General features: G+C 62.7%; 53 protein-coding genes and 7 tRNA genes (1 of these 60 only partly in view). 49 read left to right on the top strand and 11 right to left on the bottom strand.

The features are described from left to right. On the bottom strand, window positions 1–1726 hold the 5' portion of the coding sequence (locus APH34_RS10975; protein WP_054901183.1) for an acyl-CoA dehydrogenase. Its footprint begins 722 nt before the window's first position; 1726 of the gene's 2448 nt are visible here — the first part of the coding sequence; it begins with the start codon at window positions 1724–1726; its stop codon lies off the left edge, out of view. 190 nt (window positions 1727–1916) lie between these two features. Between APH34_RS10975 and APH34_RS10970 the strand changes: the two genes are divergently transcribed. The 3 genes from APH34_RS10970 (at window position 1917) to APH34_RS10960 (ending at window position 4381) form a co-directional block, all read left to right on the top strand. Beyond that, window positions 1917–2540 (top strand): glutathione S-transferase, encoded by a 624-nt coding sequence (locus APH34_RS10970; protein WP_054901182.1) that lies wholly within the window; start codon window positions 1917–1919, stop codon window positions 2538–2540. Window positions 2541–2672: 132 nt separating this feature from the next. Next, window positions 2673–3605, top strand: coding sequence for an ABC transporter ATP-binding protein (locus APH34_RS10965; protein WP_054901181.1), 933 nt, complete (start codon window positions 2673–2675; stop codon window positions 3603–3605). Then, complete coding sequence (locus APH34_RS10960) at window positions 3602–4381, top strand: ABC transporter permease (RefSeq protein WP_054901180.1); 780 nt, start codon at window positions 3602–3604, stop codon at window positions 4379–4381. Before APH34_RS10965 ends, APH34_RS10960 begins: the two co-directional genes overlap by 4 nt. Here APH34_RS10960 and APH34_RS28625 read toward each other — a convergent pair. After that, the gene (locus APH34_RS28625; protein ID WP_156358077.1) at window positions 4265–4891 is read right to left on the bottom strand and encodes a DUF2062 domain-containing protein; all 627 of its coding nucleotides are present in this window, start codon (window positions 4889–4891) and stop codon (window positions 4265–4267) included. The genes APH34_RS10960 and APH34_RS28625 overlap by 117 nt on opposite strands. Window positions 4892–5033: 142 nt before the next feature. Here APH34_RS28625 and APH34_RS10955 point away from each other — a divergent pair, with 142 nt between their 5' ends. The 8 genes from APH34_RS10955 (at window position 5034) to murB (ending at window position 11947) form a co-directional block, all read left to right on the top strand. Then, entirely contained in the window at window positions 5034–7262 is a 2229-nt protein-coding gene (locus tag APH34_RS10955) for a DNA internalization-related competence protein ComEC/Rec2 (RefSeq protein ID WP_054901179.1), read from the top strand. A 139-nt stretch (window positions 7263–7401) separates the two neighbouring features. Then, window positions 7402–8037 (top strand): MotA/TolQ/ExbB proton channel family protein, encoded by a 636-nt coding sequence (locus APH34_RS10950; RefSeq protein WP_016391244.1) that lies wholly within the window; start codon window positions 7402–7404, stop codon window positions 8035–8037. Continuing rightward, window positions 8034–8468 carry a biopolymer transporter ExbD gene (locus APH34_RS10945; RefSeq protein WP_054901178.1) on the top strand — a complete coding sequence of 145 codons (435 nt, stop codon included), beginning with the start codon at window positions 8034–8036 and terminating at the stop codon, window positions 8466–8468. Before APH34_RS10950 ends, APH34_RS10945 begins: the two co-directional genes overlap by 4 nt. Further along, the gene (gene lpxK, locus APH34_RS10940; protein WP_054901177.1) at window positions 8468–9478 is read left to right on the top strand and encodes a tetraacyldisaccharide 4'-kinase; all 1011 of its coding nucleotides are present in this window, start codon (window positions 8468–8470) and stop codon (window positions 9476–9478) included. Before APH34_RS10945 ends, lpxK begins: the two co-directional genes overlap by 1 nt. A 42-nt stretch (window positions 9479–9520) precedes the next feature. Further along, window positions 9521–9706: a Trm112 family protein gene (locus tag APH34_RS10935; protein ID WP_003247142.1), complete on the top strand. Its 186-nt coding sequence runs from the start codon at window positions 9521–9523 to the stop codon at window positions 9704–9706. Next, entirely contained in the window at window positions 9703–10467 is a 765-nt protein-coding gene (kdsB, locus tag APH34_RS10930) for a 3-deoxy-manno-octulosonate cytidylyltransferase (RefSeq protein WP_054901176.1), read from the top strand. Before APH34_RS10935 ends, kdsB begins: the two co-directional genes overlap by 4 nt. After that, window positions 10467–10931, top strand: coding sequence for a low molecular weight protein-tyrosine-phosphatase (locus tag APH34_RS10925; RefSeq protein ID WP_054901175.1), 465 nt, complete (start codon window positions 10467–10469; stop codon window positions 10929–10931). Before kdsB ends, APH34_RS10925 begins: the two co-directional genes overlap by 1 nt. After that, window positions 10928–11947 (top strand): UDP-N-acetylmuramate dehydrogenase, encoded by a 1020-nt coding sequence (murB, locus tag APH34_RS10920; protein ID WP_054901174.1) that lies wholly within the window; start codon window positions 10928–10930, stop codon window positions 11945–11947. The genes APH34_RS10925 and murB overlap by 4 nt, the downstream gene beginning before the upstream one ends. A 110-nt stretch (window positions 11948–12057) precedes the next feature. On the opposite strand, the gene rne is transcribed toward murB, so the two are convergent. After that, complete coding sequence (gene rne, locus APH34_RS10915) at window positions 12058–15336, bottom strand: ribonuclease E (RefSeq protein WP_177337023.1); 3279 nt, start codon at window positions 15334–15336, stop codon at window positions 12058–12060. 809 nt (window positions 15337–16145) lie between these two features. Between rne and rluC the strand changes: the two genes are divergently transcribed. From rluC to APH34_RS10900, 3 genes are read left to right on the top strand one after another with little or no spacing between them, the layout of a single operon-like run. Beyond that, a complete protein-coding gene (gene rluC / locus APH34_RS10910; protein WP_054901172.1) occupies window positions 16146–17102 on the top strand; it encodes a 23S rRNA pseudouridine(955/2504/2580) synthase RluC in 957 nt (318 codons plus the stop codon). A 3-nt stretch (window positions 17103–17105) separates the two neighbouring features. Next, complete coding sequence (locus APH34_RS10905; protein WP_054901171.1) at window positions 17106–17786, top strand: HAD family hydrolase; 681 nt, start codon at window positions 17106–17108, stop codon at window positions 17784–17786. A gap of 2 nt (window positions 17787–17788) precedes the next feature. After that, window positions 17789–18778, top strand: a complete 990-nt coding sequence (locus APH34_RS10900) for a S49 family peptidase (RefSeq protein ID WP_054901170.1) — start codon at window positions 17789–17791, stop codon at window positions 18776–18778. A gap of 16 nt (window positions 18779–18794) precedes the next feature. Here APH34_RS10900 and APH34_RS10895 read toward each other — a convergent pair whose 3' ends face one another. Next, complete coding sequence (locus tag APH34_RS10895; RefSeq protein ID WP_054901169.1) at window positions 18795–19373, bottom strand: nucleoside triphosphate pyrophosphatase; 579 nt, start codon at window positions 19371–19373, stop codon at window positions 18795–18797. Window positions 19374–19469: 96 nt separating this feature from the next. Between APH34_RS10895 and APH34_RS28615 the strand changes: the two genes are divergently transcribed. The 12 genes from APH34_RS28615 (at window position 19470) to APH34_RS10835 (ending at window position 29308) form a co-directional block, all read left to right on the top strand. Beyond that, on the top strand, window positions 19470–19997 hold the full coding sequence (locus tag APH34_RS28615) for a YceD family protein (RefSeq protein ID WP_012313431.1): 528 nt from the start codon (window positions 19470–19472) through the stop codon (window positions 19995–19997). Window positions 19998–20010: 13 nt separating this feature from the next. Beyond that, a complete protein-coding gene (gene rpmF, locus APH34_RS10885) occupies window positions 20011–20193 on the top strand; it encodes a 50S ribosomal protein L32 (RefSeq protein ID WP_054901167.1) in 183 nt (60 codons plus the stop codon). A 3-nt stretch (window positions 20194–20196) separates the two neighbouring features. Beyond that, entirely contained in the window at window positions 20197–21207 is a 1011-nt protein-coding gene (gene plsX / locus APH34_RS10880) for a phosphate acyltransferase PlsX (protein WP_082422773.1), read from the top strand. Between the two features lie 127 nt (window positions 21208–21334). Continuing rightward, a complete protein-coding gene (gene fabD / locus APH34_RS10875) occupies window positions 21335–22273 on the top strand; it encodes an ACP S-malonyltransferase (RefSeq protein ID WP_054901166.1) in 939 nt (312 codons plus the stop codon). An 18-nt stretch (window positions 22274–22291) separates the two neighbouring features. After that, window positions 22292–23032: a 3-oxoacyl-ACP reductase FabG gene (fabG, locus tag APH34_RS10870; protein ID WP_054901165.1), complete on the top strand. Its 741-nt coding sequence runs from the start codon at window positions 22292–22294 to the stop codon at window positions 23030–23032. Between the two features lie 203 nt (window positions 23033–23235). Beyond that, window positions 23236–23472 (top strand): acyl carrier protein, encoded by a 237-nt coding sequence (gene acpP, locus APH34_RS10865; RefSeq protein WP_054901164.1) that lies wholly within the window; start codon window positions 23236–23238, stop codon window positions 23470–23472. Between the two features lie 174 nt (window positions 23473–23646). Next, window positions 23647–24891 carry a beta-ketoacyl-ACP synthase II gene (gene fabF / locus APH34_RS10860; protein ID WP_054901163.1) on the top strand — a complete coding sequence of 415 codons (1245 nt, stop codon included), beginning with the start codon at window positions 23647–23649 and terminating at the stop codon, window positions 24889–24891. Continuing rightward, window positions 24891–25706, top strand: a complete 816-nt coding sequence (gene pabC, locus APH34_RS10855; protein ID WP_054901162.1) for an aminodeoxychorismate lyase — start codon at window positions 24891–24893, stop codon at window positions 25704–25706. The genes fabF and pabC overlap by 1 nt, the downstream gene beginning before the upstream one ends. Window positions 25707–25710: 4 nt before the next feature. After that, window positions 25711–26874: an endolytic transglycosylase MltG gene (mltG, locus tag APH34_RS10850; protein WP_054901161.1), complete on the top strand. Its 1164-nt coding sequence runs from the start codon at window positions 25711–25713 to the stop codon at window positions 26872–26874. Window positions 26875–26883: 9 nt separating this feature from the next. Then, complete coding sequence (gene tmk, locus APH34_RS10845; RefSeq protein ID WP_054901160.1) at window positions 26884–27516, top strand: dTMP kinase; 633 nt, start codon at window positions 26884–26886, stop codon at window positions 27514–27516. After that, window positions 27509–28495 (top strand): DNA polymerase III subunit delta', encoded by a 987-nt coding sequence (locus APH34_RS10840; protein ID WP_054901159.1) that lies wholly within the window; start codon window positions 27509–27511, stop codon window positions 28493–28495. Before tmk ends, APH34_RS10840 begins: the two co-directional genes overlap by 8 nt. A 30-nt stretch (window positions 28496–28525) precedes the next feature. After that, entirely contained in the window at window positions 28526–29308 is a 783-nt protein-coding gene (locus APH34_RS10835; protein ID WP_054901158.1) for a TatD family hydrolase, read from the top strand. 279 nt (window positions 29309–29587) lie between these two features. Here APH34_RS10835 and APH34_RS10830 read toward each other — a convergent pair whose 3' ends face one another. Continuing rightward, a complete protein-coding gene (locus tag APH34_RS10830) occupies window positions 29588–30721 on the bottom strand; it encodes an aminotransferase class V-fold PLP-dependent enzyme (RefSeq protein WP_054901157.1) in 1134 nt (377 codons plus the stop codon). Window positions 30722–30792: 71 nt separating this feature from the next. Here APH34_RS10830 and APH34_RS10825 point away from each other — a divergent pair, with 71 nt between their 5' ends. The 5 genes from APH34_RS10825 (at window position 30793) to APH34_RS10805 (ending at window position 34280) form a co-directional block, all read left to right on the top strand. Next, window positions 30793–31428 carry a TetR/AcrR family transcriptional regulator gene (locus APH34_RS10825; RefSeq protein ID WP_012313442.1) on the top strand — a complete coding sequence of 212 codons (636 nt, stop codon included), beginning with the start codon at window positions 30793–30795 and terminating at the stop codon, window positions 31426–31428. Window positions 31429–31534: 106 nt separating this feature from the next. After that, on the top strand, window positions 31535–32503 hold the full coding sequence (locus APH34_RS10820; protein WP_054901156.1) for a GTP 3',8-cyclase MoaA: 969 nt from the start codon (window positions 31535–31537) through the stop codon (window positions 32501–32503). A 65-nt stretch (window positions 32504–32568) separates the two neighbouring features. Beyond that, on the top strand, window positions 32569–33174 hold the full coding sequence (locus tag APH34_RS10815) for a DUF4823 domain-containing protein (RefSeq protein ID WP_054901155.1): 606 nt from the start codon (window positions 32569–32571) through the stop codon (window positions 33172–33174). A 10-nt stretch (window positions 33175–33184) separates the two neighbouring features. Continuing rightward, complete coding sequence (locus APH34_RS10810) at window positions 33185–33745, top strand: DUF1285 domain-containing protein (protein WP_054901154.1); 561 nt, start codon at window positions 33185–33187, stop codon at window positions 33743–33745. 103 nt (window positions 33746–33848) lie between these two features. Further along, the gene (locus APH34_RS10805) at window positions 33849–34280 is read left to right on the top strand and encodes a cupin domain-containing protein (protein WP_054901153.1); all 432 of its coding nucleotides are present in this window, start codon (window positions 33849–33851) and stop codon (window positions 34278–34280) included. A 41-nt stretch (window positions 34281–34321) separates the two neighbouring features. On the opposite strand, the gene APH34_RS10800 is transcribed toward APH34_RS10805, so the two are convergent. Further along, window positions 34322–34397: transfer RNA gene (locus APH34_RS10800), tRNA-Asn, on the bottom strand. Window positions 34398–34472: 75 nt separating this feature from the next. Then, complete coding sequence (locus APH34_RS10795) at window positions 34473–35669, bottom strand: amino acid aminotransferase (RefSeq protein WP_054901152.1); 1197 nt, start codon at window positions 35667–35669, stop codon at window positions 34473–34475. Window positions 35670–35957: 288 nt separating this feature from the next. On the opposite strand from APH34_RS10795, the gene uvrB reads away from it, so the two are divergent. After that, on the top strand, window positions 35958–37973 hold the full coding sequence (gene uvrB / locus APH34_RS10790) for an excinuclease ABC subunit UvrB (protein WP_054901151.1): 2016 nt from the start codon (window positions 35958–35960) through the stop codon (window positions 37971–37973). Between the two features lie 36 nt (window positions 37974–38009). Here the strand turns inward: uvrB and APH34_RS10785 are convergent, their stop codons facing one another. Together APH34_RS10785 and APH34_RS10780 are read right to left on the bottom strand one after the other, a co-directional pair. Then, a complete protein-coding gene (locus tag APH34_RS10785; RefSeq protein WP_176516262.1) occupies window positions 38010–39500 on the bottom strand; it encodes an MDR family MFS transporter in 1491 nt (496 codons plus the stop codon). A gap of 49 nt (window positions 39501–39549) precedes the next feature. Beyond that, window positions 39550–40605, bottom strand: a complete 1056-nt coding sequence (locus APH34_RS10780) for an HlyD family secretion protein (RefSeq protein WP_054901149.1) — start codon at window positions 40603–40605, stop codon at window positions 39550–39552. A 143-nt stretch (window positions 40606–40748) separates the two neighbouring features. Here APH34_RS10780 and gltX point away from each other — a divergent pair, with 143 nt between their 5' ends. The 12 genes from gltX to APH34_RS10720 all read left to right on the top strand — a co-directional run bounded on the left by gltX (window position 40749) and on the right by APH34_RS10720 (window position 46914). Beyond that, complete coding sequence (gene gltX, locus APH34_RS10775) at window positions 40749–42230, top strand: glutamate--tRNA ligase (RefSeq protein WP_054901148.1); 1482 nt, start codon at window positions 40749–40751, stop codon at window positions 42228–42230. Window positions 42231–42476: 246 nt separating this feature from the next. Continuing rightward, window positions 42477–42552, top strand: a tRNA-Ala gene (locus APH34_RS10770). A gap of 72 nt (window positions 42553–42624) precedes the next feature. Continuing rightward, window positions 42625–42700: transfer RNA gene (locus APH34_RS10765), tRNA-Glu, on the top strand. Window positions 42701–42753: 53 nt separating this feature from the next. Further along, window positions 42754–42829 (top strand) — tRNA-Ala (locus tag APH34_RS10760). Window positions 42830–42871: 42 nt separating this feature from the next. Next, window positions 42872–42947: transfer RNA gene (locus tag APH34_RS10755), tRNA-Glu, on the top strand. A 64-nt stretch (window positions 42948–43011) separates the two neighbouring features. Next, window positions 43012–43087, top strand: a tRNA-Ala gene (locus tag APH34_RS10750). A gap of 41 nt (window positions 43088–43128) precedes the next feature. Then, a tRNA-Glu gene (locus APH34_RS10745) sits at window positions 43129–43204 on the top strand. A 174-nt stretch (window positions 43205–43378) separates the two neighbouring features. Continuing rightward, on the top strand, window positions 43379–43918 hold the full coding sequence (locus APH34_RS10740; RefSeq protein WP_054901147.1) for a TetR/AcrR family transcriptional regulator: 540 nt from the start codon (window positions 43379–43381) through the stop codon (window positions 43916–43918). 23 nt (window positions 43919–43941) lie between these two features. Beyond that, on the top strand, window positions 43942–44775 hold the full coding sequence (locus tag APH34_RS10735) for an alpha/beta fold hydrolase (protein ID WP_054901146.1): 834 nt from the start codon (window positions 43942–43944) through the stop codon (window positions 44773–44775). Window positions 44776–44818: 43 nt separating this feature from the next. After that, complete coding sequence (locus tag APH34_RS10730; RefSeq protein ID WP_054901145.1) at window positions 44819–45253, top strand: thioesterase family protein; 435 nt, start codon at window positions 44819–44821, stop codon at window positions 45251–45253. Between the two features lie 51 nt (window positions 45254–45304). Beyond that, complete coding sequence (locus APH34_RS10725) at window positions 45305–46276, top strand: tRNA-dihydrouridine synthase (protein WP_054901144.1); 972 nt, start codon at window positions 45305–45307, stop codon at window positions 46274–46276. Window positions 46277–46470: 194 nt separating this feature from the next. Further along, window positions 46471–46914 carry an Hsp20 family protein gene (locus APH34_RS10720; RefSeq protein WP_054901143.1) on the top strand — a complete coding sequence of 148 codons (444 nt, stop codon included), beginning with the start codon at window positions 46471–46473 and terminating at the stop codon, window positions 46912–46914. Between the two features lie 57 nt (window positions 46915–46971). On the opposite strand, the gene APH34_RS10715 is transcribed toward APH34_RS10720, so the two are convergent. Next, entirely contained in the window at window positions 46972–50268 is a 3297-nt protein-coding gene (locus tag APH34_RS10715) for a PAS domain S-box protein (RefSeq protein ID WP_054901142.1), read from the bottom strand. Between the two features lie 60 nt (window positions 50269–50328). Next, window positions 50329–51207, bottom strand: a complete 879-nt coding sequence (locus tag APH34_RS10710; RefSeq protein ID WP_054901141.1) for a LysR family transcriptional regulator — start codon at window positions 51205–51207, stop codon at window positions 50329–50331. A gap of 130 nt (window positions 51208–51337) precedes the next feature. On the opposite strand from APH34_RS10710, the gene leuC reads away from it, so the two are divergent. The 5 genes from leuC (at window position 51338) to asd (ending at window position 56639) form a co-directional block, all read left to right on the top strand. Beyond that, entirely contained in the window at window positions 51338–52771 is a 1434-nt protein-coding gene (leuC, locus tag APH34_RS10705; RefSeq protein ID WP_054901140.1) for a 3-isopropylmalate dehydratase large subunit, read from the top strand. Further along, window positions 52768–53412, top strand: a complete 645-nt coding sequence (gene leuD, locus APH34_RS10700) for a 3-isopropylmalate dehydratase small subunit (RefSeq protein ID WP_054901139.1) — start codon at window positions 52768–52770, stop codon at window positions 53410–53412. The genes leuC and leuD overlap by 4 nt, the downstream gene beginning before the upstream one ends. Before the next feature lie 149 nt (window positions 53413–53561). After that, window positions 53562–54326, top strand: a complete 765-nt coding sequence (locus APH34_RS10695) for a class I SAM-dependent methyltransferase (protein ID WP_054901138.1) — start codon at window positions 53562–53564, stop codon at window positions 54324–54326. A gap of 54 nt (window positions 54327–54380) precedes the next feature. After that, window positions 54381–55463, top strand: a complete 1083-nt coding sequence (gene leuB / locus APH34_RS10690) for a 3-isopropylmalate dehydrogenase (RefSeq protein WP_054901137.1) — start codon at window positions 54381–54383, stop codon at window positions 55461–55463. A 63-nt stretch (window positions 55464–55526) separates the two neighbouring features. Continuing rightward, the gene (gene asd, locus APH34_RS10685; protein ID WP_054901136.1) at window positions 55527–56639 is read left to right on the top strand and encodes an aspartate-semialdehyde dehydrogenase; all 1113 of its coding nucleotides are present in this window, start codon (window positions 55527–55529) and stop codon (window positions 56637–56639) included. Window positions 56640–56796 lie beyond the last annotated feature (157 nt).

Below are 56796 nucleotides of genomic sequence, written 5' to 3'. Positions count from 1 at the left end.
CACCCGGCACGCTTTCCAGGCGGCCGAGCCCCAGGTTGAACACCAGTGTGCTGGCCGCGTTGCCGGCGGCGAACATGATGTGTTTCATCAGCAGTTCGTCGAACTCTTTCAGCGCCTGATCGTAGTCCTCACGCCCGGCCAACGCCATTTCCTTCAGCACGAAAGGGTGGCAGCGGATTGCGCCTTGGCCAAAAATCATCAAGTTGCGCGAAAGGATATTGGCACCTTCGACCGTGATGAAGATCGGCGCCCCTTGCCAGTTACGGCCCAGGTAGTTGTTCGGGCCCATGATGATGCCCTTGCCGCCGTGCACGTCCATGGCGTGCTGGATGCACTCGCGGCCCCGCTCAGTCAGGTGGTACTTGAGGATCGCCGACAGCACCGAGGGTTTCTCGCCCAGGTCTACGGCCTTGGCGGTCAGCAGGCGGGCACTGTCCATCAGCCAGGCGTTGCCGCCGATGCGCGCCAGCGACTCTTGAATACCCTCGAACGCTGCCAATGGAACGTTGAATTGCTCGCGAATGTTCGCGTACTGGCCGGTCACCAGGCTGGTGTACTTGGCGGCGCCCGTGCCGACTGCCGGCAGGGAAATGGAGCGCCCCACCGACAGGCAGTTCATCAGCATCATCCAGCCCTTGCCGAGCATGGCCTGGCCGCCGATCAGCATGTCCAGCGGCACGAACACGTCCTTGCCGCTGTTGGGGCCATTCATGAATGCTGCACCTAGCGGCAGATGGCGTTTGCCGATCTCCACACCGGGTATATCGGTGGGGATCAGGGCCAGGCTGATGCCCAGTTCCTCCTCGTCGCCCAGCAGATGGTCAGGGTCGTAGGCCTTGAAGGCCAGGCCCAGCAAGGTCGCCACAGGGCCCAGGGTGATGTAGCGCTTTTCCCAGTTCAGGCGCAGGCCCAGCACCTCTTCACCGTTCCACTGGCCCTTGCAGATGATACCGGTGTCGGGCATGGCGCCAGCGTCGGAGCCGGCCAGGGGGCCGGTGAGCGCGAAGCAGGGGATCTCCTCGCCGCGGGCCAGGCGCGGCAGGTAGTGGTTGCGTTGTTCGTCGGTGCCGTAATGCAGCAGCAGTTCGGCCGGGCCCAGCGAGTTGGGTACCATCACCGTGGACGCCAGGTCGCCGCTGCGGGTGGCCAGTTTCATCGCCACCTGGGAGTGGGCGTAGGCAGAAAAGCCTTTGCCGCCGTACTCCTTGGGAATGATCAGGGCGAAGAAGCCGTTCTGCTTGATGTGCTGCCAGGCTTGGGGCGGCAGGTCCAGGTCCTGGCCGATCTGCCAGTCGCTGACCATGGCGCACAGTTCTTCCGTGGGCCCATCGATGAACGCCTGCTCTTCTTCGGTCAGCTTCGGCGCCGGGTAGGCCAGCAGGGTGCGCCAGTCTGGGCGGCCGCTGAACAGTTCACCGTCCCACCAGACCGTGCCGGCATCGATGGCTTCGCGCTCGGTTTGCGACATGGGTGGCAGGGTGCGCTGGAACCAGCGGAACACCGGAGCGGTAAACACTTTGCGCCGCCACTCCGGCAGTGCCACCAGGGCGATCTTCAGGGCCAGCACCACCCAGATCAGGGCCAGTAGCCAGCCAGGGGCACTGCTGAAAATGCCCATTAGCAGCACATAGGCCGCCATGATGCCGAGAATCTGCAAGGGCGCCAGGCGCCGGTGCGTGAGGTACGCCGCGCCGATCACCAGCACTACCAACCACAACAGCAACATAATCGGTCCTCCTTGGAACCAGGGGCTTGGGCCGTCCCAGACAGCTTAGACGCAATGATGTGAACGGCAGGGTCAGAACAGTGACAGGGTGTGGCGGTGGGAGTTTCACTTCATTGCTTGCCTGTGCCGGTACAGGCGGCGAAAGTCTGGAGTAGACTGTGCCACCTTTGCATCTCATAAGGACGTTGCCATGTTGAAGATCTGGGGCCGCAAGAATTCGAGCAATGTGCGCAAGGCGCTGTGGATCGCCCAGGAGCTGGGCCTGGACTTCGAATCCATCGACGCCGGGGGGGCCTTCGGCGTGGTCAACGAGCCGCATTACCGCGCCCTCAACCCCAACGGCCTGGTGCCCATGCTCGAGGATGGCGACCTGGTGCTGTGGGAGTCCAACACCATCGTCCGCTACCTGTGTGCCGAATATGGCGCCGAGCAGGGCTGGTACCTGGACGACCCTCGCCAGCGCGCCTTGGCCGACAAGTGGATGGATTGGGCCACTTCATCCTTCGCCACGCCGTTCCGCCCGCTGTTCTGGGGCCTGCTGCGCACGCCTGAAGACCAGCGGGATTGGGTGGCAATCAATGCTGCGCAAAAGCAGTGCGCCCAATTGCTGTCGATCGCCGATCAAACCCTGGCGCATCAGCCGTACCTTTCAGGTGAACAGATCGGCATGGGCGACATCCCACTGGGCAGCTTCGTCTATGCCTGGTTCGAAATGCCCATCGAGCGTCCGGCCATGCCTCATCTGCAAGCCTGGTACGAGCGCCTCAAGCAGCGCCCGGCCTATCAGGCAGCGGTCATGACGGCACTGACCTGAACCTGCTTCGATAGTCACTATCAATACATGTAACTGTACTTGTGCGGCCGGGCCTTGCACCATGGCCGCACTCACTGCGCCAGTGATTTGCCCTGGCGTGTCCTGACCTTTCCACTCGGTACGTGACCCGCTATGAGTTCTGCCCTGTCCATCCGACAGTTGACCAAAACCTACGGTAACGGCTTCCAGGCCCTCAAAGGGATCGACCTGGATGTCGCCGAAGGTGACTTCTTCGCCTTGCTCGGCCCCAACGGCGCCGGCAAATCCACCACCATCGGCATCCTCTCGACCCTGGTCAACAAGACCAGTGGCACGGTGAACGTGTTCGGCCACGACCTCGACCGCGAGCCCTCCGCGCTCAAGCGTTGCCTGGGTGTGGTGCCGCAGGAGTTCAACTTCAACCAGTTCGAGAAGACCTTCGATATCGTTGTCACCCAGGCCGGCTATTACGGTATCCCGCCAAAACTGGCTAAAGAGCGCGCTGAACAGTACCTGACCCAGCTGGGGTTGTGGGACAAGCGCGATGTCCAGTCGCGTTCGTTGTCCGGCGGCATGAAGCGTCGGCTTATGATCGCTCGGGCGTTGATCCACGAGCCACGCCTGCTGATCCTCGATGAACCGACTGCGGGGGTGGACATCGAGCTGCGCCGGTCGATGTGGAGCTTCCTCACTGAGCTGAACCAGAAGGGCATCACTATCATCCTGACCACCCACTACCTGGAAGAAGCCGAACAACTGTGCCGTAACATCGGCATCATCGACCATGGCACCATCGTCGAGAACACCAGCATGCGCAAACTGCTGGGCAAGCTGCATGTCGAAACCTTCGTCCTCGACCTCAAGCAGGATCTGGCCCAGGCGCCGGCACTGCAAGGCTACCCGTGCCGGCTGTTGACCCCCCACACCCTTGAAGTGCAGGTGGACAAAGACATCGGCATCACTGCGTTGTTCGGCCAACTGGCCCTGCAGAACATCGAAGTACAGAGCCTGCGCAACAAGACCAACCGACTCGAGGAGCTGTTTGTGTCACTGGTGGAAAAGAACCTGTCGAAGGTGGCCGTATGAGTGTGGAACTGCGCACCAACTGGGTCGCCCTGAATACCATCGTCTACCGCGAAGTGCGGCGCTTCCTGCGTATCTGGCCGCAAACCTTGCTGCCCCCGGCCATTACCATGGTGCTGTACTTCGTCATCTTCGGTAACCTGATCGGGCGGCAGATTGGCGACATGGGTGGCTTCACCTACATGGAGTACATCGTGCCCGGGCTGATCATGATGTCAGTGATCACCAACTCGTACGGCAACGTGGTGTCGAGTTTCTTCGGCAGCAAGTTCCAGCGTTCGATCGAAGAACTGATGGTGTCGCCGGTGTCGCCCCACACGATCCTGGTCGGCTATGTGCTGGGCGGCGTGTTGCGCGGTTTGGCGGTCGGGGTGATCGTGACCATCCTGTCGATGTTCTTCACCCACCTGCAGGTGCATCACCTGGGCGTGACCGTGATCGTGGTGTTGCTGACGGCCACCATCTTTTCCCTGCTGGGCTTCGTCAACGCAGTGTTTGCGCGCAACTTTGACGATATCTCGATCATCCCGACCTTCGTGCTGACGCCGCTGACCTACCTGGGCGGGGTGTTTTATTCGATCAACCTGCTGCCACCGTTCTGGCAGGCCGTCTCGTTGGCCAACCCGGTGCTGCATATGGTCAACTCGTTCCGCTACGGCATCCTAGGGGTGTCGGATATCAGTATTGGAACGGCGATTACCTTCATGCTGGTCGCCACGGCGGTGCTGTACCTGCTGTGTGTTCGCCTGCTGGTCAGCGGCCGCGGCATGCGCGCCTGAGGCTTTTTGCTTGCGCCGGCGCCACTGCCGGCCGATCCACCAGCGCCAGTAGAGCAAGGTGGTGAAGTACGCGGCGATGCCCAATACCACCCCGCATACCACCGAGCCAAGCAAGAACGGCTGCCAGAGGGTTGCCAGTTGGTCGGTGATCCACTCGAAGGTCAGGTCGTCGGGCAGGCTGCGCGGTGGCGTGCCCAGCAACCAGGCGCCGGTCATGTAGGTGACGAAGAATACCGGTGGCATGGTCAGCGGGTTAGTCAACCATACCAGGCTGACGGCAATCGGCAGGTTGCCACGCACGGGGATCGCCAGCGCTGCGGCCAGCAGCATCTGCATAGGGATGGGGATCAGCGCCGCGAACAGGCCGACGCCCATGGCCCGGGCCACCGAGTGGCGGTTGAGGTGCCAGAGGTTCGGGTCGTGCAGCAGCTTGCCGAAAAAGCGCAGGGACTTGTGATCCCTGATGCTGGATGGATCCGGCATGTACCGTTTGAAAAGTCGGCGCGGCATGTAGGCTCCCGGAGCGTTGATCGAGGCAGTATGCCTTGATTCCCTCTCGGCCTCGTTCAGAGTTTGTGACAATTGTTGAGCGAGCCAGGGCGGCAATTCGTCTATGCCTGAATAGGCAATTTCGCTTCTGGAGCTCTACCTCATGCGCACAGGGATGTCTGCGCTGGCGCTCGGGCTGCTGTGCCTGGGCTTTCTCCCCGCATTGCCATCGCCCGGGTGGCTGTTGCTGCTGGTGGTTGGCGGATTGGTGTGCCTTGGCACGCGGCTGTGGCCGCTGGGCTGCTTTGTGTTGGGGGTGTGCTGGGCCTGCTGGTCGGCGCAGCAGGCCCTGGATGACCGCCTGGCGCCCAGCCTGGATGGCCGAACGGTGTGGCTGGAGGGCAGGGTGGTCGGGTTGCCGACACGCACCGGGCAAGGGGTGCGCTTTGAGCTGGCGCACCCCCAGTCGCGCCGTGCCGAGTTGCCGCAGCGCCTGCAGTTGAACTGGTTCGACGGCCCGCCCGTGCGCGCTGGCGAGCGCTGGCGCCTGGCGGTCACCTTGCAGCGTCCGGCCGGCTTGCTCAACCCCCATGGGCCGGACCGGGAGGCACACCTGCTGGCCCGTCGCATCGGTGCTACCGGCACGGTCAAGGCAGGCCAGGCGCTGCATACCGTTGCGCCGGGGTGGCGGGACGCGTTGCGCGCGCGGCTGTTGGCCGTCGATGCCAACGGCCGCGAAGCCGCGCTGGTGGCTTTGGTGCTCGGCGATGGCGCGGGTTTGGCCCGCATTGACTGGCAAGTGCTACAAGCCACCGGCACGGTGCACCTGCTGGTGATCTCGGGCCAGCACATCGGCCTTGTGGCCGGCTTGTTGTATGCCTTGGTCGCTGGCCTGGCGCGCGTGGGGCTGTGGCCTCCCCGGTGGCCGTGGCTGCCCTGGGCCTGTGGCTTGGCGCTGGCGGCTGCGCTGGGTTATGCCTGGCTGGCCGGGGGCGGGGTGCCGGTGCAGCGCGCTTGCCTGATGCTGGCGGTGGTACTGGCCTGGCGTCTGCGGTTTCGCCACGTCGGGGCACTGTTCCCATTCCTGCTGGCACTCGTTGGGGTGTTGGTGGCCGAGCCCCTGGCGCCGCTGCTGCCGGGCTTCTGGCTGTCGTTCGCGGCGGTGGCAGTGCTTGTCTACTGCTTCAGGGCGCGCCTTGGCGGCTGGCGGCCTTGGCACGCGTGGACCCGTGCCCAGTGGGTAATTGCCATCGGCTTGCTGCCAGTCCTGCTGGCCACTGGGCTGCCGGTCAGCCTGACCGCGCCAGCGGCCAATCTGTTGGCTGTGCCGTGGATCAGCCTGGCAGTCTTGCCACTGGCGTTGCTCGGTACCCTGTTGTTGCCTGTGGCGGGTGTAGGCGAAGGCCTGTTGTGGCTGGCCGGTGGCTTACTGGAGCTGTTGTTTCAGTTGCTGACGCAGGTGGCAGGCTGGCGCCCCGCGTGGGTGCCGCCAGCATTGCCAGGCTGGGCCTGGTGCCTGGTGTGCCTTGGCGCGCTGCTGGTGTTGCTGCCTTCTGGTGTGCCGCTGCGTAGCCTGGGCGGGGTCATGCTGCTCGCGCTGTGGGTGCCCAGGGAGCCTGTGCCGCACGGTCAGGTGGAGACTTGGCAACTGGATGTAGGGCAGGGCCTGGCGCTGTTGTTGCGTACGCGAAACCATAGTCTGCTCTACGACGCCGGGCCAGCGCGGGGCGATAACGACCTGGGAGCGCGGGTGGTACTGCCGACCTTGCAGAAATTGGGCGTGGGGCACTTGGACCTGATGTTGATCAGCCATGCCCATGCCGACCATGCGGGCGGTGCGGCCGCGGTTTATCGAGGGTTGCCGGTGGCTCGGGTCGTGAGCGGTGAGGCACAGGCGTTGCCGACGGCGCTGGCAGCCCAACCTTGCATCACCGGTGAAGCCTGGGAGTGGGATGGCGTGCGCTTTTCTCTGTGGCACTGGCCAGAAGGGCAAAGCAGCAACGATCGTTCTTGCGCGCTGCTGGTGGAGGCGCAGGGCGAGCGCTTGCTGCTGGCCGGTGACATGGAGGCCGGTGCCGAACAAGCCTGGCTGGGGGCCACTGAAGCGACTGCCATCGACTGGCTGCAAGCCCCCCATCATGGCAGTCGAAGCTCATCAACCGAGGCGTTCATCCGTGCCACGGCGCCGCGCGGGGTGTTGATCTCGCGGGGGCGCAACAATGGTTTCGGTCATCCGCATGCGCAAGTGATCGAGCGATACCGCAGGCATGGGCTGGTGATTCATGATACGGCAGTGGAAGGGGCGCTGCGTTTGGTGCTGGGTAGCCAAGGTGAGGTGCAAGGTGTGCGTCAGCAACCGCGTTTCTGGCGGGAAGCTGGGGGTGGCGGATAGGGCGCTGTCGCCGGTCTACCCACTGAGCGCGGTGCAGTACCGGCGAAGGTACCGGTCGGTGAATTCCCTGACCTCCGGCAGATGAGCCCCCCGCACGCCTATGGTAGAGTGGCGGCCTTTTTCCGAAGGGGCATTTAACGTGTGGGAATTGGTCAAGTCCGGCGGTTGGATGATGCTGCCGATCATTCTGAGCTCCATCGCTGCCATGGCTATCGTCGTCGAGCGCCTGTGGACCCTGCGCGCCAGCCGCGTGACCCCGCCGCACCTGCTGGGCCAGGTCTGGATGTGGATCAAGGACAAACAACTCACCAGTGACAAGCTCAAGGCCCTGCGCGCCGACTCGCCGCTGGGTGAGATTCTCGCGGCGGGCCTGGCCAACTCGCGCCATGGCCGCGAGATCATGAAAGAGTGCATCGAAGAGGCTGCCTCACGGGTCATCCATGAGCTTGAACGCTACATCAGTACCCTCGGCACCATTGCCGCCATGGCCCCGTTGCTCGGCCTGCTGGGCACCGTATTGGGCATGATCGATATCTTCAGCGCCTTCATGGGTTCGCAGATGACCGCCAACGCGGCAGTACTTGCCGGGGGGATCTCCAAGGCGCTGGTCACCACTGCCGCGGGTTTGATGGTCGGTATTCCGGCGGTGTTCTTCCACCGCTTCCTGTTGCGCCGCATCGATGAACTGGTGGTAGGCATGGAGCAGGAGGCAATCAAGCTGGTGGAAGTGATCCAGGGCGATCGCGAAGTCGAAGTGGCCGGAGGCAAGGCGTGAAGTTCCGGCGCAATCGCCAGCGGGAGAACGTCGACATCAACCTGGCGTCGTTGATCGACGTGGTGTTCGTTCTGCTGCTGTTCTTCGTGGTAACCACGACATTCACCCGCGAGACGCAGCTGCGGGTCGAGTTGCCGGAGGCAGCTAGCGCCGAACAGCCGTCGGCCGACCAGGACAAGCTGGTGGAGGTGACCATCAGCGCTGATGGTGTGTATTCGGTGAATAATCACCTGCTGCCCAAAAGCGACCTGGCCACCTTGACCGAGGCGATCGAGCGCGAGTCCGGCGGCGACAACACGCTGCCCTTTGCCATCAGCGCCGACGGCAAGACGCCGCACCAGGCCGTGATCACCGCAATGGATGCTGCCGGCAAGCTCGGTTTCAGCCACCTGCGCATGACCACTGTCGAGGCGGCCCAGGGGACTCCTTGATGGCGTTAGCCGACCGTCTGCTCGCTGCTTGGTACGCGGGGCATCCGGCCCTGGCGGTTCTGCGTCCCCTGGAGGCCCTGTACCGCCGGGTGGTGACGCGCAAGCGCAACCGCTTCCTCAGTGGCCAAAGCGCCAGCTACCGTGCTCCGGTGCCGGTCATCGTGGTGGGCAACATCACCATTGGAGGTACCGGCAAGACGCCGATGATCCTTTGGCTGATCGAGCATTGTCGGCGTCAGGGGCTGAAAGTAGGTGTGGTCAGCCGTGGTTATGGTGCCAAGCCACCGCAGTTGCCCTGGCGTGTGCTGGCACAGCAGAGCGCTGAGCAGGCGGGCGACGAACCCTTGCTGATCGTCCAGCGCACCGGCGTACCGCTGATGATCGACCCTGACCGTTCCCGCGCGGTGCAGGCGCTGCTGGCCAGTGAGCCGCTGGACTTGATTCTGTGCGACGACGGCATGCAGCACTATCGCCTGGCGCGCGACCTGGAACTGGTGCTGATCGACGCCGCGCGTGGCTTGGGCAATGGCCGGTGCCTGCCCGCCGGGCCGTTGCGGGAGCCGGTCGAACGCCTGCAGGCGGCTGATGCGGTACTGTTCAATGGTGCCAGCGCCGATCGGCCCGATGGCTTCGCCTTCCGCCTGCAGCCCAGCGCCCTGGTCAACCTGCGCAGCGGCGAGCGCCGCAGCCTCGATCTGTTCCCGGCGGGCCAACGCCTGCACGCGGTTGCCGGCATCGGTAATCCACAACGTTTCTTCAATACCCTGCTGGGGCTAAACTGGCAGCCAGTACCGCATCCGTTCGCCGACCATGCGCACTTCAGCGCCGAGCGCCTGGCGTTCAGCCCGCCGTTGCCGCTGGTCATGACCGAAAAGGATGCGGTGAAGTGCCGGGCCTTCGCCGCTGATGACTGGTGGTACCTGGCTGTCGAAGCGCAGCCTACGGCTGCCTTCAGCGCCTGGTTCGACAGCCAGTTGCAACGCCTGCTGGCTGCGCAGCGAAAGCCCTGAGCCCTTTTCTACGTTCGGCCACCTGGCCTCAAGGAAGCTTCCATGGACACCAAACTGCTCGACATCCTGGCCTGCCCGATCACCAAGGGGCCGCTCAAGCTCAGCGCCGACAAGACCGAGCTGATCAGCAAGGGCGCAGGCCTGGCTTACCCCATCCGTGATGGCATCCCGGTGATGCTGGAAAGCGAGGCGCGCACCCTGACTGACGACGAGCGCCTGGACAAATGAGCCTGAACTTTACCGTGGTGATTCCCGCCCGCCTGCGCTCCACGCGCCTGCCGGGCAAGCCGTTGCAATTGATTGCCGGTAAACCGATGGTCCAGCACGTCTGGGAGCAGGCGCGTAAAAGCGGTGCAAGCCGTGTGGTCATCGCCACCGATGATCAGAGCATTGTCGAGGCCTGCCAGGCGTTCGGCGGCGAAGTACTGATGACCCGCGCCGACCATGAGTCCGGCACTGACCGCCTGGCCGAAGTGGCCGCGCATCTGGGCCTGCCTGCCGATGCCATCGTGGTCAACGTTCAGGGGGACGAACCGTTGATCCCGCCGGTGATCATCGATCAGGTCGCGAACAACCTGGCCGCTCATCCCGAGGCTGGTATCGCTACCCTGGCCGAGCCGATCCATGCACCGGAAACCGTTTTCAACCCCAACGCGGTCAAGGTGGTGAGCGACAAGAACGGCCTGGCCTTGAGTTTCAGCCGTGCACCGCTGCCCTGGGCGCGCGATGCCTTCGCCAAGGACCGCAACCAGTTGCCGCAGGGCGTGCCGTATCGCCGTCATATCGGTATGTACGCCTACCGTGTCGGGTTCCTTCAAGACTTCGTCAGCTGGGGCCCTTGCTGGCTGGAGCAGGCCGAAGCGCTGGAGCAATTGCGTGCGCTGTGGCACGGCGTGCGCATCCACGTGGAAGACGCCATCGAGGCGCCAGCAGTGGGCGTCGACACCCCCGAAGACCTGGAGCGCGTAAGGCGCTTGTTGGAGGCCTGATGCGCGTCCTGTTCGTGTGCCTGGGCAACATTTGCCGTTCGCCGACCGCCGAAGGTGTACTGCGCCATCAATTGCAAGCTGCAGGCCTGGCTGAGCGGGTTCACGTGGCGTCTGCCGGTACCGGTGACTGGCATGTGGGCAAGGCGCCTGACAGCCGCACCTGCAAGGCGGCGCTGGCGCGCGGTTATGACTTGTCGCGCCAGCGTGCCCAGCAGGTGAAGGCGGCGCATTTTGCCGAGTACGACCTCATCCTGGCGATGGATGAAAGCAACCTGGGCCACCTGCGTGCCATGCGCCCGCAGGCCGCGGTCGGCGAGCTCGACCTGTTCCTGCGCCGCTACGGCGCTGCCCTCGATGAAGTGCCAGATCCGTACTACGGTGGCGCAGAGGGCTTCGAGCAGGTGCTGGACCTGATCGAGGCGGCCTGCCGCGAGCTGGTCGTGGAAATCAAGGGGCGGCTATGACGGCGAGCTGGCAGGAGCACGTATCGCTCAAGCCCTACAACACCTTCGGCATCGATGTGAAAGCCCGCTACTTCACCCAGGCGCACAACGACGGTGAGGTGCGTGAAGCATTGGCACAGGCGCGCGAGCGGGGCGTGGCGGTGCTGGTGATCGGTGGCGGCAGCAACTTGCTGCTGACCCGTGACGTCGATGCGTTGGTGTTGCACATCGCCAGCCGGGGCCGCCGTGTGGTGAGCGATGAAGCGGGCCGAGTGGTGGTCGAGGCTGAGGCGGGTGAGCCTTGGCACCCATTCGTGCAATGGTCGCTGCAGCAAGGCTTCTGCGGCCTGGAAAACCTCAGCCTCATCCCGGGAACCGTGGGCGCTGCGCCGATGCAGAACGTCGGTGCGTACGGGGTCGAGATCAAGGACGTGTTTGCCGGGTTGACGGCCCTTGACCGGGAGACCGGCGCGTTGCGTGACTTTGGCCTGGAGCAATGCGCTTTTGGCTACCGCGACAGCCTGTTCAAGCGCAGCCCAGGGCGTTGGTTGATCCTGCGTGTACGGTTTGCCTTGAGCCATACGCTACAGGCCCACCTGGACTACGGCCCGGTGCGCCAGCGTCTGGTGGAGCAGGGTGCCCAGCCGCCGACCGCGCAAGCGATCAGTGATGCCATTTGCAGCATTCGCCGTGAGAAGCTGCCAGACCCGGTTGAACTGGGTAATGCCGGGAGTTTCTTCAAGAATCCGGTCGTACCCGCTGATCGCGTGGCGCGCATTCGCGCTGAGCATCCAGGCGTGGTGGCCTACCCCCAGGCGGATGGCCAGATGAAGTTGGCGGCGGGATGGTTGATCGAGCAGGCGGGGTGGAAGGGGTTTCGCGATGGCGATGCCGGGGTGCACCGTTTGCAATCGCTGGTGCTGGTCAATTATGGCCAGGCGAGCGGTGCTCAATTACATGGCTTGGCCCAGCGTATCCAGGCGGATATTCAGCAGAAGTTTGGTGTTGAGCTGGAGATGGAGCCCAACCTGTACTGACTTCAGGGTTTTCATCGCCTTTCGCGGGTACTTCGGCAAGGTCAAATAGCCATCCATGAAAAAGCCCCGCCAGTGCGAACTGGCGGGGCTTTTTCATTCAGCCGTGGCTATCAACCGTGATGAGGCTTGTGCTCATCGGCAGCTTCCAGCACTGGCTCGCCCGTAGCGGCGGCCGCTTCCTGCGCAGCCTTGGCAGCTGCTTCGGCTTCATGCTTGCGGCGACGCACTTCACGTGGGTCGTTAGGTGCGCGGCCGTTTGGCAGCATGACAGTCGGCGCTTCCACTACTGCCGGGGCTTCGGCCGGGGCCGCCTCGACAGCCACGGGCGCTGCTTGGGCAACGACCGGGGCGAGATCAGCGACCACTGCTGGCTCGGCTTCGACCACAGCGGCAGGCTGCTCAATCGACGCTTGCTCGACAACCACTGGCGCTTTCTCGGCTTCACCGGCTTCGACGGCGGGTGCTTCGACCGACGTTTCGGCAACCACCTGCGGCTCGGCCACAGGGGCTGGCTCGGCGGCTGGCTGGGCGGCGGCTTCGATTACCGGCTCGGCAGTGGCTTCAACCACCGCGAGCGGCTCGCTGACTGGCTGCTCGACCACTGTGGCGATAGCGAACGCCTCGGCCTGTGCTTTGACCTGTTCTTCCGCTTGCGCGACAACTTCAACCTGCTCGGCCGGCTGAGTGGCTTCGCTGTTGTCGGTAACGGTAGCGTCGGCGGTGGCGCGCTCGGCCTGCTGGTTGGCTTCAGCCTCGGCGTCGGCACTGATGTTGCTGGTGGCCACTGCGGCGGTGACGGCCAGGCCCGCAGCCAGTTCGGCACCCAGCTCGGTGGCCTGGTGCTGTTGCGGCTGCTCGTCGCTGCCTTCGTCTTCGCTGCCTTCGATCAGCTCGCCATTGGCATTGCGTTGGCGCTCACGACGGTTGCTGCGGCGACGCTGCCCGCGGGAGCGGCGACGCGGACGCTCGCCATCGGCGCCTTCCTGCTCGTCCTGCAGCAGCTCTTCGTTCGGCAGTTGCTCTTCGGCAAGCTCCGCAGCCTGCTCGGCGGCCTGTTCGGCTGCGCGAGGCTGACGCTCTTCGCGTGGTGGGCGAGGCTGGCGTTCTTCGCGAGGGGCGCGCTCTTCACGTGGCGCACGCTCTTCGCGCGGTGCGCGTTCTTCACGGGGGGCACGCTCTTCACGCGGTGCGCGTTCTTCACGGGGGGCACGCTCTTCACGAGGTGCACGCTCTTCGCGAGGTGCACGTTCTTCACGTGGTGCACGTTCTTCGCGAACTACACGCTCTTCGCGAGGTACGCGCTCTTCACGCGGCTGGCGCTCTTCGCGGGCTACCGGTGCGGCATCGAGAGGCTCGCGCAGTTCGCGTACGCGCTCCTCGCGGTTGCCGCGACGGTCTTCGCGGGGCTGGCGCGGAGCACGTTCTTCACGCGGCGCGCGCTCTTCGCGTGGTGCACGCTCTTCACGGGGTGCACGTTCTTCGCGTGGTTGACGCTCTTCACGCGGGGCACGCTCGGCGCGTTCTTCGCGCGGCTTGCGCTCTTCGTCACGGCGCCCATTGCGGTTGCGGCTTTGCTGGCGGCCGTTGCGACGCTCTTCGTTGCGCTGGTTGCGCTCGGTGGCCGGCTTCTCGGCGGCGACCACGGGGGTGGCGGCAGGTTCGTCCTTGCCGGCGAACAGGCTGACCAGCGACTTCACCAGGCCTTTGAACAGGCTTGGCTCCGGTACGCTTGGAGCAGGCGCTACCGGCGCGGCAGGCTGCTGCTCTTCGGCTGCGCTCGGCGCTGGGGCATTGGCGCGGGCCGGGGCTGTCTTGACGGCGGCCTCCTGGCGAACCAGGGTGCGGGTGGCGGTCGGCTGTAGCGGTTCCTCGGCTTCGGCGGCGGCGATCTCGTAGCTGGACTGGTTGTTCAGCACTTCCGGGTTGTCGTCGCGCAGGCGCTGGACTTCGAAGTGCGGGGTTTCCAGGTGATCGTTGGGCAGAATGATGATGCGCGCACGGGTGCGCAGTTCGATCTTGGTGATCGAGTTGCGCTTCTCGTTGAGCAGGAACGCGGCCACCGGGATCGGTACCTGGGCACGCACTTCGGCGGTGCGGTCCTTCAGGGCCTCCTCCTCGATCAGGCGCAGGATGGCCAGCGACAGCGACTCGACGTCACGGATGATGCCGGTGCCCGAGCAGCGTGGGCAGACGATGCCGCTGCTTTCACCCAGCGATGGACGCAGGCGCTGACGGGACATTTCCAGCAGGCCGAAGCGCGAGATGCGGCCAACCTGGACGCGGGCACGGTCGGCCTCGAGGCATTCGCGCACGCGCTCTTCGACGGCGCGTTGGTTCTTCGCCGGGGTCATGTCGATGAAGTCGATGACGATCAGGCCACCGATGTCACGCAGGCGCAGCTGGCGGGCGATTTCCTCGGCCGCTTCCAGGTTGGTCTGCAGTGCGGTTTCCTCGATGTCGCTGCCCTTGGTGGCACGCGCCGAGTTGATGTCGATGGAGACCAGGGCCTCGGTCGGGTCGATTACGATCGAACCGCCGGACGGCAGGTCGACGACGCGCTGGAAGGCGGTCTCGATCTGGCTTTCGATCTGGAAGCGGTTGAACAGCGGTACGCTGTCTTCGTACAGCTTGACCTTGCTCGCGTACTGCGGCATCACCTGGCGGATGAAGGTCAGGGCTTCTTCCTGGGCATCGATGCTGTCGATCAGCACTTCGCCGATGTCCTGGCGCAGGTAGTCGCGGATGGCGCGGATGATGACGTTGCTTTCCTGGTAGATCAGGAACGGCGCGGCGCGGTCCAGGGACGCTTCCTTGATGGCGGTCCACAGCTGCAGCAGGTAGTCGAGGTCCCACTGCATTTCTTCGCTGCTGCGGCCAAGGCCGGCGGTGCGCACGATCAGGCCCATGTCGCCCGGCACGGTCAGGCCGTTGAGGGCTTCGCGCAGCTCATTGCGCTCTTCGCCTTCGATGCGGCGGGAGATGCCCCCGGCGCGCGGGTTGTTGGGCATCAGCACCAGGTAGCGGCCAGCGAGGCTGATGAAGGTGGTCAGGGCGGCGCCTTTGTTGCCGCGCTCTTCCTTCTCGACCTGGACGATGACTTCCTGGCCTTCGCTCAGGACTTCCTTGATGTTAACGCGGCCTTCAGGGGCCTTCTTGAAGTACTCGCGGGAGATTTCCTTCAGCGGCAGGAAGCCGTGACGTTCGGAGCCGAAGTCGACGAAGGCGGCTTCGAGGCTAGGCTCGATCCGGGTGATCTTGCCTTTGTAGATGTTGGCCTTTTTCTGCTCACGCGCGCCGGACTCGATGTCCAGGTCGTAGAGACGTTGGCCGTCCACCAGGGCTACACGCAACTCTTCGGGTTGAGTTGCGTTAATCAGCATTCTTTTCATGTTGTACCGTCGGTTTCCGGGCTGCCGGAAACGGCGTGCGGCACACACGACTTCTCATGGTCGGTGCCAAGGTGCGCAAAGGGTGGCCGGGCCACCCCCGTGTCGAGCAACGTTCGGCACCAGCCGGTTACCCAGCCTGCCGTTGTCGCGACGACGCGTCCTGTTTGCTGCGGTGCCAAGAGGCCCCTGCGGTATCTGCAGAGATATCCGAATCGATATCCGAATCAACCCAGCAGGCCTCGTGCACTCAGTCAGGAGGAGGAATCAACCGTCAGCCGTGGACGCCCGGGGGCATCTGTTCAGGACCTTATCCGCTCGCCGGCCATTCACTGGGCCGGTGGCCGGACGCGGTGCTACACGGTCCGAGGGCTGTGCATCTCCACCCTGCACGTATCCCTGATAATTCGGGTGCTGCCGCGCGCTGAATCCGCAACGGGTTGCATTTTTCGCCAGCGCAGATTCTGGGCTGGCGCCATTCATGTCCAAGGCAGGTATTTCCGAAGCATTCGCCGGGCGTTGCGTGGAAGCGACGGGCGGGCAGAGGTACAGCGAAAAGAATCGGGTAAGCAGGTGAAACACCGCACTTGTCGTTTTTTTTCGGTCTTCTCTACACAGCGCTGGTGGCGATTCCAGGCAATTCGGTAAACTGGCGAAAACCCCGTAGGACGGCCTCGCGTCCTGGAGAATTGCGTAGGTCAGGGACCGGCTAAGGGCCTGGTGCCGCTGGCCTGCCGCTTTTGGCGGCGTTCGCGACTATAGCAGTAATGATTAAGTGCTTCAATTCCATAAAAAATTGTTATGATCCCGCCATGACGACCAATACCCCTCCGACTTCCGGCGTTCAGCTGATCGAAGTCGCGCCGGAACTTGCCGGCCAACGCATCGACAATTTCCTCATCACGGCGCTCAAGGGCGTGCCCAAGACGCTGGTTTATCGCATCCTGCGCAAAGGCGAGGTGCGGGTCAACAAGGGCCGTATCAAGCCTGAGTACAAGCTGCAGGCCGGTGACATCGTGCGCGTGCCGCCCGTCCGCCTGCCTGAGCGCGACGAGCCGGCGCCGGTCGCCCAGGGGCTGCTGCAGCGCCTGGAAGCGGCCATTGTCTATGAAGACAAGGCGCTGATCGTGATGAACAAGCCGGCCGGCATCGCCGTGCATGGTGGCAGCGGCTTGAGTTTTGGCGTGATCGAGGCGTTGCGCCAGTTGCGTCCGGACGCCAAGGAGCTCGAGCTGGTGCATCGCCTGGATCGTGACACTTCCGGCCTGCTGATGATCGCCAAGAAGCGCAGCATGCTGCGCCACCTGCATGCCGCGCTGCGCGGTGATGGCGTCGACAAACGCTATATGGCGTTGGTGCGCGGTCACTGGCCAACCTCCAAGAAGCAAGTCAACGCGCCGTTGCTCAAGAGCAACCTGCGCTCGGGTGAGCGCATGGTCGAGGTCAACGATGAGGGCAAGGAGGCGCTGACCCTGTTCCGTGTGCTGCGCCGTTTCGGCGAGTTCGCCACCATCGTCGAGGCGCGCCCGATCACGGGGCGCACCCACCAGATCCGCGTGCACACCTTGCATGCCGGGCACATGATCGCCGGTGACAGCAAGTACGGCGACGAAGATTTCAGCCGCGAGATTCGCGAGCTGGGCGGCAAGCGCCTGTTCCTGCATGCCTATGCCCTGACCGTGCCGCTGCCTGATGGCGGTGAGCTCAAGCTTGAGGCGCCCGTGGATGAAGTTTGGGCAAAAACCGTGGAGCGCCTGAGTGCGTCCTGATTTATGACAAAGCGCTACGAGCTTCTGATCTTCGATTGGGATGGCACGCTGGCTGACTCCATTGGCCGTATCGTCGAAGCCATGAACGCCGCGGCCGAGCGTGCCGGTGAGGCGCCGAGCCGCGACGAGGCAGTCAAGGGCATCATCGGTCTGGCCCTCGGTGAAGCCATTGCCACCCTCTATCCTCATCTGGACGCCGTGCAGGTCGAGGTCTTTCGCCAGCACTACGCCGATGTCTACATGGCGCTCGATCAGCAGCCGTCGCCACTGTTCGAGGGCGTGGTCGAGTCGCTGGACGCTTTCAGGAGTGAGGGTTACCGCCTGGCGGTCGCAACCGGCAAGGCGCGTCGCGGGCTGGATCGGGTACTCAGGGCCAATGGCTGGGAAGGCTTTTTCGACATCACCCGCGCAGCCGACGAGGCGCGTGGCAAACCCCATCCGTTGATGCTCGAGCAAATCCTCGGCCATTGCGGCGTCGAACCTGGGCGTGCGCTGATGGTCGGAGATTCGGCGTTCGATCTGCAAATGGCCAGCAATGCCGGCATGCATTCGGTGGCGGTGGGGTATGGTGCCATGCCGTTGCAGGCGCTGGCCGAGTTCGGCCCGCAGGTTTGCATCGATCATTTCTCCCAGTTGCGCGAGTGGCTGGCAGGTTCCACGCAATTCCAATTCCAAGGTAGGTGAGCATGGCTGACGAGTGGAAGGCCCCTGAGTCCGAACCCGATGAGCGCGAAGAGCGCAAGAGCTGGAAGCTTCTGGAGAAGACCCTGCTGGCAGGGGTGCAGGAGCAGCGCCGGTCGCGGCGTTGGGGGATATTCTTCAAGCTGCTCACGTTCGTCTACCTGTTCGGCCTGCTGGTGCTGTTCTCGCCGCTGATGGACATGGACAAGGCCGCCTCGCGCAGTGCCAACCACACGGCGCTGGTCGAAGTGCGCGGGGTTATTGCCGACCAGGAGGCCGCCAGCGCCGACAATATCGTCAAAAGTCTGCGCGAGGCATTCAAGGACGCCAAGACCAAGGCAGTGGTCATGCGCATCAACAGCCCGGGCGGCAGCCCCGTGCAAGCGGGCTATGTGTATGACGAGATCCGTCGGCTGCGCGGTGAGCACCCGGACATCAAGCTGTATGCAGTGATAACCGATCTGGGGGCTTCTGGCGCTTATTACATCGCCAGTGCGGCCGATGAAATCTATGCCGACAAGGCCAGCCTGGTGGGGTCCATCGGTGTCACAGCGGCCGGTTATGGCTTCGTCGGCACGATGGAGAAGCTAGGGGTGGAGCGGCGCAGCTATACCGCTGGCGAACACAAGGCCTTCCTGGATCCGTTCTCGCCAGAAAAGCCCGAGGAAAAGGCGTTTTGGCAGGGCGTGCTGAATACCACGCACCAGCAGTTCATCGCCATGGTCAAGCAGGGGCGGGGTGACCGCCTGAAGGACAAGGAGCATCCAGAGTTGTTCAGCGGCCTGATCTGGACCGGTGAGCAGGCCAAGGCGCTGGGGCTGGTCGATGGCCTGGGCAGTGCCAGCTATGTGGCGCGTGAGATCGTGGGAGAGAAGGAGCTGGTCGACTTCACTGTTCAGGAGTCGCCGTTCGATCGCTTCTCCAAGCGCATCGGTGCCAGTGTGGCTGAACATCTGGCCCTGTACATGGGCTTCCAGGGGCCTACCTTGCGTTGAGGCCCCCCGTGTGATCTCAGGGGATCGTTACGCCTTCTGAGCTCAGCATGTCCACCAGTCGAATCAGCGGCAGCCCGATCAGGCTGGTGGCATCGCACCCATGCGTGCTCTGGAACAGGCTCACTCCCAGCCCCTCAGCCTTGAAGCTGCCTGCGCAATCCAGCGGCTGCTCCGCTGTCACGTAGCGCTCCACGCGCGCGCGGTCCAGTTCCCGCATCGTCACGGTAAAAGGTACGCAGTCGACCTGGCATTGCCCCGTGGCAGTGTTGAGCAGTGCCAGCCCGGTGAGGAAGGTGACCTGTTGGCCGCTCGCTTCGAGCAACTGTTCGCAGGCGCGTTCGAACGTGTGTGGCTTGCCAAGGATCTGTTCACCCAGTACGGCGACCTGGTCGGAGCCGATGATCAGGTGTCCGGGGTGGCTGGCTGCCAGTGCCTCGGCTTTTTCCCGGGCGAGGCGGCGAACCAGGTCGACGGCTGGCTCGTCACCCTGGCGCTGTTCGTCTATGTCGGGGCTTGCCCAGGTGAAGGGCAGGCGCAGGCGCGCAAGCAGTTCGCGCCGGTAAGTGGAGCTGGAAGCCAGCAACAAAGGCAGCATGGTAGACTCCTGGTCAGTTGAACCTGATTCTAACATGTGAGATGCCGCCGAATTTCCTTTGACAGGGGCGGGGGGCATCCCTAGAATGCTGCGCCTATGTTGAATGACCCGATTCCACCTCACGTTGACCCGCGCAAATTAGCCGATCGTGGCGTAACCCTTAACGGTTCGCTGCAACTCGCTGATTTGGAAAGACTCTGCGACCCGCTTTCCGACAATGTCGGTACGGTGCAGGCGAAGTTCGATTTTGAACGAGATGAACAGCACGTGGTGGTTATCCACAGTGAGCTGGATGTCGAGGTCAAAATGGTTTGCCAGCGTTGTCTTGAGCTGGTCACCCTGCCGATTCACAGTGAATGTACATACGCTGTGGTGAAGGAGGGTGCGAATACCCAGTCGTTGCCGAAAGGCTATGACGTGCTGGAACTGGGCGAAGATCCTTTGGATCTGCAGGCCTTGATCGAGGAGGAGCTTCTGCTCGCCTTGCCCATCGTGCCTGCTCATCATCCGGAAGAATGCCAGCAGCCGGCGGGCGCAGACGAGCCCGAATCGAGCAAGGACGAGGTATCGCGGTCCAACCCGTTCAGTGTTTTGGCGCAGTTAAAGCGTGACCCAAACGTTTAGGAGTTAATCAATTATGGCTGTTCAGCAGAACAAAAAATCCCGCTCTGCCCGTGACATGCGCCGTTCGCACGACGCCCTGTCGGAAAACGCGCTGTCGGTAGAGAAAACCTCCGGTGAAGTACACCTGCGCCACCACGTTTCGCCAGAAGGCGTATACCGTGGTCGCAAAGTGGTCGACAAGGGCGCTGACGAGTAATCCTTGTCCGCTCAGATCATCGCGATCGACGCAATGGGCGGGGACTTCGGTCCCCGCAGCATTGTCCAGGCTAGCATTGCCTGCCTTTCGGCTACCCCCTCGCTGCACCTGACCCTCGTCGGTCAACCCTCCCTCCTTGAAGATCTCGTCAGCGGCCTTGCGGCTGCGGATCGCGCGCGCCTGCAGATTGTCGCGGCCAGTGAGGTGATCGGCATGGACGAGCGGCCGTCCCAGGCGTTGCGCGGCAAACCCGATTCGTCGATGCGCATTGCCCTGGAACTGGTGCGTGATGGCAAGGCTCAAGCCTGCGTCAGCGCCGGCAATACCGGTGCGCTGATGGCGCTGTCGCGTTTTGTGCTCAAGACCCTGCCGGGTATCGATCGGCCGGCCATGGTGGCGGCCATCCCGACTCAGGTAGGGTATTGCCAGTTGCTCGACCTGGGCGCCAACGTCGATTGCAGTGCCGAAAACCTCTACCAGTTTGCCGTGATGGGCTCGGTGGCCGCTCAGGCCCTGGGGGTTCATCGTCCGCGGGTGGCGTTGTTGAACATCGGCACCGAGGACATCAAAGGCAACCAGCAGGTCAAGTTGGCCGCTACGCTGCTGCAGAATGCCCGGGGCCTCAATTATGTCGGCTTCGTCGAAGGTGATGGGCTGTATCGAGGTGAAGCCGACGTCGTGGTGTGCGACGGCTTTGTCGGCAATATTCTGCTCAAATCCAGTGAAGGCCTGGCGACCATGATCGGTGCGCGCATCGAGCAGTTGTTCAAGGGCGGCGCCTTGGCCCGTATAGCCGGTGCCATGGCCATGCCACTGCTCAGGCGCCTACAGGCCGACCTGGCACCGGCGCGGCATAATGGCGCAAGCTTTTTGGGGTTGCAGGGCATCGTCATCAAGAGCCACGGCTCGGCAGGGGTCCAGGGGTTCCAGAGCGCCATTCAACGGGCGTTGATCGAGATTCAGGAGAACCTGCCCCAGCGCCTGCACGGCCGCCTCGAAGACCTGTTGCCTTAGGCGTATCGCCGATGAAGTGCTTAAATGTGACCGTTTGGTCTGTGTTTCCATCCAACTGTTCAGATTCCGCGTCCAGCCTCGTGCTCGGCGCGCCCTATCCGACGACAAGATCATAAGGGCTTGTTCAATGTCTGCATCCCTCGCATTCGTCTTCCCGGGTCAAGGTTCCCAGTCTCTGGGTATGCTCAAAGAGCTCGGCGCCGAGAAGCCAGTGATCGTCGAGACCTTCAAAGAAGCGTCCGATGCTCTGGGTTACGACCTGTGGAAGCTGGTCCAGGAAGGTCCGGAAGAACAACTCAACCAAACCGACAAGACACAGCCTGCCATCCTCACCGCCTCCATTGCGCTGTGGCGCCTGTGGCTGGAAGAGGGCGGTGCGCAGCCGGCATTCGTGTCCGGGCACAGCCTGGGTGAATACAGCGCTCTGGTCGCTGCCGGCAGCCTGGCGCTGAAAGACGCGGTCAAGCTGGTAAAGCGTCGTGGTGAGCTGATGCAAGAGGCCGTGCCGGCTGGCCACGGTGCCATGGCCGCGATCCTCGGCCTGAGCGACGACGATGTGAAAGCCATCTGTGCCGAAGCGGCCGAAGATGAAGTGGTCAGCGCTGTTAACTTCAACTCTCCGGGCCAGGTGGTCATTGCCGGCAACGTCGCAGCGGTCAACCGTGCCATCGAGCTGTGCAAGGCCAAGGGCGCCAAGCGCGCCTTGCCGTTGCCGGTCAGCGTGCCGTCGCACTGTGCATTGATGAAGCCGGCCGCCGAGCGGTTTGCCGACGACGTCAACGCCATTGAATGGAAGGCGCCGCAAATCCCGGTGGTGCAGAACGTCACGGCTGCCATCGCCGCCGACCTCGACACCCTCAAGCAGGACTTGCTGGCGCAACTTTACCAGCCCGTGCGCTGGGTCGAGTGTGTGCAGACCCTGGCCGCCAACGGCGCGGTCAACCTGGTCGAGTGCGGCCCAGGCAAAGTCCTGGCTGGCCTGAACAAGCGTTGCGCCGAAGGCGTGACCACCTACAACCTCAATACCCCTGACGCCGTCGCCGCCACCCGTGCGGCGCTGGCCTGAATTTTTGGAGATGCTTGCATGAGCCTGCAAGGTAAAGTTGCATTGGTGACCGGCGCCAGCCGTGGTATCGGCCAGGCCATCGCCCTCGAGCTCGGCCGCCAGGGCGCGACCGTGATCGGTACGGCCACTTCGGCTTCTGGTGCCGAGCGCATTGCCGCTACCCTGAAAGAACACGGCATCGCCGGCACCGGCATGGAGCTGAACGTGACCAGCGCCGAATCCGTGGACGCGGTATTGGGCGCCATCGGCGAGCAGTTCGGCGCACCGACCATTCTGGTCAACAATGCCGGCATCACTCGTGACAACCTCATGCTGCGCATGAAGGATGACGAGTGGTTCGACGTGATCGATACCAACCTGAACAGCCTCTACCGTTTGTCCAAGGGCGTGCTGCGTGGCATGACCAAGGCGCGTTGGGGTCGTATCATCAGCATCGGTTCGGTCGTCGGCGCCATGGGTAACGCTGGCCAGGCCAACTACGCGGCCGCCAAGGCAGGCCTGGAAGGCTTCAGCCGCGCCTTGGCGCGTGAAGTAGGCTCGCGTGGCATTACCGTCAACTCGGTAACCCCTGGCTTCATCGACACCGACATGACCCGCGAGCTGCCTGAGGCGCAACGCGAAGCCCTGCAGACCCAGATTCCGCTGGGCCGCCTGGGCCAGGCCGACGAAATCGCCAAGGTGGTTTCCTTCCTGGCATCTGACGGCGCAGCCTATGTCACTGGCGCTACCGTGCCGGTGAACGGCGGGATGTACATGTAAAACCGCAACTCAATGTGACGGATTGCTTAAAAAAAGAGTCATACTGCGAGCCTAAAATCCGTTATAAAGCTGCAACCAGATTCCAGGCAGGGGGCCAGGTCACTAAGCCGAAGGTGCGTTGAGCTTGAAAAGCGAACGTCTTTCTATAAACTTGGTCACCGGCCAGCTGCCTGACATATGTCCATTAGGAGTGAAAACTAGGTATGAGCACCATCGAAGAACGCGTCAAGAAAATCGTCGCCGAGCAACTGGGCGTCAAGGAAGAGGAAGTGACTAACGAGAAGTCCTTCGTCGATGACCTGGGTGCCGATTCGCTTGACACCGTTGAGCTGGTGATGGCTCTGGAAGAGGAATTCGAGACCGAAATCCCTGACGAAGAAGCCGAGAAGATCACTACCGTTCAAGCTGCCATCGACTACGTCACCAGCCACCAGGCCTAAGACGCTTTAGTCGACGCTTCTTGTCGAGAAGAACCGCACTGCCTTTGCCGGCGTGCGGTTTTTTCTTTGCGAGCTGCGTGCGTCGACCGATCCGCATCGAGAGCTTGTTGCCATTTCATTCCGTTGCCTTGAATGCAATGGCAAGAGACTCTGTTATTAGAAAAGGAGAGTACTGTGTCGCGTAGACGCGTCGTGGTCACCGGTATGGGTATGCTGTCGCCACTGGGTACCGATGTACCGAGCACCTGGCAGGGCATTCTGGCTGGCCGCAGTGGCATCGGTCCGATCGAACACACGGACTTGTCTGCCTACTCCACCCGTTTTGGCGGCTCGGTGAAGGGCTTCGAGGTCGAGCAGTACCTGTCGGCCAAGGAGGCTCGCAAGCTTGACCTGTTCATTCAGTACGGGCTGGCAGCCGGTTTTCAGGCGGTGCGCAACGCCGGCCTGGAAGTCACCGATGCCAACCGCGAACGCATCGGCGTGGCCATGGGGTCGGGCATCGGTGGCCTGACCAATATCGAAGAAACCAGCCGTACCTTGCACGAGCAGGGGCCGCGCCGTATTTCGCCATTCTTCGTGCCGGGTTCGATCATCAACATGATTTCTGGCTTCCTGTCGATTCACCTTGGGCTGCAGGGGCCGAACTACGCCATTGCCACGGCGTGCACCACCGGTACTCATTGCATCGGCATGGCCGCGCGCAATATCGCCTACGGTGAGGCCGATGTGATGATCGCCGGTGGCGCCGAAATGGCGGCGTGCGGCCTTGGCATGGGCGGCTTCGGCGCGTCGCGTGCGCTGTCGACCCGCAACGATGAGCCGGCCCGTGCCAGCCGTCCGTGGGACAAGGGCCGCGATGGTTTCGTGCTGTCTGATGGTGCCGGTGCCTTGGTGCTGGAGGAGTTGGAGCACGCCAAGGCCCGTGGTGCGACCATCTATGCCGAGCTGGTCGGTTTTGGCATGAGTGGCGATGCTTACCACATGACCTCGCCACCGGACAGCGGCGAAGGGGCAGCGCGCTGCATGGCCAATGCCTTGCGCGATGCCGGCATCCAGCCGCAAGAGGTCAGTTACATCAACGCCCATGGCACCTCAACCCCGGCTGGCGATGTCGCCGAAGTTGCGGCGATCAAGCGTGTGTTTGGCGACCACGCCTACAAGCTGGCGGTCAGCTCGACCAAGTCGATGACTGGCCACTTGCTGGGCGCGGCCGGTGCGGTCGAGGCGATCTTCAGTGTACTGGCGATCAACAGCCAGATGGCACCCCCTACCATCAACCTGGATGAACCGGACGAAGGTTGCGACCTCGACTTCGTGCCGCACCAGGCGCGCAGCATGCCGATCGACGTGGTGTTGTCCAACTCGTTCGGCTTTGGCGGCACCAACGGCTCGCTGGTGTTCCGCCGGTTCGCCGGTTGATGCACAGTTGGATCGATGGCCAGCCTGCGACTGCGGTCAACCTGCAGAACCGTGGCCTGGCCTACGGCGATGGCCTGTTCGAGACCATCGCCGTGCGTGCTGGCCGGCCCAGCTTGCTCGAAGGCCATCTGGACCGCTTGGCGCTGGGTTGTCAGCGCCTGGCTATCGACGCCGACCTGGCACTGCTGCGTGACGAAATTTTGCGTTACGCCGCCCAGCTGGGTGAAGGCGTGGCCAAGCTGATCCTTACCCGCGGTGATAGCCAGCGTGGCTATGCCCCGGTGGTTGGCGCCGCACCCCGGCGTATCCTTCAAGGCGGCCCGCTGCCCAGCTATCCTGTCGAGCATGCCGAGCACGGCGTGCGACTGTTTTCCTGCCAGACCCGGCTTGGGGAACAACCCTTGCTGGCAGGCCTCAAACACCTCAACCGCCTGGAGCAGGTGCTGGCCCGTGCCGAATGGCAGGACAGCGAACATGCCGAAGGGCTGATGCGTGACGGGCAGGGCAGGGTAGTCGAGGGCGTGTACAGCAATCTGTTCCTGGTGCGCGACGGCGTGCTGCTGACGGCTGATCTGAGCCGTTGTGGTGTTGCTGGCGTGATGCGCAGTGCCTTGCTCAAGCAGGCCCAGGCGATGGCCATTGCGGTGCAAGTACGTGACGTGGCGTATGACGAGTTGGAGCAGGCAGACGAAGTGTTTGTCTGCAATAGCGTCTACGGTGTCTGGCCTGTGCGTGCAATTGCTGCATTGAACTGGTCGCCGGGCCCACTCACCCGTAAACTGCAGGCCGTTGCCCGTACGTTACTGGATACCTGAATTCGTGAGACGCAAATTCCTGCTGCTGCTGGAAATGGGCTTGATTCTGGCTGGCCTGGCCTTGGGCTGGGCGGCCTGGAAGGTTCATTCAGTGCTGGAGCAGCCCTTGCATGTGACGCAAGAACGCCTGCTCGACGTGCCCAGTGGCACCAACCCTAACCGCATGTTCTACCGCATGCAGAGCGAGGGGTTGCTCGACGACGCCTTCTGGCTGCGCCTGTACTGGCGCTTCAACATGGTGGGCACACCGCTTAAAACCGGTGAATACCGCCTCACCCCCGGCATGACTGTCGAAGACTTGTTCGATGCCTGGCGCCGTGCCGACGTGGTGCAGTACAACCTGACCCTGGTCGAAGGCTGGACCTTCCGCCAGGTCCGCTCGGCCATCGCCAAGCATGAAAAGATCAAGCACACCCTCGACGGCCTAGCCGATTCGGAGGTGATGGACAAGCTAGGCCATACTGGGGTGTTCCCGGAAGGGCGCTTCTTCCCCGATACCTATCGCTTCGTGCGGGGCATGAGCGATGTCGAGCTGCTGCAGCAGGCCTATATGCGCCTGGACGAAGTCCTCGCCAAGGAGTGGGCCGAGCGCACCACTGACCTGCCTTACCGTGACCCTTACCAGGCGCTGATCATGGCCTCGTTGGTAGAGAAGGAGACCGGTATCCCCCAGGAGCGCGGGCAGATCGCCGGCGTGTTCGTCCGACGCCTGCGCCTGGGCATGATGTTGCAGACCGATCCAACGGTCATCTATGGCATGGGCGAGCGCTACAACGGCAAGATCACCCGCGCCGACCTGCGTGAACCCACGCCCTACAACACCTACACCATGACTGGGCTACCACCGACGCCGATCGCCATGGTAGGGCGCGAGGCAATCCATGCTGCGCTCAACCCGTCCGACGGCACCAGCTTGTACTTCGTCGCCCGGGGCGATGGCAGCCATGTGTTCTCCGACGACCTCGACAATCACAACTCGGCGGTGCGCGAGTTTCAGCTCAAGCGGCGCGCCGACTACCGGTCCAGCCCGGCACCGCAGGCGCTGCCGGGTGCAGGCGAGGCGCCGGCGGTAGACCCTGCAGCACCGGGCGAGCCCGCCACGCAGGACTCGGCCCCCTCCGGCGAGCCCGCTCCGGGTGAAGCGCCGGCGCCTGACGAACAACATTAAGGACTGCCTGTGAGCGGCTTGTTTATTACCCTGGAAGGCCCCGAAGGCGCGGGCAAGAGCACCAACCGCGACTACCTGGCCGCACGCCTGCGTGAGCAGGGGTTGGATGTCGTGCTGACCCGCGAGCCTGGGGGCACCCCGCTGGCCGAGAAAGTCCGCGAACTGCTGTTGGCGCCCAGCGATGAAACCATGGCTGCCGACACCGAGCTGTTGCTGGTGTTCGCCGCGCGCGCCCAGCACCTGGCCCTGGTTATCCGCCCGGCGCTGGCCCGTGGGGCGGTGGTGTTGTGTGATCGCTTCACCGATGCCACCTACGCCTATCAAGGCGGCGGCCGCGGTTTGTCAGTGGAGCGTATTGCTGCGCTTGAGCAGTTCGTCCAGGGCGCCTTACGCCCCGACTTGACACTCGTCTTCGACCTGCCAGTGGAAGTGGGCCTGGCCCGTGCGGCTGCGCGGGGTCGTCTGGACCGCTTCGAACAGGAAGGTCAGGCCTTCTTCGAGGCCGTGCGCCAGGCCTATTTGCAGCGTGCCCAGCGTGAGCCGCAGCGCTACAGCCTGCTGGACGCCGCGCAGCCACTGGAGGCCGTGCAACGTGCCTTGGATGCCCTGTTGCCGAGCATCCTGGAGCGTTGCCGTGGCTGAGGCCTACCCCTGGCAGCAGGCGTTGTGGCAGCAGTTGGCCGGTCGTGCCCAGCACGCCCATGCCTATTTGCTGCATGGGCCTCAGGGCATCGGCAAGCGGGCCTTGGCCGAGCGCCTGATGGCTCGGTTGTTGTGCCAGCAGCCACAAGGGTTGGATGCCTGCGGGCAGTGCAAGTCCTGCCTGTTGTTGAAGGCGGGCAGCCACCCGGACAACTTCGTGCTGGAACCAGAGGAGGCCGACAAGCCGATCAAGGTCGACCAGGTGCGCGAGCTGGTGTCCTTCGTGGTGCAGACTGCCCAGCTTGGTGGGCGCAAGGTGGTGTTGATCGAGCCGGTCGAGGCGATGAACGTCAACGCCTCCAACGCGCTACTCAAAAGCCTGGAAGAACCCTCGGGCGATACCGTGCTGCTGCTGGTGAGCCATCAGCCCAGCCGCCTGTTGCCGACCATCAAGAGCCGTTGCCAGCAGGTCACCTGCCCCCAGCCAGGCCTGGCTCAGAGCCAAGCTTGGCTAGCCACGGCGCTGCCCGACAGCGACGAGGCCGAGCGCGCTGAGCTGCTGGCCCTGGCCGCCGGCTCGCCACTGATGGCCGTGAGCCTGCAGGCGCAGGGTGTGCGTGAGCAGCGGGCCCTGGTCACCGACGGGGTGAAGAAACTGCTCAAGCAGCAGCTGTCACCCAGCCAGTTGGCCGAAGCCTGGAACGGCGTGCCGTTGCTGCTGTTGTTCGACTGGTTCTGCGACTGGTCGCACCTGATCCTGCGCTATCAGTTGACCCAGGATGAAGAAGGGCTAGGCTTGGCCGACATGCGCAAGGTAGTGCAATACCTGGCGCAGAAGAGCCGGCAGGCCAAGGTACTCGAGGTGCAGGCGTGGATCCTCGAGCAGCGCCAGAAGGTGTTGGGCAAGGCCAACCTCAATCGTGCCCTGCTGCTGGAGGCCTTGCTGGCCCATTGGTTGCAGCTGCCAGGTGCGCGCTGATCTTTAATTTCCTCATGTGTGCCGTATCCCATGCTCGTAGATTCCCATTGCCATCTTGACCGTCTTGACCTAAGCGCCCATCAGGGCTCCCTCGATGCTGCCCTGCAGGCTGCCCGCGAGCGGGGAGTGGGGCATTTTCTGTGCATTGGTGTAAGTGCCGAGAATGCCGGTGCGGTCAAGGCCCTGAGCGAGCAGTATGCCGATGTCGATTGCTCGGTTGGCGTCCACCCGCTTGACCTGGCGCCGGGTGAAACACCGGCGCTGGAATGGCTGCTGCGCGAGCTGGCGCATCCGCATGTCGTGGCCATAGGCGAAACGGGGCTGGACTATCACTACGAGCCGGAGGCTGCTGAGCTGCAGCAGGCATCGTTCCGCCTGCACTTGGAAGCATCGCGCCAGACCGGCAAGCCGGTGATCGTGCATACCCGCGCAGCAAGGGCGGATACCTTGGCGCTGCTGCGCGAGGCGAACCTGCCCCAAGCCGGGGTGTTGCACTGTTTCACCGAAGACTGGGACATGGCCAAGGCGGCCCTGGACCTGGGTTACTACATTTCGTTGTCCGGCATCGTCACCTTCCGTAATGCCGATGCGCTGCGCGAGGTGGCCCGGCAGGTGCCGGTCGACCGCCTGCTAGTGGAAACCGACTCGCCGTACCTGGCGCCGATCCCGTACCGGGGTAAGCCCAACCTGCCGCAGTACGTGCGTGAGGTGGCGGAATATGTGGCGTCGTTGCGTGGGGTGAGTTACCAGCAGTTGGCCGAGCAGACCACGGCCAACTTCAAGCGGTTGTTCCCCTTGGCCCGTGTGGCCTAAGCCAGCCCGGCGCGGCAAGCTCGGGTGTAGCGGCACCATCGCCGCCGTGGCGGCGGGCTTGTCGGCCGAAAAAAAACCCGGGTTCTGGGGGGGGAATCCGGGTTAAGACCATTAGGAGTAAAACAAAGGTACGCGGTCCCTGAGCACCTTTATCGGCGCGCCACTTGGGGGGGATGCGCCGCGCCAACACTTCAAGTATTGGTCAGGTTTGGCGCAGTGCCAGTGCCTGTTGTACGTTTTTTAAACAGATTTGGAATACGCGCGGCGTCCCTTCCTTCTTCAGCGCATGGCCAAGCGCCTTACCTGCTGGACAGCTTCCTCGATAATCTTCTGGTCGGTATAGAAATGCGGCGAAAACCGCACGCCGGGGCCGCGCAATGCGCAGATCGTGCGTTCGGCGAGCAGGCTGCGATAGAGTTCGGTGCTGTCTTGCCCCGCGACACTGAATGTTACGATTGCAGCGCGGCGGCCCTCGCTGACCGGGCTATGCAGGCGCAGCCCCGGGATGCTCGCCAGCCCTTGCAGCAACTGTTCGACGCGCTGCTGCAACAGCAGGGCGACCGCGTCCATGCCGACGTCCTCCAGCAATGACAGGCTTGCCTCAAGCGCGCAGGCACCCAGCATGTTCGGGCTGCCACACTCGAAGCGTCGTGCGCTACGCGCGGGCTGCCACTGGCGGCGCTCGAAATCTCCCAGGTGTTCAAGCATGTGCCAGCCGTAAGCATGGAGCTTAAGTTGTGGGCGTAGCGCGGCGCGGCAGTAGAAGAGACCCAGCCCCTCAGGGCCCAGCATCCATTTGTGGCCATCGGCCATGGCGAAATCGCACTGATAATGCTGCACGTCGAAGGGCAGCGCACCGATCTGTTGAATGGCGTCGACGCAGAACAGCACATTGCGTGTCCGGCAGCCCGCACCGAGGCGCGCCAGGTCCAGGCGCAGCCCGCTGCCGAACTGCACGGCACTGACCGCAAGCAGTCGCGTGCGCTGGCCACAGGCCGCCAGCAGCGACGCCTCCGGGTCGGCGCCGGCAAGGCTCACCTGAAGCACGTCGACACCGCGATCGGCCAGCGCCTCCCACACCACTCGGTTGGAGGGGAATTCCTCATCGCTGATAACAACCTGGTCGCCGTGTTGCCAATCAAGGCCGAACGCAACCAGCGAGAGGGCCTCGGAGGTGTTCTTGACCAGTGCGATGTCGCCGCGTGAAGGCGCGTTTATCAACCGTGCCAGGCGTTCGCGCAGCCGCCGTTCGGTGGCCAGCCAGGTAGAGTAGTCACTGGCCCCCAGGTGCACATTGGTCTGGGCAAAGCGTGCAACGGCTTCGCTGGCCCGGCGCGGCCACGGCGCGATGGCCGCATGGTTCAGGTAGCGCAGCCCTGGGGCCTGGACGAACTCATCGTGAAACATAGACATGGTTGGATGATCCGTGCAATTTGCTGCAAGTTAGGCATAATAAACCGCTTCAATGTCATCCAGTCCTTCCTATGCAGAAAGAACCTCGTAAGGTCCGTGAGTTTCGCCGTCGCGAACAGGAAATCCTCGACACCGCGCTCAAGCTGTTCCTCGAACAGGGTGAAGACAGCGTCACTGTCGAGATGATCGCCGACGCCGTAGGTATCGGCAAAGGCACGATCTACAAGCACTTCAAGTCCAAGGCGGAGATCTATCTGCGCCTGATGCTCGACTATGAGCGGGACCTGAACGCGCTGTTGCACTCAGCCGATGTCGATCGTGACAAGGAGGCGCTGTCGCGCGCCTACTTCGAGTTTCGCATGCGTGATCCGCAGCGCTACCGGTTGTTCGACCGCCTGGAAGAAAAGGTGGTCAAGGGCAACCAGGTGCCGGAGATGGTCGAGGAGTTGCACAGCATCCGTGCCTCCAATTTCGATCGCCTCACCCAGTTGATCAAGGGCCGCATCAGCGAAGGCAAGCTCGAAGACGTGCCACCGTACTTCCACTACTGCGCAGCATGGGCGCTGGTGCATGGCGCAGTAGCGCTTTACCACTCGCCGTTCTGGAGCAACGTGCTGGAGGATCAGGAAGGCTTCTTCCAGTTCCTCATGGACATCGGCGTACGCATGGGCAACAAGCGCAAGCGGGATCCGGAACCTGCCAGCTGAGGCATCTGGCCGTTTGTGAGTAAACCCGGCATGGACAGGGGCTTGCAAAAACCTGAATTTTGAGTCAGGTTTTGCCAGCCCCGATTCATCCATGCCGGAGTCATCCATGATCGTCGATCGTCAAGGCAGGCGTTTTCGCAACCTGCGCGTCAGCCTGACGGCTGCCTGTAACTACGCGTGCACCTATTGCGTACCGGATGGCAAGCGGCTCGTGGCGGCGCAGGACGAACTTCCGGCGCAGGCGCTGGCAACAGGTGTTGCCTACCTGATGGAAACCGCGGGTATCCAGCGCCTGCGTATCACCGGCGGCGAGCCTCTGGTCAGCCCCAGGCTGGATGCATTTCTCGCCGCAGTGGCCAGGCTCGACCTCGAAGACATCACCTTGACCACCAATGGCCAACTGCTTGCGCGCAAGTTGCCGCAACTACAGGCGGCGGGGATCCGCCGCTTGAATGTGTCCCTTGATAGTCTCGACCGGGAGGCTTTCCGACGTATCGCGCGGGGCGGGGACCTGGCCAGTGTCTTGGCCGGCATGCAGCAGGCCCAGGCCATGGGCATGCAGATCAAAGTCAACATGGTGCCCATGCGCGGGCAGAACCTGGACCAGGTGCTGCCAATGCTCGAGTACTGCCTGGCCCATGGTTTTGAACTGCGTTTTATCGAGCTGATGCGCATGGGCCACCTGGCACGTGATCACAACGCCTTTTTGCAGCAGTTCGTGGGGCTCGAGCAGTTGTTGGCGATGATCGGCCGCGAGCATGCGTTTCGACAGGCCGATGCGCCGCCGGACGCTACCGCGCTGCGTTATCACATTATGGGCAAGGGCCATTTTGGCGTGATCGCCAATGAAAGCGTACCGTTCTGCCGGAGCTGTTCGCGCTTGCGTCTGTCGTCCACGGGTTGGCTGCATGGCTGCCTGTCGTCGGGCAATCGTCACTATATCGGCGACGTGCTGGAGCAGCCGCGTCACCAGGCACTGCCCGCCCTGCAGCAATTGCTGGTGAAGGCGCTGGGTGACAAGCAAGCAGTGGCATTTTCCGGTGATGTGATGGTGATGAAAGTGATTGGCGGCTGATCTGGCGCAAAAGCTGCATCCGCCGGCTATTCGCCGGTTTTTCGTCACCGGCCACTGGAGGGAAGATGCGTAGCCTGGTCTTGCCGCTGGCGCTGTTGGCGCTGGGCGGCTGCATGAATGTCAGCGATATGGGCGAGGGCGTCCGTTACCACATGAGCGATGCCGGCCTGCTGGATCACAGCGATACGCGCCGCACCTTGTCGATCCGCCTGCAACCCGATTCGTTCATCTTCATCGGCCAGGGCGCCTTCATGCCGCCGGGCAAAGGCCCGGTGCCAAAGCAGAACGTGGTAGCCGAGGAGGCGTTCAAGAGTTTCGTCGAGTACTTCCCGCTGGTGCGCCGCGCGCAAGGGCCGCTGGGTCTGGAAGAGGCGATCGCCGAAGCGCGTGCGGTCGGCGCCGACTATGTGCTGTATACCCGCTTCGCTCGCACCGATGACCGCATCGGCAATGGTGACGAATGGTATGACGAACAGGCTGTCGACCGCCTGGGGTGGGACACGGGCGTGGTGCAGATGATGCTGATCGAGACCAACACCCGCTACCTGATCGACACGGCGCGGATCAAAAGCCGTGGCGGTTTGTTGACGTTCCACGACAACTCACCGCAGGATTTGCTCGCAGCGCCTATGCGCGAGTACGCTCGTAGCCTTCTGGGCATGAGTGAGTGAGGGCAGGGTAATGACGGATTCCGGCAAGGCCAATGATCTTCTGGCGCAGGTCCCCAAGCACAAGGGCTTGCCGCCGGTGCATCTGTGGAATCCGGATTTCTGCGGTGACATCGACATGCGCATTGCCCGTGATGGCACCTGGTATTACCTGGGCACGCCAATCGGCCGCAAACCGATGGTGCGGCTTTTTTCCACCATCCTGCGCCGCGATGGCGATGACTATTTCCTGATCACGCCCGTGGAAAAGGTGGGTATCCGAGTCGACGATGCCCCCTTTGTTGCCGTTACCCTGGACGTGCAGGGCAGTGGTGAACAACAGGTCCTGCGGTTTACCAGCAATGTCGACGATCAGGCCGAGGCCGGGCCGGACAACCCGGTGCGGGTCGAGATCGATCCACTCACGCAGGAACCCTCGCCTTATGTGCTGATGCGCAGCAACCTTGAGGCATTGATCCATCGTAATGTGTTCTACCAAATGGTGGAGCTGGCAGTACCCCGGGTGATCGAAGGCGAAGAATGGCTAGGGGTCTGGAGCCATGGCGAGTTCTATCCGATCGGGCGTAGTGCCTGACATACCGGCGCAGCAGCGGCCCCCTGCTTTTTCCCTGAATTGGCCATTGGTCACCCACGCGCCAGGGCATACCCTGCTGGCAGTTGCCAATCAGGAGAAACCCATGAAGCCCTCGCGCCTTTCCTTTGCCTTGCTTGTCAGTGCCGGTCTGCTCACGGGGCAGCCCAGCGCCTGGGCGCACGGTAACGTGACTGATCAGGTCGAAGTCCTGCAGAAACAGCAACCGTCGAACGCCCCCGGCAAGACCGCCGTGATGCTTACCGTCCGCTATGCGCCCGGCCAGGCATCTCCCGCCCACCAGCATCCTGGTGCAGTGATGGCCTACGTGCTCGAAGGGACGGTAGTGTCGAAGCTCAACGACCAGCAGGAAAGGACCTACAGGGCCGGTGATTACTGGTACGAAGCGCCGGGTACGGTACACAGCGTTTCGCGCAATGCCAGCAAGACCGAGCCTGCCAGGTTGCTGGTCTGGAGCCTGGTGGACACGGGTAAGCCTGTTACCGAGCCACTGCTCAATCCGGCCGAGCAGAAATGAAAAAACCTCCAGTGCTTGCGCACTTGGAGGTTTTCAGTATTTGGCTCCGCGACCTGGACTCGAACCAGGGACCCAATGATTAACAGTCATTTGCTCTACCGACTGAGCTATCGCGGAATCTGCGCCTATCTTACTGATTGCTAAGGGGAAGTCAACCCACCCCTTAGCAGTCCAGGCAGCCAGATCAAGCCGTTACAGTACTTCGACGATGGCTTTGGTCACCACGTGGATGTTGCTTTGATTCAGTGCGGCGACCGCGATGCGGCCGGTGTCCAGCGCATAGATCCCGAACTCGTTCTTCAAGCGTGCCACCTGCTCGACGGTCAGGCCCGAGTAGGAGAACATGCCCGCTTGGCGGCCAACGAAGCTGAAGTCGCGCTTGGCGCCATATTCGGCCAGCAGTTCGACCATCTGCTTGCGCATGCCGTGGATGCGGGTGCGCATTTCGGCCAGCTCGGTTTCCCACATCTGGCACAGCTCAGCGCTATTGAGCACGGTGGCGACGATGGTCGCGCCGTGGGTCGGCGGGTTGGAGTAGGTGGTACGGATCACACGCTTGACCTGCGACAGCACACGGGTGCTTTCGTCCTTCGAGCCCGTGACGATCGACAGCGCGCCGACGCGCTCGCCGTACAGCGAGAACGACTTGGAGAACGAGCTGGAAACGAAGAAGTCCAGGCCCGACTCGGCGAACAGGCGCACGGCGAAGGCGTCTTCGGCGATGCCAGCACCAAAGCCCTGGTAGGCCATGTCGAGGAACGGCACATGGCCCTTGGCCTTGACCACTTCCAGGACGTTTTTCCAGTCGTCCAGGGTGAGGTCGACACCCGTCGGGTTGTGGCAGCAGGCGTGCAGCACGACGACCGAGCCGGACGGCAGGGCGTTCAGGTCCTCAAGCATGCCGGCGCGATTGACGTCGTTGCTCGGGGCGTCGTAGTAGCGGTAGGTCTGTACCGGGAAACCAGCTGTTTCGAACAGCGCGCGGTGGTTTTCCCAGCTTGGGTCGCTGATGGCCACCACGGCATTGGGCGACAGGCGCTTGAGGAAGTCGGCGCCGATCTTCAGAGCGCCGGTGCCGCCCACGGCCTGCACGGTGACCACGCGGCCAGCGGCCAGCAAAGGCGATTCGGCGCCGAAAATCAGTTTCTGCACGGCCTGGTCGTAGGTGGCGATGCCGTCGATCGGCAGGTAGCCGCGCGATGCATGCTGGGCAGCACGCTGGGTTTCGGCTTCGATCACGGCGCGCAGCAGCGGAATGCGGCCTTCCTCATTGCAGTACACGCCCACGCCCAGGTTGACCTTGTCGGTCCGGGGATCGGCGTTGAATGCTTCGTTGAGGCCCAGAATGGGGTCGCGGGGTGCCAGCTCGACAGCGGAAAACAGGCTCATTGTTACCTTGGCTCTGAATGGAGAGTGATAGGACGTACACGCTCCAGCCGAAATGCACTGAAGCGGTGCACAAACGGGGAGTCAGTATAGTGATACCGACCGGTCACTGCGACACTCTGGCGCAGCTTTTCCAATCATTTGCGCAAATATTTTTCAACCATTGGTCGAATTGGCGGGTCCATCGCAAAGAGTGCTCGCACCTGGGGCTTGAATCTGGACCCCTGCGGGCCTATTTGCGTATAGACTACTGGCTAAATTTACAGTTACTGCGTTACCGCGAGGTCCGTCATGTCCGAGTTCCAGCTCGTCACCCGATTTCAGCCGGCCGGCGACCAGCCCGAGGCTATTCGCCAGATGGTCGAGGGCATCGATGCGGGGCTGTCGCACCAGACCCTGCTCGGCGTGACCGGTTCGGGCAAGACCTTCAGCATCGCCAACGTCATCCAGCAGGTGCAGCGGCCGACCCTGGTGCTGGCGCCGAACAAGACCCTGGCTGCCCAGCTGTATGGCGAATTCAAGGCGTTCTTCCCGAACAACGCAGTGGAGTATTTCGTTTCCTACTACGACTACTACCAGCCCGAAGCCTATGTGCCATCGTCGGATACCTTCATCGAGAAGGATGCCTCGATCAACGACCACATCGAGCAGATGCGCCTGTCCGCCACCAAGGCACTGCTGGAGCGGCGCGATGCAATCATTGTCACTACCGTATCGTGCATTTATGGCTTGGGTAGCCCCGAGACCTACCTGAAGATGGTCCTGCACGTCGACCGTGGCGACAAGCTGGACCAGCGTGCGCTGCTGCGCCGCCTGGCGGACCTGCAATACACCCGCAACGAGATGGACTTCGCCCGTGCCACCTTTCGCGTGCGGGGTGACGTGATCGATATCTTCCCGGCCGAATCGGACCTGGAAGCCATCCGCATCGAGCTGTTCGATGACGAGGTGGAGAACATCGCCGCCTTTGACCCGCTGACGGGCGAAGTCTTCCGCAAGCTGCCACGCTTTACCTTCTACCCCAAGAGCCACTACGTCACCCCGCGGGAAACCCTGCTGGGCGCGGTGGAAGGCATCAAGGAAGAGCTCAAGGACCGTCTGGAGTACCTGCACAAGGCGAACAAGCTGGTCGAGGCCCAGCGCCTGGAGCAGCGCACCCGCTTCGACCTGGAGATGATTCTCGAACTGGGCTACTGCAATGGTATCGAGAACTACTCGCGCTACCTGTCCGGGCGCCCGGCCGGTGCGCCACCGCCCACCCTCTACGATTACTTGCCGCCCGATGCGCTGTTGGTGATCGACGAGTCCCATGTCAGCGTTCCCCAGGTGGGCGCGATGTACAAAGGGGACCGTTCACGCAAGGAAACACTGGTCGAGTACGGCTTCCGCCTGCCTTCGGCACTGGACAACCGGCCGATGCGCTTCGATGAGTGGGAGGCGGTGAGCCCGCAGACCATCTTCGTCTCGGCCACACCAGGCCCCTACGAAGCCGAACATGCCGGCCGAGTGGTCGAGCAGGTGGTGCGCCCCACAGGCCTGGTCGACCCGCAGGTCGAGGTGCGCCCGGCGCTGACTCAGGTCGACGACCTGCTGTCGGAGATTCGCAAGCGCGTGGCCCAGGGCGATCGGGTGCTGGCCACCACGTTGACCAAACGCATGGCCGAGGACCTGACCGATTACCTGGCCGATCACGATGTGCGGGTGCGCTATCTGCACTCGGACATCGACACGGTGGAGCGGGTCGAGATCATTCGCGACCTGCGCCTTGGCACCTTTGACGTGCTGGTGGGCATCAACCTGCTGCGCGAGGGCCTGGACATGCCTGAGGTGTCGCTGGTGGCGATCCTCGATGCCGACAAGGAAGGGTTCCTGCGCTCCGAGCGTTCGCTGATCCAGACCATCGGTCGCGCTGCGCGTAACCTCAATGGGCGCGCCATCCTTTACGCCGACCAGGTCACCGGCTCCATGCAGCGGGCCATCGACGAAACCGAGCGCCGCCGCGAGAAGCAGATCGCCTTCAACACTGCCAACGGCATCGTGCCCAAGGGCGTGGTCAAGGACATCACCGATATCATGGAAGGCGCCACCGTGCCGGGTTCGCGCAGCAAGAAGCGCAAAGGCATGGCCAAGGCTGCGGAGGAGAGCGCCCGTTACGAAGCCGAACTGCGTACGCCGGGCGAAATCACCAAGCGCATCAAACAGTTGGAAGAGAAGATGATGCAGTTCGCCCGCGATCTGGAGTTTGAGGCGGCGGCGCAGTTGCGCGACGAGATCACTCAGCTTCGGGAGCGCCTGATTACCAGTTGACCGTGCCCGGCATGGCGCTCCGCTCAAGGAGCGCCGTCAGTGCGCCTCTGCGGCCTTCAACCCCTCCGGTAGCTTGCGGGTCAGTAGCACTGCCACCATGCTCACTGCCAACCCGATCCCCACGAAGTGGAAGGCATCGTTGTAGGCCATGATCAGCGCCTGCTGATGGGTAATCTCGCTCAACTTGCCCAGTGCCGCATTGTCATTGCCCAACCGCTCCGCCAGTTGCGCCAGGCGTTCGGCCACCTGTGGATTGCTCGGCACCACGGCCTCGCGCAAGTAATCGAAATACACCTTGGTTCGCGCATCCAGCAAGGTGGCGAGCAGGGCGATGCCAATAGCGCCGCCGAGGTTGCGCAAGATGTTGAACAGGCTCGATGCAGAACCGGCATCCTGCTGCTGGATATAGGCGGTGGCGATCAGTGAGATGGTCACCATGATCATCGGTTGCCCGAGCGCGCGAATGATCTGGATATGGTTGAACTGTGGCCCGGCGAAGTCGGGGTTCAGCACGCCGGACCCGAAGCTGGCGGCGCCGAACAGGCAAAAGCCCAGCGCACACAACAGCTTGGGCGGCACCACCTTCATCAACTGCGGCACCAGCGGTATCAAGAACAGCTGTGGCACGCCCATCCACATGATCACCTCGCCGATCTGCAAGGCGTTGTAGCCCTGTATCTGTGCCAGGTACAGCGGCAGCAGGTAGATCGACCCATATAACCCAACCCCCATGCCTAGGCTGGCAATGCTGGACAGGCCGAAGTTGCGGTTGCCGAGAATGCGCAGGTTGATCAACGGGTGCGGTTTGGAAAACTGCAGGATGACAAAGGTGATCAGGCTGATCAGGGCGACGCTGCCCAGCCCGACGATCAGGTTGGATTCCAGCCAGTCCTTGCGGTGGCCCTCTTCAAGGAACACCTGCAGGCAGCCCAGCCCCAGGCCCAGGGTCACGATGCCCGCATAGTCGGTACTTTTGAGCAGTTCCCAGTGTGCCTCCTTCTTCTCGAGTCCATACATCAACCCGGCGATCATGACCAGCCCAGGCGGGATGTTGATGTAGAAGATATATTCCCAGCCCCAATTTTCGGTCAGCCAGCCGCCCAGAGTGGGGCCGATGGAGGGGGCGAAGGTGGCGGTCATGGCGAACATCGCCATGCCTTTGGCACGGTGGTGTTCGGGCAGCTTGATCAGGGTCAGGGTGAACGCCAGGGGGATCAGCGCACCCCCTGTAAAGCCTTGCAGGGCGCGGAACAGGATCATGCTCTCCAGGTTCCAGGCCATGGAGCACAGCAGGGAGGACAGCAGAAAACCGGCGGAAACCCACACTGCAAGGCGCCGCGCCGACAGCAACTGCACCAGCCAGGCGGTCAGCGGAATCATGATGATCTCCGCCACCAGGTAGGAGGTGGAGATCCACGAGCCTTCCTCCAGGGTCGCCGATAGCGCCCCCTGGATGTCCTTGAGCGAGGAGTTGGTGATCTGGATGTCCAGCACCGCCATGAAGGCGCCGAGCATCACGCTCATCACCGCGATCCAGTCGCGCCGGCTGGGCTCTGCGGCAGGCCGGAGCAACGGATCACCGGCCATTGTGGTCTTTGTCTGCAGTGCGCAGGTCGACGGTGGCGGTTACCGACATGCCGGGGCGGATACGCCCGTGTAGCGGGTTGTCGGCGGCGAAGGTCAGCTTCACCGGGATACGCTGGACCACCTTGGTGAAGTTGCCCGTGGCATTGTCCGGCGGCAGCAGGCTGAACTGCGCGCCGGAGGCGGCGAACAGGCTGTCGACACGGCCCTCGATCGGCGTGTCGGGGTAGCTGTCGAACAGCAGCTCGGCGCGCTGGCCGGGCTGCATGCGGCCTATCTGGGTTTCCTTGAAGTTGGCCTGCACCCAGATAGCTTCGTCGGGCACGATCGACAGCAGATAAGCGCCGGCTTGCACCACCTGGCCGTTGCGCGCGTTGCGCTGGCCGATGGTACCGCTGATCGGGGCGCGGATCTCGCAACGGGTCAGGTTCAGTTCGGCCTGGGCCAGGTCGGCACGGGCGTTGGCTATCTGCGCGTCAAGGCGCTTGAGCTCTGCGGACAGCGCATTGACTTGCTGGCGCTGGCTTTGCAGGTCGGCACGGGCTTTGTCGACCTGGGAGCCGGCGACATGGTTTTCCGCCGACAGGGTGGTCACTCGCTCTTCGGAAACGAAGCCCGGTATGCGCAGCTTCTCGGCCCGGTTGAGGTCCAGGCGCGACCGGTCGAAGGTGGCCTGGTTGGCGGCGACCTGGGCCTGGCCTGCAGCGATCAGGCTGCCTTGCTGGGTCAGGCGGCTTTGTGCCTGCACGTATTCCGCTTCGCGGGTGGCCAGGGCTGCGCGTGCGCGTTCCAGGGCCAGGTCGAAGTCTGCCGCTTCCAGGCGCACCAGCAGCTCACCTTTTTCTACATGCTGGTTGTCCTCCACGCGCACCTCGTCGATGCGGGCGCCAAGCTGGCTGGAGATGCGTGTTATCTCACCCTGCACGTAGGCGTTGTCGGTGCTCTCGTAGAAACGGCCCTTGAAATACCAGTGGGCCAGGAAGGCGAGGGCGATGATGGCCACCAGGGTGAAGAAGATCAGCAGGCGGCGTTTGAGTTGAGCGGGCATGGGGACTATCGTTCCAGAAATGTAAGCAAATTTAACAGCGATAGGCAGGCTCACCACAAGTGACGTTCGCGCCATTGCTGGAGCCAGGTGCCTGCTCCCTGCTAACATCCCGCCTTTGTTTCATCTTTCGTTCGAGACTCTCCATGACCACCGTTCGCACGCGTATCGCGCCATCGCCCACGGGCGACCCCCATGTCGGCACCGCCTACATCGCCCTGTTCAACTACTGCTTTGCCAAGCAGCACGGCGGTGAGTTCATCCTGCGCATCGAAGACACTGACCAGTTGCGCTCGACCCGCGAGTCGGAACAGCAGATCTTCGACGCCCTGCGCTGGCTTGGCATCGAATGGAATGAAGGGCCGGATGTCGGCGGTCCGCACGGCCCGTACCGGCAGAGCGAGCGTGGCGAGATTTACGCCAAGTACGCCAAGCAACTGGTCGATGCCGGCCATGCGTTTTATTGCTTCTGCACAGCCGAAGAACTCGAGCAGATGCGTGCCGAGCAGATGGCCCGCGGCGAAACCCCGCGCTACGACGGCCGCGCCCTGCTGCTGAGCGCCGAAGAGGTGCAGCGCCGCCTGGCCGCAGGTGAGCCCCATGTGATCCGCATGAAGGTGCCGAGCGAAGGTATCTGCGTGGTCCCGGACATGCTCCGTGGCGATGTCGAGATCCCATGGGACCGCATGGACATGCAGGTGCTGATGAAGAACGACGGCCTGCCGACCTACTTCCTGGCCAACGTGGTCGACGACCACCTGATGGGCATCACCCACGTGCTGCGTGGCGAAGAGTGGCTGCCGTCGGCGCCGAAGCTGATCAAGCTGTATGAGTACTTCGGCTGGGAACAACCCAAGCTGTGCTACATGCCGCTGCTGCGTAACCCGGACAAGAGCAAGCTGTCCAAGCGCAAGAACCCGACCTCGGTAACGTTCTACGAGCGCATGGGTTTCATGCCCGAGGCAATGCTCAACTACCTGGGCCGCATGGGCTGGTCGATGCCGGATGAGCGCGAGAAGTTCTCCCTGGCCGAAATGGTCGAGCACTTCGACCTGTCGCGCATCTCCCTGGGTGGCCCCATCTTCGACATCGAGAAACTGTCGTGGCTCAACGGCCAGTGGCTGCGTGAGTTGCCGGTGGAAGAATTCGCCGCGCGTGTTCAGCAATGGGCGTTCAACAGCGACTACATGATGAAGATTGCCCCGCACGTGCAGGGCCGGGTCGAAACCTTCAGCCAGATTGCCCCGCTGGGCGGCTTCTTCTTCGAAGGTGCGCTCAGGCTCGACGCCACGTTGTTCGAAAGCAAGAAGCTGTCTGCAGACCAGGTGCGTCAGGTGATGCAATTGATCCTGTGGAAGCTCGAAAGTCTGCGCCAGTGGGAAAAAGACCGCATTACCGGGTGCATCCAGGCGGTGGTCGAAGCGCTGGAGCTGAAATTGCGTGACGCCATGCCGCTGATGTTCGCTGCCATCACTGGCCAGGCCAGCTCGGTGTCGGTGCTCGATGCGATGGAGATCCTTGGCCCGGACCTGACCCGCTACCGTCTGCGTCAGGCCCTGGACCTGCTGGGTGGCGTGTCGAAGAAAGAAAACAAAGAGTGGGAAAAGCTGCTGGCGACCATCGCCTGAGGCGGCCGTAACCCTAACCTGCAAGGGCGGGCATGCCCGCCCTTGCAGGTTCAATTGCTCAGCAATCGTTGCAATGTTTCGGGGCAGGGCGGTAAGTGATTGTTATCTGTGAAAAAACTTTTGAATTTTTTCAAGAATTTGTTTGACAGCACTGCAATCCGATCTTAATATGCGCCCCGTCCACAGCGATGAGCGAAACGAAGCGCAAGGCACCCAGCCAGCGACTTCAGCTCAAAGCGACATTGTGGGGCTATAGCTCAGCTGGGAGAGCGCCTGCATGGCATGCAGGAGGTCAGCGGTTCGATCCCGCTTAGCTCCACCAAATTCCGCTTGGTAGCCAAGGCTGCCAAGCAAGACCGGTTCCAGCAAACGGGTCTTGAAGGTAAGAAGGTTCGTCCCCTTCGTCTAGTGGCCTAGGACACCGCCCTTTCACGGCGGTAACAGGGGTTCGAGTCCCCTAGGGGACGCCAGTTTTGCACAAGCGATGTTTTAGGATGTCGCTGGGCCGAGAGGCTAGAAATCCGGGGCTATAGCTCAGCTGGGAGAGCGCCTGCATGGCATGCAGGAGGTCAGCGGTTCGATCCCGCTTAGCTCCACCAATTTAGCCAGGGTTCGCGTTGGCGGATCTTAGCGAAGGTTTCGTCCCCTTCGTCTAGTGGCCTAGGACACCGCCCTTTCACGGCGGTAACAGGGGTTCGAGTCCCCTAGGGGACGCCACTTTACCCGCGTTTTGCGGGGCTTTAAGAGGCTCATTCGCACATTGGATGAGCCTTTTGTTTTCGGGGCTATAGCTCAGCTGGGAGAGCGCCTGCATGGCATGCAGGAGGTCAGCGGTTCGATCCCGCTTAGCTCCACCAATTTAGCCAGGGTCTGCGCAGCAGATCTTCGCGAAGGTTACGTCCCCTTCGTCTAGTGGCCTAGGACACCGCCCTTTCACGGCGGTAACAGGGGTTCGAGTCCCCTAGGGGACGCCACGTTTACCCGCGTTTTGCGGGACTTTAAAGGCTCATTCGCTTATTGAATGGGCCTTTTGTTTTTTTACCCTTCCCAAAACCAGCGCGCGGCGATAGAGGGCGGCAGATTCTGCTTGCGGAAAAATATGATGAGTATAATATTTTGATCATCATATTTCCCCGGTGAACTGCACCATGAGCGACAAGAAGACCAAAACCCGCGAGCGCATTCTCGAGGCTGCCTGCAGTGCGCTGATCCAGCATGGCCCGGCGGAGCCGAGCGTCAGCCAGGTCATGGGCGCTGCGGGGCTTACTGTAGGGGGCTTCTATGCCCACTTCGACAGCAAGGACGAACTCATGCTCGAGGCCTTTCGCCAATTGCTTGGCGAGCGCCGGGCCTTGCTCGCCCACGTTGACCCCACCCTGGATGGTGCAGGGCGGCGAGCGCTGGTAAGCGCTTTCTACCTTTCGCGCAAGCACCGTGATGCCGAAGTGCATGCTTGCCCGTTGCCCAATTCGATCGGCGAGATGCAGCGCCTGCCGGACATCTTTCGTGAAGTGCTGGCCGAACATATCGAGCTGATGACTGCGGCGATGGTCGATCGCCCCGAAGACGCCGACAAGGCTTTGGCTGACTTGGCCCTGATGGTCGGTGGTCTGGCGCTGGCCCGTGCCTTGGGCACCGGCGAGTTGTCCGACCGTATCCTGCGCGCCGCCAAGTCGGCGGTTATCTGAAGCCTCTGACCTGGAGCACGGTGATGACTACCTTGAGCTGGATTCGTGGTGTGAATGGCTCCCTTGGCCGCCTCGCCCCCGAACATATCGCCGGCAAGATGCGCCGCGCCTTCATGACCCCGCGCAACCTGCCACCTCGGCAATGGGAGCTGCCCTTGCTGGCCAGCGCCGAGCGCATCACGCTGCGCTTTGGGTTGTCTGCCTTGCGCTGGGGCAAAGGGCCAACGGTGTTGTTGATGCACGGCTGGGAAGGGCGCCCGACCCAGTTCGCCGCGCTGATTGACACCCTGGTGCAAGCGGGGCACACCGTGGTCTCGCTGGAAGGCCCGGCCCATGGTTGCTCACCGGGGCAGCAGGCGCATGTGGTGCTGTTCGCCCGAGCGCTGCTGGAGGCTGCTGCCGAGTTGCCGCCGCTACGTGCCGTGATCGGTCATTCAATGGGCGGTGCCAGTGTCTTGCTGGCCCTGCAGATGGGCCTGCGGGCCGAGGCTGCGGTGAGTATCGCCGCACCTGCGCAACTGCTCGGCGTGCTGCGCCGCTTCGCCCGGCACTTGGGCCTGCCCGTGCGGGCCAGAGCCGCCTTCATTCGCCAGGTCGAACGGGATGTCGGGATGCAGATAGCCCGGCTGGATGTCAGTGGCTACCAGTTGGAGTTGCCGGGCTTGGTGGTGCATGCGGCCGATGACACGCTGGTACCCGCCACTGAAGCCGAGGCCATTCACAAGGCCTGGTTCGACAGCCGCCTGCTGCGCCTGGAGGAGGGGGGACATCAACGGGTGCTGGCTGATCCACGCCTGGGCGAGGCGGTGCTTGATTTGCTCAGCCGTGCCAGCGCACCTGCGCGGCAAAGCGCCTGAACATCCGATACACTCTGCCCGTTTACTGACAAGGGGAGCGGGCATGAGCTGGGACCTGGCAACGCCATTCATCATTGACCTGCGCGTCGGCAGCGAGGATATCGACGGCCTCGGCCACGCCAACAACGCCGTCTATGTCACCTGGTTGGAGCGTTGCGCGTGGCGCCACTCCCAGCGGCTGGGCCTGGACTTGGCCGAATACCGGCGCCTTGACCGGGCCATGGCGGTGGTGCGCCACGAAATCGACTACCTCGCTGCGGCCTACGAAGACGACGAGCTGCAACTGGCCACCTGGATCATCGACTGGGACCAGCGCTTGCGCATGACTCGTCGGTTTCAGCTCAAACGCCCGCGTGATGGCGTGACCTTGCTACGCGCGCAGACCACCTTCGCCTGTATCGAACTGTCCAGCGGCAAACCCAGGCGCATGCCGGCAGCGTTCATCGAAGGTTACGGCCCGGCGCTGATCGGCGCCTGAAACGCTGGCATTTTTTGCTAGACTGCCGCCTTTTCCCGCCGAGAGCCTTACATGCAAATTGCCCTGGCCCCCATGGAGGGGCTGGTCGACAACATCCTGCGCGATGTTCTGACCCGCGTGGGGGGGATCGATTGGTGCGTCACCGAGTTCATTCGGGTGTGTGACCGCCTGCTGCCCCCCTCATCGTTCGACAAGCTCGCCCCTGAGCTGCGCCAGGGTGCCCGCACGGCTGCCGGTGTGCCAATGCGTGTGCAGTTGCTGGGTTCTGATCCAGTCTGCCTGGCTGAGAACGCCGCGTTGGCCTGTGAGCTGGGCGCGCCGGTGATCGACCTGAATTTCGGCTGCCCGGCCAAGACCGTTAACAAGTCACGGGGCGGCGCGGTGCTGCTCAAGGAGCCGGAACTGCTGCATGCCATCGTGCAGGAGGTGCGCCGTGCTGTGCCAGCGCACATTCCGGTCACTTCAAAAATGCGCCTGGGTTTTGACAGCCCAGATGGTGCGCTGGCGTGTGCCACAGCGTTGGCGGAAGGTGGCTCGGCCCACCTGGTGGTGCATGCGCGAACCAAAGTCGAAGGCTACAAGCCCCCGGCGCACTGGGAGTGGGTGGCGCGGGTGCAGGATGTGGTCAAGGTGCCGGTATTTGCCAATGGCGAGATCTGGACGGTTGATGACTGGCGGCGTTGCCGTGAGGTCAGTGGCGCCGAAGACATCATGCTAGGGCGGGGGCTGGTGTCGCGACCGGACCTTGCCTTGCAGATTGCAGCCGCACGTGACGGGCGTGACTATCAGCCGATGAGTTGGGAGGCGTTGTTGCCATTGCTGGGTGAGTTCTGGCGTCAGGCACAGGCCAAGCTGTCGCCGCGCTATGCACCCGGTCGGATGAAGCAGTGGTTGGCGATGCTGACGCGCAGTTATCCGGAGGCGGTGGTGCTGTTTGCCGAGTTGCGGCGCGAGGACGATTGTCAGCGTATCAGCCGTTTGCTTGGGGTTGAGGTACCGGCCGTCGAGGCATGCGTCGCCTGATCCAGCCCAGTCGCCGGCAAGCCGGCCCCCTTAATCATGCTCAGGCTCAACTTCTAAAAACCATCCAAAAAAAATCACATTTTTTTTGCACTTGCCCCCTTGAAAGCCGTCTCCTGACCCCTATTTATTCAGTACGCGATGCCGAAGACGGGTCGCGTAATGACTCACTTGCTGAATTTCAGGAGTTTATGACCATGACTAGCGCTTTCTCTCTTGCACCCCTGTTCCGCCATTCCGTTGGCTTCGACCGTTTCAATGACCTGTTCGAGTCCGCGGCGCGTAACGAGGCGGGTAGCAGCTACCCACCCTACAACGTCGAAAAACATGGCGATGACCACTATCGAATCGTGGTTGCCGCAGCCGGTTTCCAGGAGCAGGACCTCGACTTGCAAGTCGAAAAAGGTGTTCTGACCGTAACCGGTGGCAAGCGCGAGAACGGCACCGCTGAAGTGACCTACCTGCACCAGGGCATCGCCCAGCGTGCCTTCAAGCTGTCGTTCCGCCTGGCTGACCATATCGAGGTCAAATCCGCCGGCCTGGCCAACGGCCTGCTCAGCATCGATCTGCTGCGCATCGTGCCTGAAGACGCCAAGGCCAAGCGTATCCCGATCAATGGCGAGCAGCCTGCGCTGAACTGAGTTCGGCGAAATGAACGAAAGGGCACCTTCGGGTGCCCTTTCTTCGTTGCAGCAGCGTCAGTAATCGGCGGGCGCTTCCATCAGCATCTGCCGAAACGCCTGCAAGGGCAGCGGCCTGCTATGCAGGTAGCCCTGATACAGGTGGCAACCCAGCCGCTCGAGAAACGCCAGTTGCTCGGTCAACTCCACACCCTCGGCAATCACCGCCAGGTCCAGGCTGCGTGCCATGGCCACGATGGCGCGGACGATCTCGGCGTCGTTGGGGTCGTCGGGTGCGTCGCGGACGAACGTCTGGTCGATCTTCAGTGCATCCACCGGCAAGCGCTTGAGGTAGGTCAGTGACGAATACCCGGTGCCGAAATCATCCATCGCGAAGCTCACGCCGTAACGTTTGAGTTCGCGCATCTTGCTGATGGTGTCTTCAAGGTTCTGGATCACAATGCCCTCAGTGATCTCCAGCTTGAGGATCTGCCGTGGCAAGCGGTAATCGTCCAGGCTGCGCAGCACCCGTTCGACGAAGTCGTTCTGACGGAACTGGCGCGGGCTGATGTTCACGCACAGGCTGAAATCATCAGCGTCGATCAACCCATCCTCAAGCATGCGCGCGCAGGCATCGCAGGCTTCATCAAGAATCCAGCTACCCACCTCAAGAATCAGGCCGCTTTCTTCAAGGACCTGAATGAACTGCGACGGCGCCTGCTGGCCCAATTGCGGGTGGTGCCAGCGCAGCAGCACCTCGGCACCGACGATGCGGTTGTCGCGGGCATCCACCTGCGGTTGAAAATGCAACGCCAGCTCGCCTCGGGCCAGCGCCAGGCGCAGGTCGCTTTCCATGCGTAGGCGTTCGCTGGCGGCTTTTTGCATGGTGGTATGGAACAGCTGAGTGGTATTGCGCCCTGAATCCTTGGCCCGATAGAGGGCGATATCGGCCCGCTTGAGCAGGTCGGCCGGGGTGGCGCCGTGGTCGGGGATCAGCGCCACACCAATGCTGGGGGTGACCTGCAGGCGCTGGCCGTCCAACGACATGGGCTCGGCCAGCAACTCGCGTAGGGTGTCGGCCAGCTCACGAACCTTGTTTTCCACCGCTTCACGGCTGCCTTCCAGGCCGCTGATCAGCACCACGAACTCGTCGCCGCCCAGCCTCGCCACGGTGTCCTCCAGGCGTACGCTGGCTTCCAGCCGTGCGGTGATGATCTTCAGTACGGTGTCGCCCACCGGATGCCCCAGTGAGTCATTGATGTGCTTGAAGTGGTCAAGGTCGAGGAACAGCAGGGCGCCGCGCAGGTTGTGCCGTCGCAGCAGCGCGATCTGCTGGCTGAGGCGGTCCATCAGCAGGGCACGGTTGGGCAGGTTGGTCAGCGGGTCGTGGTAGGCGAGGTGACGTATCTGCGCCTGGGCGTTCTTCAACTGGCTGACATCGCGGGCGGTGAGCAGCAGGCAATCGACCTCGTTGAGGCTGATCGGCTCCACCGACACTTCCACGGTAAGGATGTCTCCACGCTTGTTGCGCCCCAGCATCTCCCGGTGGTGTACTCGGCCACGCTCCTTGAGCTCGTTGAGCAGGGCGCTGCGCTGTTTGTCGTCGGCCCAGATACCCAGCTCGAAGACACTGCGGCCCACCACCTCGCTGGCGCTGTAGCCGGTCAACCGGCAGAAGCCGTCGTTGACCTCCAGATAGCGGCCGCTGCGGCGCTCGGTGATGGTGATGGCATCAGGGCTGGAGTGGAAGGCCTTGGCGAACTTCTCTTCGCTGGATTTAAGTGCTGCCTCGGCGCGTTGTTGCTGGGTGATGTCGCGCAGCGTGGTGACACTGCAGGGCTGGTCGTCGACGCTGATCAGGCGGCTGGAGATCACGCACGTCAAGGGCGAGCCGTTGCGGTGGTTGACCACCACCGCGACATTGCTCAGCGCCTGTTCGCGGATGACGCGTTCTATGCGCTTGGCGCGCTCGATCGATTCGGCCCACAGGCCGATTTCCTCGGCGCTGCGGCCAATCACCTGCTCTGCGCTCCAGCCGAACGTCTGGGTGAAGGCCGGGTTGATCTCGATGAACTGGCCAGTGTCCTGACGGGTCACACAGATCGGATCGGGACTGACCTGGAACAGGCTGGCGAATTTTTCCTCCGAGGCGCTCAGGCGCTGTTCGCGCTCCACCTGCTCGGTAATGTCAAGCAACGTGCCGGCCATGCGCAGGGGGGTGCCCCGTTCGTCACGGTACAGGCGCGCGCGGCTTTCGATGTAGCGCGAAGCACCGTTTTCCAGTTGCACTCGGTAGGTGATCTGGTAGTTGCCTGCCGGGCCTTCGCGCAGGCTGCGATAGGCCTGGCGCATCGCATCGCGCTCTTGTTCGAGGACTCCCTCGAAGAACGCATCGAACGATTCATGAAACGGTATCGGGTCCAGCCCGTGCAATTGCGCCGCACGGGCTGAGCCGTAGAGCATGCCGCTGGGGATGTGCCAGTCCCAGGTGCCTAACTGCGCCGAATCCAAGGCCAGGTCAAGGCGCTCCTGGCTGTCCTTGAGCGCCTGCTCGGCGCGCTTGCGCTCGGAAGTGTCGACGAAAGTGCTGAGCAGAAAGGTCACGCCTTCGAGCTCGATGCCTTGGGTACACAAGATGCCGTCGTGGACGTTGCCGCTGCTGGCCCGGAACTGCACCTCCATGATCACCGGGCCACCGCTGGCGCGGGTCGAGTCCAGTACCAGGTGGCGCTGCTCGGGGTTCACCCATAGGCCAAGCTCCAGGCTGGTCTTGCCAATCACCTGGTCCCCGGGCCAGCCGAACATGTCTTCGAAATGTTGGTTGACCTCGAAGATCATGCCGTCGTGGCGACGGGTGAGCAGGATGGCGTTGGGGCTCAGGTGAAACAGGGTCGCAAAGCGCTTTTCCGAATTGATCAGCGCCGTCTCTCGTTCGCGTTGGCGGGTAATTTCGCGGATTACCCCGATCATCTGCGGCCGACCAAGGCGGTCGTGGGTCAGGCTGCCGTTGATTTCCAGCCAGTGCAGACTGCCGTCTGGCCAGCGGATGCGATGGCGCATGGCCTTCTCTGCAGGCTCGCCATTGACCACAGCCTGAAACAACTGGCGGGTACGGGCGCGATCTTCTTCTGGCAGCAGGTCGAGGTAGTCAATGTCGTTGGGCAGAGGCCGGTGCGGATCGAAGCCGAACAGTGCCTGGGTGCCGCGGGACCAACTGACCCGTCCGCTTTCGATATCCCATAGCCATGCACCCAGGCGGGCGCCATTGAGCGCGGCCAGCAGTTGCGGGGCGTTCTGCCAGGCTTGCTCCGACTCCTGAGGGTCAGCAGCGGGAATGCGCGGCAGGCGCGGAAAGCGTTTTGCTGATTTGGGCATTGGTACCAGACCTTTGGCGGTTGACGCGTCCTTGAGTGGAAGTGCCGGGCTGACGACCGGTCAGGCGGACCCTGCGTGGCTGTCGAGCAGGGCCATGAAGGCCCTCGCCGCGTTCGATAGCGTTCGCTCCGTATGCAGTATGTAGCCTAGCTGGCGCGACAGTTGTATGCCGGGCAAAGCGATCGGTGCGACCTGATGGTCGAGCATCGTGCGGGGCAGTACGCTCCAGGCCAGGCCGATGGAAACCATCATTTTGATGGTTTCCAGGTAGTTGGTGCTCATGGCGATATTGGGGGCCAGGCCCTGGCTTTCGAACAGCCGTTGGACGATATGGTGGGTGAAAGTGTTGCCGCCCGGAAATACCGCTGGATGGCGTGCCACGTCGGCGAGGCTGACCTGGGCATTGTTGGCCAGTGGGTGTTCAGGGGCAGCGACGAAATCCAGGGCATCGACCCATACCGGCACCGCCTTGACCAGGTGATGGGGCTCGGGCGCGAGGGTGATGACCGCAATTTCGGCGCGCCCGTGGAGAATCTCGTCGTAGGCTGCTTCTGAATCCATGAACTGAATATCCAATGCAACAGCTGGATACTGACGGGTGAAGGCCCGCAACAGCGGGGGCAGGCGGTGCAGCCCGATGTGGTGGCTGGTAGCGAGGGTCAGGCGACCGCTGACCTCTCCGGTCAGATTCGTCAGCGCACGTCGGGTATCATCGAGGACGTTGAGAATCTGGTAGGCACGTGGCAATAGGGCCCGGCCAGCTTCGGTCAGGGTTACCTCGCGGCCCAGGCGGTCGAACAGGCGCACATCAAGCTGCTGCTCAAGGCCCGCGATGCGTTTGCTGATTGCAGGCTGGGTCAGGTGCAGGCGCTCGCCGGCCCTGGAGAAGCTCCCGGCTTCGGCGATGGCGATAAAAGCACTGAGATTGGCCAGGTCCATTTCTCGGATTCCTGATGGTTATGCAAAGCATGAAAATTATGAATTTGAGTTATTCAATCTATCGCCATAGCATCGTCCGTACAAGCCAAGGGGTCTTTGGCATAGAAAGACGCTGATGAGGAACAGTCTGATGGCTGGCAAAACGCTCTACGACAAACTCTGGGAAGCCCATGAGGTCAAGCGCCGTGATGACGGCTCGTCCTTGATCTACATCGACCGCCATATCATCCACGAAGTGACCTCGCCACAGGCCTTCGAAGGCCTGCGCCTGGCCAACCGCAAGCCATGGCGCATCGATACCAACATCGCCACGCCCGACCACAACGTGCCGACCACGCCAGAGCGTAAAGGCGGTATCGAAGCCATCGCCGACCAGGTGTCGCGCCTGCAGGTGCAGACCCTCGATGAGAACTGTGACGAATATGGCATCGTCGAATTCAAGATGAACGACGAGCGCCAGGGCATCGTCCACGTCATCAGCCCGGAGCAGGGCGCCACCTTGCCAGGCATGACCGTGGTCTGCGGCGATTCGCACACTTCCACCCACGGCGCCTTCGGTGCCTTGGCCCACGGCATTGGCACCTCCGAGGTCGAGCACGTGCTCGCCACCCAGTGCCTGGTTGCCAAGAAGATGAAGAACATGCTGGTGCGCGTCGAGGGCCAATTGCCCGCAGGCGTCACTGCCAAGGACATCGTGCTTGCCGTGATCGGCAAGATCGGCACCGCAGGTGGCAATGGCCACGCCATGGAGTTCGCCGGCAGCGCCATCCGTGAGTTGTCGATGGAAGGCCGCATGACCATCTGCAACATGTCCATCGAAGCGGGCGCCCGGGTAGGCCTGGTGGCGGTCGACGATACCACCATCGCTTACGTCGAAGGCCGCCCCTATGCGCCCAAGGGCGAGCAGTGGACGCAGGCGGCGCAGGCCTGGAAAGGCTTGGTCTCGGATGCCGACGCCGTGTTCGACACCGTGGTCGAGTTGGACGCCGCACAGATCAAACCACAGGTCAGTTGGGGCACTTCGCCCGAGATGGTTCTGGCCGTCGACCAGCGCGTGCCGGACCCGGCCGCCGAGCCCGATCTGATCAAGCGTGGCTCGATCGAGCGTGCCCTCAAGTACATGGGGCTCGCTGCCAACCAGGCGATCACTGACATCAAGCTCGACCGCGTCTTCATTGGTTCGTGCACCAACTCGCGCATCGAAGACCTGCGCGCCGCCGCCGAGATTGCCAAGGGCCGCAAGGTCGCTGCCAACGTCAAGCAGGCGCTGGTGGTGCCAGGCTCCGGGCTGGTCAAGGCCCAGGCCGAGCGTGAAGGCCTGGACAAGATCTTCCTCGAAGCTGGCTTCGAATGGCGCGAGCCTGGCTGCTCGATGTGCCTGGCGATGAACCCGGACCGCCTGGAAAGCGGCGAGCATTGCGCGTCCACGTCCAACCGCAACTTCGAAGGCCGTCAGGGCGCCGGTGGTCGTACCCACCTGGTCAGCCCGGCCATGGCCGCCGCCGCCGCGGTGACCGGCCACTTCATCGATGTCCGCGAGTTGATTCAAGGGAGCGCAGCATGAAAGCCTTTACCCAGCACACCGGTCTTGTCGCCCCGTTGGACCGTGCCAACGTCGACACCGACCAGATCATCCCCAAGCAGTTTCTCAAGTCGATCAAACGGACCGGCTTTGGCCCCAACCTGTTCGATGAATGGCGCTATCTGGATGTGGGCCAGCCTTACCAGGACAACAGCAAGCGCCCGTTGAACAAGGAGTTCGTGCTCAACCACGAACGCTATCAGGGGGCCAGCGTATTGCTGGCGCGGGAGAACTTCGGTTGCGGCTCGAGCCGTGAGCACGCCCCGTGGGCGCTGGACGAATACGGCTTCCGCAGCGTGATCGCCCCGAGCTTCGCTGACATCTTCTTCAACAACAGCTTCAAGAACGGCCTGCTGCCGATCATCTTGAGCGATGAGGAAGTCGACGAACTGTTCAAGCAGGTCGAAGCCAACCCAGGCTACCAGCTGACCATCGACCTGCAGGCGCAGGCGGTGACCCGCCCGGATGGCAAGGTGCTGCACTTCGAGATCGATGCGTTCCGCAAGCATTGCCTGCTCAATGGCCTCGATGATATCGGCCTGACCCTGCAGGACAGCGATGCGATCAAGGCCTTCGAAGGCAAGCACCGTGCCGGCCAGCCTTGGCTGTTCCGTGATGCCTGATTGATGCAGTTGGGTTGGCTGGCCTCATCGCTGGCAAGCCGGCTCCTGCAGGGGCTGCACAGGTCTTTTGAATCTGTGGAGTCCCTGTGAGGGCCGGTTTGCCGGCGATATCGGCAGTACAGGCAACCTGAAACCAGAAGGAACATCCCATGACCAGCACCTCCCACACCGATGTTGTCCAGCGCCAGTTCGGCGAACAGGCCAGCGCCTACCTCAGCAGCGCCGTGCATGCCCAAGGCAGTGAATTTGCGCTGCTGCAGGCCGAGCTGGCAGGGCAGGGCGCAGCCCGCGTACTGGACCTGGGCTGTGGTGCCGGTCACGTCAGCTTCCATGTCGCGCCCTTGGTCGCCGAAGTGGTTGCCTACGACCTGTCGCAGTCGATGCTCGACGTGGTCGCCAGTGCCGCCGCCGAACGCGGGCTGGGCAACGTCAAGACCGCCCATGGCGCCGCCGAACGCTTGGCGTTCGCCGATGCTTCGTTCGACTTCGTCTTCAGCCGCTATTCGGCGCACCATTGGAGCGATGTGGGCCTTGCGTTGCGTGAAGTACGTCGGGTGCTCAAGCCCGGCGGGGTAGCGGCGTTCATCGACGTCATGTCGCCAGGCAGCCCACTGCTCGACACCTACCTGCAGTCGGTGGAAGTGCTGCGCGACACCAGCCATGTGCGCGATTATTCTGCTGCCCAGTGGCAACGCCTGGTCAGCGAAGCGGGCCTGCATGTGCGCAGCCACTCGCGCCAGCGCCTGCGCCTGGAATGGGCGTCGTGGGTAGAACGCATGCGCACCCCCGAGCCGTTGCGTGTGGCCATCCGCCAACTGCAGCAGGCCATGGGCGAGGAAGTGCGGCAGTATTACCAGATTGAAGCCGATGGCTCGTTCAGCACTGATGTCATCGTGCTGTGGGCCGAGCGCTGAGTTTTTTACGGTGCGGCCGAGCCGGTCGCGCCGCTTGAATGGATAGAGGAAAGCATGAGCAAGCAGATTCTGATTCTCCCAGGTGATGGCATCGGCCCGGAAATCATGGCCGAGGCGGTCAAGGTGCTGGAGCTGGCCAATGACAAGTTCCAGCTCGGTTTCAGCCTTGAGCACGACGTGATCGGCGGCGCGGCCATCGACAAGCACGGTGTGCCCCTGGCCGACGAGACCCTGGAGCGTGCGCGCAAGGCCGATGCCGTGCTGCTGGGCGCCGTGGGCGGCCCTAAATGGGACAAGATCGAGCGTGACATCCGCCCTGAGCGTGGCTTGCTGAAAATCCGCTCGCAACTGGGTCTGTTCGCCAACCTGCGCCCGGCCATTCTTTACCCACAGCTGGCCGATGCCTCTTCGCTCAAACCGGAAATCGTCTCAGGCCTGGACATCCTCATCGTCCGTGAGCTGACTGGCGGCATCTATTTCGGTGCACCGCGTGGCCAGCGTGAACTCGAAGGCGGCGAGCGCCAGGCTTACGACACCCTGCCTTACAGCGAAAGCGAAGTGCGCCGTATCGCCCGTGTCGGCTTTGACATGGCGCGGGTACGGGGCAAGAAGCTGTGCTCGGTCGACAAGGCCAACGTCCTGGCTTCCAGCCAGCTGTGGCGTGAGGTGGTCGAGGACGTGGCCAAGGACTATCCGGATGTCGAGCTGAGCCATATGTACGTCGACAATGCCGCCATGCAGCTGGTGCGTGCGCCCAAGCAGTTCGACGTGGTCGTGACCGACAACATGTTCGGTGACATTCTGTCGGATGAAGCTTCCATGCTGACCGGTTCCATCGGCATGCTGCCTTCGGCGTCGCTGGATGCCGACAACAAGGGCATGTACGAACCTTGCCACGGCTCGGCGCCAGACATCGCAGGCCAGGGCATCGCCAACCCGCTGGCGACCATTCTGTCGGTCTCGATGATGCTGCGTTACAGCTTCAACCAGCAGGCTGCGGCTGAGGCCATCGAGCAGGCAGTCAGCCTGGTGCTGGACCAGGGCCTGCGCACCGGCGACATCTGGTCGGCCGGTTGCAGCAAGGTCGGTACACAGGAAATGGGCGACGCAGTAGTCGCAGCGCTGCGGAATCTGTAATCTCTCTGGCCCGCCACCGTTTTTGGTCGGTGGCGGCCCACTTTTAGCAAAGGTGTAGTTGCGATGAAACGTGTAGGTCTGATCGGTTGGCGCGGTATGGTCGGTTCCGTGCTCATGCAGCGGATGCTGGAGGAGCAGGACTTCGACCTTATCGAGCCGGTGTTCTTCACCACCTCCAATGTCGGTGGCCAGGGCCCGAACGTGGGCAAGGATATTGCTCCGCTCAAGGACGCTTATTCGATTGAAGAACTCAAGACCCTCGACGTGATCTTGACCTGCCAGGGTGGCGACTACACCAACGAGGTCTTCCCCAAGCTGCGCGAAGCCGGCTGGCAGGGGTACTGGATCGACGCCGCCTCGTCCCTGCGCATGCAGGACGATGCGGTGATCGTGCTCGACCCGGTCAACCGCAAGGTAATCGACCAGCAACTCGATGCCGGTACCAAGAACTACATCGGTGGCAACTGCACTGTCAGCCTGATGCTGATGGGCCTGGGCGGCCTGTTCGAGGCGGGCCTGGTCGAGTGGATGAGCGCCATGACCTACCAGGCGGCTTCCGGTGCCGGCGCGCAGAACATGCGCGAGCTGATCAAGCAGATGGGGGCTACCCACGCTGCCGTAGCGGATGACCTGGCCAACCCGGCCAGCGCTATCCTCGACATCGACCGCAAGGTGGCTGAGGCCATGCGCAGCGAGGCCTACCCGACCGAGAACTTCGGCGTGCCGCTGGCGGGTAGCCTGATCCCGTGGATTGACAAGGAACTGCCGAACGGTCAGAGCCGTGAAGAGTGGAAGGCTCAGGCCGAAACCAACAAGATCCTTGGCCGCTTCAAGAGCCCGATCCCGGTCGATGGCATCTGCGTGCGTATCGGCGCTATGCGCTGCCACAGCCAGGCGCTGACCATCAAGCTGAACAAGGATGTGCCGCTGGCCGATATCGAAGGCATGATCAGCCAGCACAACCCATGGGTGAAGCTGGTGCCGAACCAGCGTGAAATCAGCATGCAGGAGCTGAGCCCGACCCACGTCACCGGCACCCTGAACATTCCAGTGGGGCGCCTGCGCAAGCTGAACATGGGTTCCCAGTACCTGGGTGCGTTCACCGTTGGCGACCAGCTGTTGTGGGGCGCTGCGGAGCCGCTGCGCCGTATGCTGCGTATTCTGTTGGAGCGTTGATCGCTCTGCAGTAGCTAAAAACCCGCGCTGGCAACAGCGCGGGTTTTTTTATGCATTTGCTTCCGCGTTCGCTCTTGCTCTTGCTCTTGCTTCTAAGCGCGCGAGGGTCCAGGCGACGCTGAGTGCGACTTCAGGAGGCCGAGCGCAGGCCTTGCGC

The sequence above is a fragment of the Pseudomonas sp. NBRC 111131 genome, assembly GCF_001320525.1.
Taxonomy (GTDB): domain Bacteria; phylum Pseudomonadota; class Gammaproteobacteria; order Pseudomonadales; family Pseudomonadaceae; genus Aquipseudomonas; species Aquipseudomonas ceruminis.
The sequence above is the reverse complement of the archived record's forward strand: the minus strand, read 5'-3'. Positions and strand labels throughout refer to the sequence as shown.

Coding starts and splice junctions, on each gene's coding strand:
- APH34_RS10970 (WP_054901182.1), top strand. CDS start 1,917: ATGTTGAAGATCTGGGGCCGCAAGAATTCGAGCAATGTGCGCAAGGCG.
- APH34_RS10965 (WP_054901181.1), top strand. CDS start 2,673: ATGAGTTCTGCCCTGTCCATCCGACAGTTGACCAAAACCTACGGTAAC.
- APH34_RS10960 (WP_054901180.1), top strand. CDS start 3,602: ATGAGTGTGGAACTGCGCACCAACTGGGTCGCCCTGAATACCATCGTC.
- APH34_RS28625 (WP_156358077.1), bottom strand. CDS start 4,891: ATGCCGCGCCGACTTTTCAAACGGTACATGCCGGATCCATCCAGCATC.
- APH34_RS10955 (WP_054901179.1), top strand. CDS start 5,034: ATGCGCACAGGGATGTCTGCGCTGGCGCTCGGGCTGCTGTGCCTGGGC.
- lpxK (WP_054901177.1), top strand. CDS start 8,468: ATGGCGTTAGCCGACCGTCTGCTCGCTGCTTGGTACGCGGGGCATCCG.
- APH34_RS10935 (WP_003247142.1), top strand. CDS start 9,521: ATGGACACCAAACTGCTCGACATCCTGGCCTGCCCGATCACCAAGGGG.
- kdsB (WP_054901176.1), top strand. CDS start 9,703: ATGAGCCTGAACTTTACCGTGGTGATTCCCGCCCGCCTGCGCTCCACG.
- APH34_RS10925 (WP_054901175.1), top strand. CDS start 10,467: ATGCGCGTCCTGTTCGTGTGCCTGGGCAACATTTGCCGTTCGCCGACC.
- murB (WP_054901174.1), top strand. CDS start 10,928: ATGACGGCGAGCTGGCAGGAGCACGTATCGCTCAAGCCCTACAACACC.
- rne (WP_177337023.1), bottom strand. CDS start 15,336: ATGAAAAGAATGCTGATTAACGCAACTCAACCCGAAGAGTTGCGTGTA.
- rluC (WP_054901172.1), top strand. CDS start 16,146: ATGACGACCAATACCCCTCCGACTTCCGGCGTTCAGCTGATCGAAGTC.
- APH34_RS10905 (WP_054901171.1), top strand. CDS start 17,106: ATGACAAAGCGCTACGAGCTTCTGATCTTCGATTGGGATGGCACGCTG.
- APH34_RS10900 (WP_054901170.1), top strand. CDS start 17,789: ATGGCTGACGAGTGGAAGGCCCCTGAGTCCGAACCCGATGAGCGCGAA.
- APH34_RS10895 (WP_054901169.1), bottom strand. CDS start 19,373: ATGCTGCCTTTGTTGCTGGCTTCCAGCTCCACTTACCGGCGCGAACTG.
- APH34_RS28615 (WP_012313431.1), top strand. CDS start 19,470: ATGTTGAATGACCCGATTCCACCTCACGTTGACCCGCGCAAATTAGCC.
- rpmF (WP_054901167.1), top strand. CDS start 20,011: ATGGCTGTTCAGCAGAACAAAAAATCCCGCTCTGCCCGTGACATGCGC.
- fabD (WP_054901166.1), top strand. CDS start 21,335: ATGTCTGCATCCCTCGCATTCGTCTTCCCGGGTCAAGGTTCCCAGTCT.
- fabG (WP_054901165.1), top strand. CDS start 22,292: ATGAGCCTGCAAGGTAAAGTTGCATTGGTGACCGGCGCCAGCCGTGGT.
- acpP (WP_054901164.1), top strand. CDS start 23,236: ATGAGCACCATCGAAGAACGCGTCAAGAAAATCGTCGCCGAGCAACTG.
- pabC (WP_054901162.1), top strand. CDS start 24,891: ATGCACAGTTGGATCGATGGCCAGCCTGCGACTGCGGTCAACCTGCAG.
- APH34_RS10835 (WP_054901158.1), top strand. CDS start 28,526: ATGCTCGTAGATTCCCATTGCCATCTTGACCGTCTTGACCTAAGCGCC.
- APH34_RS10830 (WP_054901157.1), bottom strand. CDS start 30,721: ATGTCTATGTTTCACGATGAGTTCGTCCAGGCCCCAGGGCTGCGCTAC.
- APH34_RS10825 (WP_012313442.1), top strand. CDS start 30,793: ATGCAGAAAGAACCTCGTAAGGTCCGTGAGTTTCGCCGTCGCGAACAG.
- APH34_RS10820 (WP_054901156.1), top strand. CDS start 31,535: ATGATCGTCGATCGTCAAGGCAGGCGTTTTCGCAACCTGCGCGTCAGC.
- APH34_RS10815 (WP_054901155.1), top strand. CDS start 32,569: ATGCGTAGCCTGGTCTTGCCGCTGGCGCTGTTGGCGCTGGGCGGCTGC.
- APH34_RS10810 (WP_054901154.1), top strand. CDS start 33,185: ATGACGGATTCCGGCAAGGCCAATGATCTTCTGGCGCAGGTCCCCAAG.
- APH34_RS10805 (WP_054901153.1), top strand. CDS start 33,849: ATGAAGCCCTCGCGCCTTTCCTTTGCCTTGCTTGTCAGTGCCGGTCTG.
- APH34_RS10795 (WP_054901152.1), bottom strand. CDS start 35,669: ATGAGCCTGTTTTCCGCTGTCGAGCTGGCACCCCGCGACCCCATTCTG.
- uvrB (WP_054901151.1), top strand. CDS start 35,958: ATGTCCGAGTTCCAGCTCGTCACCCGATTTCAGCCGGCCGGCGACCAG.
- APH34_RS10780 (WP_054901149.1), bottom strand. CDS start 40,605: ATGCCCGCTCAACTCAAACGCCGCCTGCTGATCTTCTTCACCCTGGTG.
- gltX (WP_054901148.1), top strand. CDS start 40,749: ATGACCACCGTTCGCACGCGTATCGCGCCATCGCCCACGGGCGACCCC.
- APH34_RS10740 (WP_054901147.1), top strand. CDS start 43,379: ATGAGCGACAAGAAGACCAAAACCCGCGAGCGCATTCTCGAGGCTGCC.
- APH34_RS10735 (WP_054901146.1), top strand. CDS start 43,942: ATGACTACCTTGAGCTGGATTCGTGGTGTGAATGGCTCCCTTGGCCGC.
- APH34_RS10730 (WP_054901145.1), top strand. CDS start 44,819: ATGAGCTGGGACCTGGCAACGCCATTCATCATTGACCTGCGCGTCGGC.
- APH34_RS10725 (WP_054901144.1), top strand. CDS start 45,305: ATGCAAATTGCCCTGGCCCCCATGGAGGGGCTGGTCGACAACATCCTG.
- APH34_RS10720 (WP_054901143.1), top strand. CDS start 46,471: ATGACTAGCGCTTTCTCTCTTGCACCCCTGTTCCGCCATTCCGTTGGC.
- APH34_RS10715 (WP_054901142.1), bottom strand. CDS start 50,268: ATGCCCAAATCAGCAAAACGCTTTCCGCGCCTGCCGCGCATTCCCGCT.
- APH34_RS10710 (WP_054901141.1), bottom strand. CDS start 51,207: ATGGACCTGGCCAATCTCAGTGCTTTTATCGCCATCGCCGAAGCCGGG.
- leuC (WP_054901140.1), top strand. CDS start 51,338: ATGGCTGGCAAAACGCTCTACGACAAACTCTGGGAAGCCCATGAGGTC.
- leuD (WP_054901139.1), top strand. CDS start 52,768: ATGAAAGCCTTTACCCAGCACACCGGTCTTGTCGCCCCGTTGGACCGT.
- APH34_RS10695 (WP_054901138.1), top strand. CDS start 53,562: ATGACCAGCACCTCCCACACCGATGTTGTCCAGCGCCAGTTCGGCGAA.
- leuB (WP_054901137.1), top strand. CDS start 54,381: ATGAGCAAGCAGATTCTGATTCTCCCAGGTGATGGCATCGGCCCGGAA.
- asd (WP_054901136.1), top strand. CDS start 55,527: ATGAAACGTGTAGGTCTGATCGGTTGGCGCGGTATGGTCGGTTCCGTG.